The organism is Flavobacterium xueshanense (assembly GCF_900112975.1).
Taxonomy (GTDB): Bacteria; Bacteroidota; Bacteroidia; order Flavobacteriales; family Flavobacteriaceae; genus Flavobacterium; species Flavobacterium xueshanense.
On sequence record NZ_FONQ01000007.1, the window covers coordinates 1 to 57,671 of the forward strand.

43 protein-coding genes, 1 rRNA gene and 1 pseudogene (1 of these 45 running past the window's edge) are annotated in these 57,671 nt (G+C 33.9%); 17 read left to right on the forward strand and 28 right to left on the reverse strand.

Annotation, left to right across the window (positions count from 1 at the left end):
* Nucleotides 1-154 precede the first annotated feature (154 nt).
* A 5S ribosomal RNA gene (gene rrf, locus BMZ76_RS08145) occupies nucleotides 155-264 on the forward strand.
* A gap of 98 nt (nucleotides 265-362) precedes the next feature.
* Here rrf and BMZ76_RS16565 read toward each other — a convergent pair.
* The 3 genes from BMZ76_RS16565 to BMZ76_RS08155 are packed head-to-tail and all read right to left on the reverse strand — an operon-like array spanning nucleotide 363 to nucleotide 1,693.
* On the reverse strand, nucleotides 363-629 hold the full coding sequence (locus BMZ76_RS16565) for a transposase (protein ID WP_449756579.1): 267 nt from the start codon (nucleotides 627-629) through the stop codon (nucleotides 363-365).
* Complete coding sequence (locus BMZ76_RS08150) at nucleotides 610-1,347, reverse strand: ISAon1 family transposase (protein WP_449756619.1); 738 nt, start codon at nucleotides 1,345-1,347, stop codon at nucleotides 610-612. The genes BMZ76_RS16565 and BMZ76_RS08150 overlap by 20 nt, the downstream gene beginning before the upstream one ends.
* Nucleotides 1,328-1,693 carry an ISAon1 family transposase N-terminal region protein gene (locus BMZ76_RS08155; protein ID WP_091204731.1) on the reverse strand — a complete coding sequence of 122 codons (366 nt, stop codon included), beginning with the start codon at nucleotides 1,691-1,693 and terminating at the stop codon, nucleotides 1,328-1,330. The genes BMZ76_RS08150 and BMZ76_RS08155 overlap by 20 nt, the downstream gene beginning before the upstream one ends.
* Nucleotides 1,694-1,752: 59 nt before the next feature.
* On the opposite strand from BMZ76_RS08155, the gene BMZ76_RS15895 reads away from it, so the two are divergent.
* Together BMZ76_RS15895 and BMZ76_RS08165 are read left to right on the forward strand one after the other, a co-directional pair.
* Complete coding sequence (locus BMZ76_RS15895) at nucleotides 1,753-1,866, forward strand: DUF1232 domain-containing protein (RefSeq protein ID WP_167547437.1); 114 nt, start codon at nucleotides 1,753-1,755, stop codon at nucleotides 1,864-1,866.
* 202 nt (nucleotides 1,867-2,068) lie between these two features.
* Nucleotides 2,069-3,691, forward strand: a complete 1,623-nt coding sequence (locus tag BMZ76_RS08165; RefSeq protein WP_091204736.1) for an amidase — start codon at nucleotides 2,069-2,071, stop codon at nucleotides 3,689-3,691.
* A 327-nt stretch (nucleotides 3,692-4,018) separates the two neighbouring features.
* Here the strand turns inward: BMZ76_RS08165 and BMZ76_RS15900 are convergent, their stop codons facing one another.
* The 3 genes from BMZ76_RS15900 to BMZ76_RS08175 all read right to left on the reverse strand — a co-directional run bounded on the left by BMZ76_RS15900 (nucleotide 4,019) and on the right by BMZ76_RS08175 (nucleotide 5,683).
* Nucleotides 4,019-4,192 carry a hypothetical protein gene (locus tag BMZ76_RS15900; protein WP_167547438.1) on the reverse strand — a complete coding sequence of 58 codons (174 nt, stop codon included), beginning with the start codon at nucleotides 4,190-4,192 and terminating at the stop codon, nucleotides 4,019-4,021.
* A 195-nt stretch (nucleotides 4,193-4,387) separates the two neighbouring features.
* Complete coding sequence (msrB, locus tag BMZ76_RS08170; protein ID WP_091205028.1) at nucleotides 4,388-4,777, reverse strand: peptide-methionine (R)-S-oxide reductase MsrB; 390 nt, start codon at nucleotides 4,775-4,777, stop codon at nucleotides 4,388-4,390.
* Between the two features lie 39 nt (nucleotides 4,778-4,816).
* Nucleotides 4,817-5,683 carry an alpha/beta fold hydrolase gene (locus tag BMZ76_RS08175; RefSeq protein ID WP_091204738.1) on the reverse strand — a complete coding sequence of 289 codons (867 nt, stop codon included), beginning with the start codon at nucleotides 5,681-5,683 and terminating at the stop codon, nucleotides 4,817-4,819.
* Nucleotides 5,684-5,851: 168 nt separating this feature from the next.
* Between BMZ76_RS08175 and BMZ76_RS08180 the strand changes: the two genes are divergently transcribed.
* The 6 genes from BMZ76_RS08180 (at nucleotide 5,852) to BMZ76_RS08205 (ending at nucleotide 15,545) form a co-directional block, all read left to right on the forward strand.
* The gene (locus tag BMZ76_RS08180; RefSeq protein ID WP_091204741.1) at nucleotides 5,852-7,273 is read left to right on the forward strand and encodes a glycogen synthase; all 1,422 of its coding nucleotides are present in this window, start codon (nucleotides 5,852-5,854) and stop codon (nucleotides 7,271-7,273) included.
* The gene (locus tag BMZ76_RS08185) at nucleotides 7,270-8,550 is read left to right on the forward strand and encodes a glucose-1-phosphate adenylyltransferase (protein WP_091204744.1); all 1,281 of its coding nucleotides are present in this window, start codon (nucleotides 7,270-7,272) and stop codon (nucleotides 8,548-8,550) included. The genes BMZ76_RS08180 and BMZ76_RS08185 overlap by 4 nt, the downstream gene beginning before the upstream one ends.
* A 68-nt stretch (nucleotides 8,551-8,618) precedes the next feature.
* Nucleotides 8,619-10,526 carry a 1,4-alpha-glucan branching protein GlgB gene (glgB, locus tag BMZ76_RS08190; protein WP_091204746.1) on the forward strand — a complete coding sequence of 636 codons (1,908 nt, stop codon included), beginning with the start codon at nucleotides 8,619-8,621 and terminating at the stop codon, nucleotides 10,524-10,526.
* A 197-nt stretch (nucleotides 10,527-10,723) separates the two neighbouring features.
* Nucleotides 10,724-13,123, forward strand: coding sequence for a glycoside hydrolase family 31 protein (locus BMZ76_RS08195; RefSeq protein WP_091204748.1), 2,400 nt, complete (start codon nucleotides 10,724-10,726; stop codon nucleotides 13,121-13,123).
* An 88-nt stretch (nucleotides 13,124-13,211) separates the two neighbouring features.
* Complete coding sequence (locus BMZ76_RS08200) at nucleotides 13,212-14,027, forward strand: M48 family metallopeptidase (protein WP_091205031.1); 816 nt, start codon at nucleotides 13,212-13,214, stop codon at nucleotides 14,025-14,027.
* Between the two features lie 189 nt (nucleotides 14,028-14,216).
* Complete coding sequence (locus tag BMZ76_RS08205; protein WP_091204751.1) at nucleotides 14,217-15,545, forward strand: MFS transporter; 1,329 nt, start codon at nucleotides 14,217-14,219, stop codon at nucleotides 15,543-15,545.
* Between the two features lie 31 nt (nucleotides 15,546-15,576).
* On the opposite strand, the pseudogene BMZ76_RS08210 reads toward BMZ76_RS08205, so the two are convergent.
* Nucleotides 15,577-15,828 (reverse strand): annotated as a pseudogene (locus tag BMZ76_RS08210) (GIN domain-containing protein); the annotation flags it as partial.
* A 477-nt stretch (nucleotides 15,829-16,305) separates the two neighbouring features.
* Between BMZ76_RS08210 and lon the strand changes: the two are divergent.
* From lon to BMZ76_RS08240, 6 genes are all read left to right on the forward strand, one after another.
* Nucleotides 16,306-18,756, forward strand: a complete 2,451-nt coding sequence (gene lon / locus BMZ76_RS08215; protein ID WP_091204756.1) for an endopeptidase La — start codon at nucleotides 16,306-16,308, stop codon at nucleotides 18,754-18,756.
* A gap of 168 nt (nucleotides 18,757-18,924) precedes the next feature.
* Nucleotides 18,925-19,944, forward strand: coding sequence for a type IX secretion system protein PorQ (porQ, locus tag BMZ76_RS08220; RefSeq protein WP_091204758.1), 1,020 nt, complete (start codon nucleotides 18,925-18,927; stop codon nucleotides 19,942-19,944).
* A 37-nt stretch (nucleotides 19,945-19,981) separates the two neighbouring features.
* Entirely contained in the window at nucleotides 19,982-20,677 is a 696-nt protein-coding gene (gene cmk / locus BMZ76_RS08225) for a (d)CMP kinase (RefSeq protein ID WP_091204760.1), read from the forward strand.
* Nucleotides 20,678-20,750: 73 nt separating this feature from the next.
* Nucleotides 20,751-22,127, forward strand: coding sequence for a nucleoside permease (locus BMZ76_RS08230; RefSeq protein WP_091204763.1), 1,377 nt, complete (start codon nucleotides 20,751-20,753; stop codon nucleotides 22,125-22,127).
* 390 nt (nucleotides 22,128-22,517) lie between these two features.
* On the forward strand, nucleotides 22,518-24,296 hold the full coding sequence (gene rpsA, locus BMZ76_RS08235) for a 30S ribosomal protein S1 (RefSeq protein WP_091204766.1): 1,779 nt from the start codon (nucleotides 22,518-22,520) through the stop codon (nucleotides 24,294-24,296).
* 375 nt (nucleotides 24,297-24,671) lie between these two features.
* Nucleotides 24,672-25,226, forward strand: a complete 555-nt coding sequence (locus BMZ76_RS08240) for a fasciclin domain-containing protein (RefSeq protein ID WP_091205033.1) — start codon at nucleotides 24,672-24,674, stop codon at nucleotides 25,224-25,226.
* Between the two features lie 118 nt (nucleotides 25,227-25,344).
* Here BMZ76_RS08240 and pheT read toward each other — a convergent pair whose 3' ends face one another.
* Nucleotides 25,345-27,765 carry a phenylalanine--tRNA ligase subunit beta gene (gene pheT / locus BMZ76_RS08245; protein ID WP_091204769.1) on the reverse strand — a complete coding sequence of 807 codons (2,421 nt, stop codon included), beginning with the start codon at nucleotides 27,763-27,765 and terminating at the stop codon, nucleotides 25,345-25,347.
* A gap of 295 nt (nucleotides 27,766-28,060) precedes the next feature.
* Between pheT and BMZ76_RS08250 the strand changes: the two genes are divergently transcribed.
* Together BMZ76_RS08250 and BMZ76_RS08255 are read left to right on the forward strand one after the other, a co-directional pair.
* Entirely contained in the window at nucleotides 28,061-29,566 is a 1,506-nt protein-coding gene (locus tag BMZ76_RS08250; protein WP_091204772.1) for an aldehyde dehydrogenase family protein, read from the forward strand.
* 74 nt (nucleotides 29,567-29,640) lie between these two features.
* Nucleotides 29,641-30,015, forward strand: coding sequence for a DUF779 domain-containing protein (locus BMZ76_RS08255; protein WP_091204774.1), 375 nt, complete (start codon nucleotides 29,641-29,643; stop codon nucleotides 30,013-30,015).
* A 3-nt stretch (nucleotides 30,016-30,018) separates the two neighbouring features.
* Here BMZ76_RS08255 and BMZ76_RS08260 read toward each other — a convergent pair whose 3' ends face one another.
* From BMZ76_RS08260 to BMZ76_RS08350, 20 genes are all read right to left on the reverse strand, one after another.
* Nucleotides 30,019-30,942, reverse strand: coding sequence for an AraC family transcriptional regulator (locus BMZ76_RS08260; RefSeq protein ID WP_091204777.1), 924 nt, complete (start codon nucleotides 30,940-30,942; stop codon nucleotides 30,019-30,021).
* A 74-nt stretch (nucleotides 30,943-31,016) separates the two neighbouring features.
* The gene (locus BMZ76_RS08265; RefSeq protein ID WP_091204779.1) at nucleotides 31,017-31,880 is read right to left on the reverse strand and encodes a bestrophin family protein; all 864 of its coding nucleotides are present in this window, start codon (nucleotides 31,878-31,880) and stop codon (nucleotides 31,017-31,019) included.
* A 28-nt stretch (nucleotides 31,881-31,908) separates the two neighbouring features.
* Nucleotides 31,909-33,222: a TolC family protein gene (locus BMZ76_RS08270; protein ID WP_091204782.1), complete on the reverse strand. Its 1,314-nt coding sequence runs from the start codon at nucleotides 33,220-33,222 to the stop codon at nucleotides 31,909-31,911.
* Between the two features lie 65 nt (nucleotides 33,223-33,287).
* On the reverse strand, nucleotides 33,288-36,383 hold the full coding sequence (locus tag BMZ76_RS08275; RefSeq protein ID WP_091204784.1) for an efflux RND transporter permease subunit: 3,096 nt from the start codon (nucleotides 36,381-36,383) through the stop codon (nucleotides 33,288-33,290).
* 78 nt (nucleotides 36,384-36,461) lie between these two features.
* The gene (locus tag BMZ76_RS08280) at nucleotides 36,462-37,520 is read right to left on the reverse strand and encodes an efflux RND transporter periplasmic adaptor subunit (RefSeq protein WP_091204786.1); all 1,059 of its coding nucleotides are present in this window, start codon (nucleotides 37,518-37,520) and stop codon (nucleotides 36,462-36,464) included.
* Between the two features lie 468 nt (nucleotides 37,521-37,988).
* Nucleotides 37,989-40,094 carry an ATP-dependent DNA helicase RecG gene (recG, locus tag BMZ76_RS08285; protein ID WP_091204789.1) on the reverse strand — a complete coding sequence of 702 codons (2,106 nt, stop codon included), beginning with the start codon at nucleotides 40,092-40,094 and terminating at the stop codon, nucleotides 37,989-37,991.
* Nucleotides 40,095-40,372: 278 nt separating this feature from the next.
* Nucleotides 40,373-40,774, reverse strand: coding sequence for a transposase (locus BMZ76_RS08290; protein WP_167547439.1), 402 nt, complete (start codon nucleotides 40,772-40,774; stop codon nucleotides 40,373-40,375).
* Nucleotides 40,775-41,405: 631 nt separating this feature from the next.
* Entirely contained in the window at nucleotides 41,406-42,788 is a 1,383-nt protein-coding gene (locus BMZ76_RS08295; RefSeq protein ID WP_091204794.1) for an OmpA family protein, read from the reverse strand.
* 318 nt (nucleotides 42,789-43,106) lie between these two features.
* The gene (locus tag BMZ76_RS16305) at nucleotides 43,107-43,229 is read right to left on the reverse strand and encodes a hypothetical protein (RefSeq protein WP_262987278.1); all 123 of its coding nucleotides are present in this window, start codon (nucleotides 43,227-43,229) and stop codon (nucleotides 43,107-43,109) included.
* 21 nt (nucleotides 43,230-43,250) lie between these two features.
* The gene (locus BMZ76_RS08300; protein WP_091204797.1) at nucleotides 43,251-43,724 is read right to left on the reverse strand and encodes a Dps family protein; all 474 of its coding nucleotides are present in this window, start codon (nucleotides 43,722-43,724) and stop codon (nucleotides 43,251-43,253) included.
* Between the two features lie 340 nt (nucleotides 43,725-44,064).
* On the reverse strand, nucleotides 44,065-45,126 hold the full coding sequence (locus BMZ76_RS08305) for a class I fructose-bisphosphate aldolase (protein WP_091204801.1): 1,062 nt from the start codon (nucleotides 45,124-45,126) through the stop codon (nucleotides 44,065-44,067).
* 63 nt (nucleotides 45,127-45,189) lie between these two features.
* Nucleotides 45,190-46,278, reverse strand: coding sequence for an alkene reductase (locus BMZ76_RS08310; RefSeq protein ID WP_091204803.1), 1,089 nt, complete (start codon nucleotides 46,276-46,278; stop codon nucleotides 45,190-45,192).
* A gap of 496 nt (nucleotides 46,279-46,774) precedes the next feature.
* Nucleotides 46,775-48,157 (reverse strand): NAD-dependent succinate-semialdehyde dehydrogenase, encoded by a 1,383-nt coding sequence (locus tag BMZ76_RS08315; RefSeq protein WP_091204806.1) that lies wholly within the window; start codon nucleotides 48,155-48,157, stop codon nucleotides 46,775-46,777.
* 42 nt (nucleotides 48,158-48,199) lie between these two features.
* Nucleotides 48,200-48,529 (reverse strand): DUF892 family protein, encoded by a 330-nt coding sequence (locus BMZ76_RS08320; protein ID WP_143071066.1) that lies wholly within the window; start codon nucleotides 48,527-48,529, stop codon nucleotides 48,200-48,202.
* A 131-nt stretch (nucleotides 48,530-48,660) separates the two neighbouring features.
* A complete protein-coding gene (locus BMZ76_RS08325) occupies nucleotides 48,661-49,653 on the reverse strand; it encodes a 2-hydroxyacid dehydrogenase (RefSeq protein WP_091204811.1) in 993 nt (330 codons plus the stop codon).
* A gap of 457 nt (nucleotides 49,654-50,110) precedes the next feature.
* Nucleotides 50,111-50,305: a hypothetical protein gene (locus BMZ76_RS08330; protein WP_091204813.1), complete on the reverse strand. Its 195-nt coding sequence runs from the start codon at nucleotides 50,303-50,305 to the stop codon at nucleotides 50,111-50,113.
* A gap of 331 nt (nucleotides 50,306-50,636) precedes the next feature.
* Nucleotides 50,637-53,060 carry a response regulator gene (locus tag BMZ76_RS08335; protein WP_091204815.1) on the reverse strand — a complete coding sequence of 808 codons (2,424 nt, stop codon included), beginning with the start codon at nucleotides 53,058-53,060 and terminating at the stop codon, nucleotides 50,637-50,639.
* 119 nt (nucleotides 53,061-53,179) lie between these two features.
* Nucleotides 53,180-56,962, reverse strand: coding sequence for a response regulator (locus BMZ76_RS08340; RefSeq protein ID WP_091204817.1), 3,783 nt, complete (start codon nucleotides 56,960-56,962; stop codon nucleotides 53,180-53,182).
* Nucleotides 56,963-56,998: 36 nt separating this feature from the next.
* Nucleotides 56,999-57,241 carry a chemotaxis protein CheB gene (locus BMZ76_RS08345; RefSeq protein WP_091204820.1) on the reverse strand — a complete coding sequence of 81 codons (243 nt, stop codon included), beginning with the start codon at nucleotides 57,239-57,241 and terminating at the stop codon, nucleotides 56,999-57,001.
* 321 nt (nucleotides 57,242-57,562) lie between these two features.
* Nucleotides 57,563-57,671, reverse strand: partial view of a CheR family methyltransferase gene (locus BMZ76_RS08350; RefSeq protein ID WP_091204822.1) — the 3' portion only. The gene runs 716 nt beyond the window's last position; only the last 109 of its 825 coding nucleotides appear in the window; its start codon lies beyond the right edge, outside the window; the stop codon is at nucleotides 57,563-57,565.

The window sequence follows — 57,671 nt, forward strand, 5'->3', positions numbered from 1 at the left end:
TAAGCTTATGTACGCTTTTCCCCGGGGTAACCCGGGGAAGAAACTTTCTAACACTTTTTATTTTCTTTATCTCAGTATGTTAAGATATTATGTAATTGATGTTTATAAGATGTAAACAACATTACAATAATTGCCCAAAGCAATTATAACCTCTTAAGGTGGTTATTGCGGCGGGGCTCACCTCTTCCCTTCCCGAACAGAGTAGTTAAGCCCGCCTGCGCAGATGGTACTGCAGTTATGTGGGAGAGTATGTCGTCGCCTTTCTTTGAAAAGCCTATCTGAAAAGATAGGCTTTTTTGTTTTATATGTCCCGTCCTGAAATAGCGATAGGATCAAGTCGAAAACCTGTGGAGCGATAAAAATTAAGAATAAATATTAGTTAGTCTAAAAAGGAAGAATTCTATATTTCTAACGCCTCTAAATTGCGATCTAAATGCTTTTATTTTGGCATTGAAAGATTCAGCCGAAGCATTTGTGCTTCTGTTATCAAAATAGTTCAATATGGTGTGATAATGATTCATTATAGATCTTGAGATTGTATTGAAAGACTTAATCCCGGATTGATTTACTTTCTCATGCCATTTGGCTAACCTAGAAAGTCCAATAATTTTAATCGGTTGTTTTCTCAAAGATATTTCTTAAATCTTGCGCTAAATTGTATGCTTTTTCGATATCGGGATACAATTCAAATAATAATGCGGCACGGTCTATTTGGTTTTTAGACCATTTTGATTTGTTTTTATACAGAAAGTAACGGCTTCGGGCCAGTAACTGCTTAAGAGTATCTCCGTTAATTAAAGTTTTCATCTCAAATTTCTTATTGGTTTTCTTGGCTTTCTCAATAGCCTCATTTTCCTGATCGATGGCTTGCCAACGGTATTTGATTCTAATTTCCTGTAATGCTTCCAAGGCTAGCTTTTGTACATGGAATCGGTCGGTTACCCGTATAGCATTTGGAAAACATTTCTTGGCAATTAATCCCATATTTGCTGCCATGTCCAATGTAATCTTTGTAACTTGATTGCGCGCTTTGAGAGGGATTTTTTCAATAATAGAAATTACAGTTTCAGCTTTAGTTCCGGCAATCATGGCAACTATGCTCCATTTCTTTCCCTTGCCTGCTTTGTTAGTTAAAAAAGTATAGAGTTCGCCATTGGAGAGTGAAGTTTCATCTATTGATAAACGTTTGCCTAAATTTTTGGCAAAAATCAGCCATTGTTTGGCATGTGATAGTTGATCCCAGGTTCTGAAATCACTTAAGAAATCTTTGTATTGATGTTGCAGTTTTTTACCTGTGACTCCGTAAAAGGTAGCAATAGCATTACAATCATTTGGCTTGGAATCTATTGATCTCTTTTAAAAAAGACGCGAACTCCTGTGTTACCCGAGTTCCGTCTGCCACTAAATTCCAATCTTTAAACACTACTTGCCCAGTATCTTCATTAAGCCATCTTCTGCGGGTGATGTGCAAGTACACCTGATGTCCACGAACTGGGAAATCCGCAACGGTTATCTCCTCAAAGAATCCTGTGGAACTTAATTTGTGTGGACGATATTCTTTGGAAATGGAATTGACCTCTTTTAAGTAAAGATGAAGTACTTCTTCTGCTTTTTCGTAACAAATTAGTTCAAAGTATTCTACTATTATTTCAGGTAATAATAATTTGATAAATTCGCTATATGAATCTGACATCGGTAGTTATTTATAAATGCAAATATCCCTTTTTTAATATTTCCCCACAATATTTAGGATTGAGCCATTTTATCCCTGTGATTGGATATATAGATGATATTTTTGTTTTAGGATTAGTTTTTAGTCAGGTAAAAGTAGATTTAGAAGAATATGAAATTTGGAAAAATGCTTAATGTTTAAATTTATTTTCTCTGAACTGACTACAATATCATATGTAAACCCTATTCCTTATCCAGAATAGGATTTTTCTATTCCACTCTGCGCACTATCTAAACTTTAACATTTGTTCCAATTAATAGGTTATTTTATCTGGCAAAAAAAAACTACTTTAGTTTCTCGTTTAATAAATCGCTAACCAAATAAATAATTTTATCTATGAAAAGAAGATCTTTTTTAACTACTGCAACTCTTGCTTCAGCAGGGTTTACCACACTTTTGGTTACCGGTTGCACCTCCAGTACCAAAAAGAATGAAGATTCAGTACCATTAGGAGATTCTAATGAAGCCTTTGAACTGGATGAAGAAACCATTGGCAGTTTAAGAGAGAAATTAACTTCCGGAAAATATACTTCGGAACAATTAGTACAACTGTATTTGAAACGCATTGAAGCGGTAGATAAGAATGGTCCTCAATTGAATTCGGTTATCGAAATCAATCCGGATGCAGTAACTATTGCTGTTGCAATGGATAAAGAATTAAAATCAGGTAAAAGCAGAGGGCCTTTACACGGAATTCCTGTTTTGATAAAAGACAATATCGACACTGCCGATAAAATGCAAACAACTGCAGGATCTTTGGCAATGGCAGGAAATATTGCTTCAAAAGATGCTTTTGTAGTTAAAAAACTAAGAGAGGCTGGAGCAATAATCATTGGTAAAACCAATTTGAGCGAATGGGCAAATTTTCGTTCCACGCAATCGTGTTCCGGATGGAGTAGCAGAGGCGGGCAGACTAAAAATCCTTACATTTTAGATCACAATCCATGTGGTTCCAGTGCGGGATCAGGTACCGCTGTGTCAGCCAATCTTTGCGTAGTTGCTATTGGAACCGAGACGGATGGTTCTATTGTTTGTCCAGCTTCGGTAAACGGAATTGTGGGGATCAAACCAACAGTAGGTTTGGTTAGCCGTTCAGGAATTATTCCAATTTCAAAAACACAAGATACAGCTGGTCCAATGGCTAGAACCGTAACCGATGCTGCCATTTTATTAGGAGCAATGGCTGCAATTGACCAAGATGATACTGTAACGCTTGAAAGCAAAGGGAAAGCTCATAAAGATTACACGACGTTTTTAGATGCAAACGCTTTGAAAGGAAAAAGGATTGGTATTGAGAAAAAACCACAAGGAAATAATAAATACATCAATGCCCTTTTAAACGATGCCCTTAACTTACTAAAAAAGCAAGGTGCCGTCATTGTCGAAATTGACTATTTCGATAAAATTAATGCTTTTGGTCAAGCCGAATTTGAAGTTTTACAATATGAATTTAAAGACGGATTGAACAGCTACTTGGCTACGGCCAATGCAAAAGTAAAAACTTTAAAGGATGTAATAGATTTTAATAGCAGTAATGAAGATAAAGCAATGCCTTATTTTAAACAAGAAACATTAGAGAGTTCTAACGCAAAAAAAGGTTTGGATGATAAAAAATACATAGAAGCATTAGCTGCAAGTTTCGAAGGAAGTAAAAGTGTTTTAAAAGCTGTTTTTGAAGAAAATAAGTTGGATGCCATCTGTGGAATAACCATGGGCCCTGCTTGCAGTATTGATATGATTTACGGGGATCGCTGGGGAGGATATTCTTTGACATCGCCAGCAGCGGCAAGTGGATATCCACATATTACTGTTCCAAATGGGATAGTGTATGACTTACCCGTTGGCTTATCTTTTTTTGGAACTCCGTACACTGAAGGAGAATTAATCGGATTAGGTTATGCGTATGAACAAGCATCTAAAAAGCGACTAAAACCAGCATTTAAGCCTTCTTTTATATAATTATTTACACAATAAAGAATATTAAAAAGGGTAAAGAGTGAATCACTTTTTACCCTTTTATTTTTCTCTAATATTCTCAAATGGAGTTAATTAAGTATTCTGGACATTTGAGTTATGGGCGGCAAATGTCTCTTCTAAAAAGGAAATAGCCATCCTAATTTCTCCCCAAAATTCTTTTGGTAACACTTGTATCAACTGTTTTTCAGCTTAAATTTCATCTTTGGTTTCTTTTACTGTTCCAATTCTTGGAGCTACTCTAATAATATGTAAATCGGTGATCATACCTACTGCAGGAACTTGTGCTTCTCGAAGAATTAGATTAGCGAATCATCTACCGATTTCTTTTAACGAAACTAAACCTTCCATGGTAAGTCGAATGTTTTCGTCTTTTTGGGTGGTTTGCGCTATTTTTAAAAGCCATTTTGCTTTGGTTCCAAAATTTCTGACTTTAGAGATACACAGGAATAATGTTTCCTGATTAGAAATCGTTACACTTTCCATATTTATGTATGCTTCAAATACGATTGGGGCAATTTTATTAACATTGGCATCGGAATTCTGCGCTTACAAAACAATCGTCAAAATAAGTTGGTGTAAATTATGATACTCTAACTAATATTTTTTTCCCTACATATTTGTTATAATGGTTCTAAATTTTTAGCCCATTCCGTTGCGTTTTCAAATAAATCCGTATCACTATTCTTTAAAGTCCACTGATAAAGAGTTTACGCAGTAGCGTTGTCCGGTTTTCGTAGGTCCGTCATCAAACACATGCCCTAAATGGCTGCCGCAATTTGCACAAAGGATTTCGGTACGTTTCATGGCATGTGTAACATCTGAAATATATTCAACTTTTCCAGGAATGGATTCATCAAATGATGGCCATCCACAATGAGCATCAAACTTAGAATTGCTTTCGAACAAAGGTTCTCCACATGCGCCGCAGCAATAGGTTCCTTTTTCATAAAGCAAGTTATAAGTTCCCGCGTGCGGATATTCAGTCCCTTTTTGTCGAAGAATTCTATAGCGTTCCGCGCCTAATTGTTCTTTCCATTCTTGTTCGGTTTTTTCTACAGGATATTTCATGATTATTTTTTTTATTAATTGTATAGTGTTGTATTTCAATTATTTATTTTGGATGAATTGAACTGTTTTTTCAATTACTTTAGGGTTGCCTAGAATCTTTCTATGTCCTAATCCGTCTGTTAATAGTAACTCTCCATTTTTTAAATATTTATGAATGTGAATTCCAGCCTTTACAGGAACTTCAGGATCGTGATTGTCATGTATTACTAAAACTGGAATAGCAGTTTCCTTAGCGGCTAGGAAAGCAGAATAACTATTCATTTTTTCTCCATATTTTTTTTCGAAATAGAGTCGTAAAAGAGTGCTTACAGCTGGTTTTAATTCTAATTTTGCTACAAAATCATCCATAATATCTTCCACAATGTCTCCACTGCCAATTACTACGGCATGATTTACTTTTAAACCTTTTTTTATCGCATTTAAAACGGACATTCCTCCTAATGAATGACCAATAGCTGCTTCGAACGGTCCAAATTGCTTGTCTATTTCTAAAATTGTAGCGATGAAATCGACCATAATAGTAGTTTTACCGGGTGATTTTCCATGCGCTGGAGCATCAAAACTAATAGTTGAATATCCGGCTTTTAATAATTCGTCGGCTATTTTGAATAATTGAGTTCCGCGTCCTGACCAACCGTGTACTAATAAAATTTTCTTCTCGCTTTTTCCATATTGATACAAAACAACCTCCTTATCAATTGCGGGCACTCGGATTAATTTTTGAATGCTTTTGTAATCCATTTCTAATTCTCTTTTTGGAATTTTATGTTTTATCGGTGTCGTAAAGAGTTTAGCAGCAAATAATGTAATTAGTTTTGGAGAAATAAAAGAGATTAATTTACTGGTTAATAAAATTATCTTAGGAATTTTCAATGATTGGGTATGATTAGAAGTTTTTTTTGTCATTTCAATAAATTTTTAACCGAGTTATTATTCTATAAATTTTTTAGTAAATTTAGAAAAACATAAAAGTAGTATTTTTTATAAAGTTTTTTATTGGTATTAACATAAAAGACTCAAATATTAAATATTCCAATCATAGAAGAATTTACTGAAAACATTAAAATTTCATAAATGGAAATATTTCATATCAGCGCAGAATGTTATCCCGTTGCGAAAGTAGGAGGTTTAGCTGACGTTGTTGGCGCTTTGCCAAAATATCAAAATAATGCAGGAGATAAAGTACGTGTAGTGATGCCTTGCTATGACACAAAATTTAAAAAAGAAAATGATTTTGAATGTGTCTATTGGGGGCATGTAAAGTTGGGGGATTTCAATTTTCCTTTTAATATTCTTAAAGAAAAAACAGATAAGTTAGGATTTGAATTGTATTTGGTTGAAATCCAGGAATTATTTGATAGAAAAGATGTTTATGGATATCAAGACGATATCGAGCGTTTTTTATCTTTCCAAATTGCAACTTTGGATTGGATTTCAGGCAGAAGCGAAGTTGCTGATGTCATTAATTGTCACGATCATCATACGGGTTTGATTCCATTTATGATGTTGTATTGCCACAAATACGAAAAATTACGGAATATTCCTTCTATGATTACCATTCATAATGGTTTGTATCAAGGTCAGTTTGGATTTGATAAATTGTATTATTTACCAGAATTTGATTTGGCTCATGTCAACGTTTTAGAATGGGATAATTGCATCAATTCATTGGCAGTAGCCATTAAATGTGCTTGGGCTGTTACTACAGTTTCGCCTAATTATCTGAATGAAATCAATTCTTCAGCAAACGGACTAGAATCCTTATTTAATCTAGTGCGCTATAAATCCAGAGGAATTTTAAACGGAATTGATATCGAAGTTTGGGATCCGGCAAAAGATGCGATGCTGGAAAAAAACTATTCAATTAAAAATTTCGAAAAAGGAAAACAGGAAAATAAAGAAAAGTTATGTAACCTATTTAATCTGGATCCAACAAAACCACTTTTTAGTTTCATAGGAAGATTATTAGAAGAAAAAGGAGGTGATTTATTACCACATGCCGCAGCGCTTGCGTTATCAGAAAATTATCAACAAATCAATATTTTAATTTTAGGTTCTGGAGATAAAGTTATTGAAAATCAATTGAATAGTTTGTTACAAGATTATAAGGGAAATTACAATACTTTCATTGGATACAATGAAGAACTAGCGCACTTGATTTACGCCGGTTCTGATTTTTTATTAATGCCTTCCAGAGTAGAACCTTGTGGTTTGAACCAAATGTATTCGTTACGCTACGGAACAATTCCTATTGTGAGACGAACGGGTGGACTAAGAGATACGGTAATTGATTTTGGCGATGACGGAAACGGGATTTGTCATGATCAGGCCACAGTTGGCGATATATGTTATTCGATTCAGAGAGCAGTCGATTTATATGACGACAAAAAACATTTTAATAAAATTAGAAAAATAGGAATGAGCACGGACCATTCTTGGGAGCGTGTTTGTCAGGAATATATAGAAATGTACAAACTAATAATTAACAAGAAATGAAAGCCAAAAAGAAAAATGTAATTGCAATAATTTTAGGTGGAGGACAAGGATCTAGATTATATCCGTTGACAGAATCAAGATCAAAACCAGCTGTGCCAATTGGAGGTAAATATAGATTGGTTGACATTCCAATTTCAAATTGTATGAATTCAGATATTTACAGGATGTTTGTATTGACGCAGTTTAACTCCGCTTCCTTAAATGCGCACATCAAAAACACTTATAACTTTAGTATTTTTAGCCATGCTTTTGTTGATATTCTTGCAGCAGAACAAACTCCTGACAATCCAACTTGGTTTCAAGGAACTGCTGATGCGGTAAGACAGTGTATGCCTCATTTCTTAAACCATGATTTCGATTATGCGTTGATACTTTCAGGAGATCAGTTGTACCAAATGGATTTCAACGATATGTTGGAAGAACACATAAAGAACGAAGCTGATATCTCTATTGCTACTTTGCCAGTAAATGCTAAAGATGCGCCTGAATTTGGGATATTAAAAACAAACTCCGAAAGCTGTATTGAATCTTTTATTGAAAAACCGGCTAAAGAATTGTTGCCAGACTGGGAATCAGATGTGAGTGAACAAATGAAAAGTGAAGGAAAAAATTACTTAGCTTCGATGGGAATCTACATTTTCAACAAAAAACTGTTAGTAGAGATAATGTCCAATAAAGAAACCAAAGATTTTGGCAAAGAAATTATTCCGCAAGCAGTAGGGCACAAAAAGATTTTAAGTTATCAATATGAAGGATATTGGACGGATATTGGTAATATTGATTCCTTTTTTGAAGCGAATATTGGATTAACAGATGACTTGCCAAAATTTAATTTATTTGATAACGAGAATAAAATATTTACCAGACCAAGATTGTTGCCACCATCAAAATTCCAAAAAACAATGGTTGATAAATCATTGATTTCAGAAGGTTGCATTTTGAATGCGAAAGAAATTAATCGTTCTGTAATTGGTATTCGATCTAGAATAGGGGAAGGAACCATAATCCAAAACAGTTACGTAATGGGTAATGATTTCTATCAGAATATTGATGATATGAATGAAGATCTTAAAAGCGACAGACAATTGGTTGGAATTGGGGAAAGATGTTTTATAAGCAATGCTCTCGTGGATAAAAACTGCAGAATTGGTAATGATGTTTACATCAATGGTGGAAACCATTTAGAAGATTTTTCTAATGAGTTGTATGCCATAAAAGACGGAATTGTTGTTATCAAAAAAGGAGCAGTTATACCAGATAATTACATCATTAAGTAAACCTAAAAACTGTTTTTCTTATACTAATATTCTGATTTTTACACAAAGCAGAAGCATACAATTGTTATATGAGTAAAGTTATCTCGCATTCCCTTTTTACCGATTTTGATATTGATTTATTTAAAGCTGGAAAACATTTCTGCCTTTACGAAAAATTAGGTGCACATCTTATAACGATTGACGGAGTGAATGGTGTTTATTTTGCCGTTTGGGCACCAACAGCGCATTCCGTTTCTGTTGTTGGGGAATTTAATTTTTGGACACAAGGCGAGCATCTTTTAGAAGTTCGTTGGGATTCTTCCGGTATTTGGGAAGGATTTATTCCAAATGTAGAAAAAGGAACCACCTATAAATATAAAATACAATCCAATAATGGTGGAATTATTACTGAGAAAGCCGACCCGTTTGCTTTTTATTGTGAGAAACCACCGCATACAGCATCAGTAGTTTGGGATTTAGAGTATAAATGGAAAGATGCTAGCTGGATGGAAACCCGTCAAAATCATAATGGTTTAGACAAACCTTATTCAGTGTATGAAGTACATTTAGGCTCGTGGAAACGTCACACAGATGAAAATCGGTTTTTAACTTATCTCGAATTTGCCGAAGATTTAGTAAACTATGTGAAAGAAACTGGATTTACTCATGTAGAGTTCATGCCAATAATGGAGTATCCTTACGATCCGTCTTGGGGATACCAATTAGTGGGATATTTTGCGCCAACTTCCCGTTTTGGGAATCCGCAGGAATTCATGCATTTGGTAGATAAATTGCATGAAGCCGGGATTGGAGTAATTCTGGATTGGGTTCCTTCCCATTTTCCTGACGATGCTCATGGTTTAGGATTTTTTGACGGATCGAATCTTTTTGAACATCCAGATCGTAAAAAAGGATATCATCCTGATTGGAAAAGTTTAGTGTTCAATTATGGACGAAACGAAGTTCGTTCGTTCTTAATCAGTAATGCGTTATTTTGGTTGCAACATTATCATGCTGATGCGCTTCGCGTTGATGCTGTCGCGTCGATGTTGTATTTGGATTATTCCAGAAATGATGGCGAATGGGAACCTAATATTTACGGTGGAAGAGAAAATCTAGATACTATCAGTTTCCTGAAAGAATTCAACGAAGCCGTTTATTCTAATTTTGAAGGCGTACAAACTATTGCCGAAGAAAGTACTTCGTTCCCAATGGTTTCGAGACCAACATCTATAGGTGGTTTGGGTTTTGGAATGAAATGGATGATGGGTTGGATGCACGATACTTTGGAATATTTTCAAAAAGACACGGTATACAGAAAGTACCATCAAAATGATTTGACTTTCTCGATGACCTATACTTTTTCGGAAAATTTTATGTTACCGCTTTCGCATGACGAAGTGGTGTACGGAAAAAAATCCATAGCAGGAAGAATGCCAGGAGATGAATGGCAAAAATTCGCGAATTTAAGATTACTGTATGGTTATATGTTTATGCATCCCGGAACAAAATTATTGTTTATGGGAAGTGAATTTGGACAAATCAGCGAATGGAATTTTTCAGAAAGTTTAGACTGGCATTTGTTACAATATCCGTTTCATGCCGGCGTCAAAAAATTGATTACGGACTTGAATAAACTCTACAAAACACAACCTGCATTACACGAAAAACAATTCAGTTCTGAAGGTTTTGAATGGATTAATTACTCCGATCATCAAAATGCTGTGATGTTTTTCATTCGAAAAGGAAATGATCCAAAAGACGATGTAATTGTAGTTTGTAATTTCACTCAAGTGGTGCGCTCTGATTATCGAATTGGTTTACCTAAAAAAGGTAAATTGACCGAAATTTTTAATAGTGATGCTTCAAATTATGGAGGAAGCGGAGTTTCTAACTCTAAAAAAATAGCAATCGAGGCTATGCCTTATGATGGAAGAGATTATTCTACTAAGTTACTTTTACCTCCTTTGAGTGTGATTGTATTTAAAATTTCATAAGCGAAAAAATTCCTTTTTTTTAAAATAAGTATTATTAATGGTTTTCATTTATAATGAAAACCATTAGTATATATTGCTGATTGTTAATTTGAAAAAAACTACAACGTTTTCGTTAATAAACATCAGATCTACATAAGCTTAAAAGTATTTTTGTATTTTTGGAAACCAAAAATTGATTAGAATTAATACCATAAAACATGATTACAAATACAGAATTAGAATACAAAGGAGATTTATATCCCACAAAAATAGTTTCTTTTGAACATGAGGTAGATTCCATATGTTTTCACACTGAAAATAGTGTCATATTAAAAGTAACGGTATTAAGAGACAGTTTAATCCGATTTAGATTTACCACAAAAGGATATTTCAGTAATGATTTTTCTTATGCAATTGATAAAAGTCATTCTCATGGATATAATTTTCTTGAGGTTTCTGAAGTGGAAGAGTATTATCAGATAAAAACAAGTAAAGTAAAATGCAGAATTCAAAAAATAGATATGAGATTGTCTATTTATGATTTGGAGGATAATATTATTTTAGAGGATGAATTGGGGTTCCATTGGGAAGAAAGCTATGAATACGGTGGGAATATCGTAAAAATGAGTAAGGCTTCAAAAGATGGGGAATGTTTTTATGGACTTGGGGATAAAGCAACGCAACTGAATTTGAAAGGAAAGAGACTGGAGAATTTTGCTACAGATCAATATGCTTTTCAAAAAGATCAGGAACCATTATATAAAGTTGTTCCATTTTACATTGGACTACAAAACAAGCAGTCGTACGGTATATTCTTTGATAATACGTTCAGAACTTATTTTGATTTTTGTCACGAAAGAAGAAACGTAACCAGTTATTGGGCAGAAGGCGGAGAAATGAATTACTATTTCATTTATGGACCACAAATGCAAGATGTAGTTACCACTTATACTGATTTGACTGGAAAACCTGAATTACCGCCACTTTGGGCACTGGGATATCATCAATGTAAATGGAGTTATTATCCAGAAAGTAATTTAAAAGAAGTTGCTGCCAAATTTAGAGAGTTGAAGATTCCGTGCGATGCGTTGTATTTGGATATTGATTATATGGAAGGTTTTCGATGTTTTACTTGGAACAAAGAATATTTTCCAGATCCAAAGAGAATGGTGGCTGAATTAGCAGAAGATGGTTTCAAAACAGTTGTAATTATTGATCCAGGAATAAAAATAGACAAAGAATATGCCGTATATAAAGAAGCTTTAGAAAAAGATTATTTCTGTAAAAGAGCTGACGGTCCATACATGAAAGGTAAAGTTTGGCCAGGAGAATGTAATTTTCCGGATTATACAAACCCTGCAGTACGAGAATGGTGGGCTGGACTATTTAAAGAATTAATTTCGGAGATTGGAGTAAAAGGAGTGTGGAATGACATGAATGAACCCGCAGTAATGGAGGTTCCTAATAAAACATTTCCTATGGACGTACGCCATGATTACGATGGAAATCCTTGTAGTCATAGAAAAGCACATAATATTTATGGTACTCAAATGGCCAGAGCCACCTACCACGGTGTAAAACGATTTGCTTATCCAAAAAGACCCTTTGTAATCACAAGATCAGCATACGCCGGAGCACAACGCTACACGTCTTCATGGACAGGAGATAATGTTGCCACTTGGGAGCATTTATGGATTGCAAATATTCAAGTGCAACGAATGTCAATTTCCGGGATGGGTTTCACAGGCTCAGATATCGGTGGATTTGCTGAACAACCTTCCGGAGAATTATACGCTCGATGGATTCAATTGGGTGTTTTCCATCCTTTTTGCAGAACGCATTCGTCAGGAGATCACGGAGATCAAGAACCATGGGCTTTTGATGAAGAAGTAATTGATATTACCAGAAAATTTGTCAATTTGAGGTATCAATTATTGCCCTATTTATATACTATGTTTTGGCAATACATTGAGGAAGGAATTCCTATGTTGAAACCATTAGTGTATTACGATCAAGAAGATATTCAGACGCACTACAGAAATGATGAATTTGTTTTTGGAAATCAAATATTAGTTTGTCCAATTTTAGAACCAAATGCTTTGGGCAGAAGAATGTATATTCCTCGTGGAAACTGGTATAATTATTGGACCAACGAAAAAGTAAAAGGAGGAAAAGAAATTTGGGTAGACACTAAATTTGATCAAATTCCAATTTTTGTAAAAGCGGGAGCAATTATCCCTAAATATCCTGTTCAACAGTATGTTGGAGAATTAGAATTTGATGAGTTAACGCTAGATGTTTATTATAAAGAAGGAAAAGAAAAATCAGTAGTTTATGAAGATGCCCAAGATGGTTATGATTATAAAAAAGGACGTTACAGCTTTTTATCATTTCAAGCCACAGGTAAAGAGAAAGAGCTGATTATTCAGTTGCATAAAGAAGGGAAATACGAGACGAATTATACAAAATATAAAATAAATCTAATTGGTTTGCCATTTAAAGTCAAAATGATCGAAATTGATAATGTAGAAGTATCATTTGATAGAAATACTTTAGAAAATGAAAGTTACTTAATTGTTGATAAAGGATTTACGGCATTTCATATTACAGGAGAATAACAAAAAAGATGATACTTTTACATTTAATTATATAAATTTAAATGTGTATAACAATTGTATTTTTGATAAATATATAAAATCTAAAATTATGAAAAAGCATTTAATAGCAGGGATTTTTGCAGTAGGATTAGTTTATTCTTGTGCAACGAATCCTATAACAGGAAAGAAAAGTTTAAATTTTGTTTCTAACAGTGCGTTGTTTCCAACCTCTTTTCAACAATATGGTACTTTCTTAAAGGAAAATAAAGTAATTACCGGAACTGCTGATGCCAGAAAAGTTGAAACAGTTGGGTTGCGAATTAAAGCTGCTGCTGAAAAGTATTTAACCTATTTGGGGCAATCGCAATATTTACAGGATTACCGTTGGGAATATAAATTAATTGACAATAAAGAAGTGAATGCATGGTGTATGCCAGGTGGAAAAATTGTTGTTTATTCAGGAATTTTGCCAATCACTAAAGACGATTCAGGTTTAGCTACTGTAATTGGACATGAAGTTTCTCATGCATTGGCAAATCATGGAGCGCAACGTATGAGTGCTGCGCAATTGCAACAATTAGGAGCGGTAGGAGTCGCTGTTGCAACAGGTGGAAAAAGCGCTGAAAACCAACAAATCTGGCAACAAGCTTATGGTGTAACTACGCAATATGGAGCAATGCTTCCTTTTAGCAGAAATCACGAAACGGAAGCGGATAAAATTGGTCTTACTTTAATGGCAATTGCAGGATATAATCCAGAACAATCTATTACCTTCTGGCAAAGAATGTCTGCGCAATCAGCCGGACAAGCACCACCAGAATTTATGAGTACACACCCGTCTGACGCTACAAGAATTGCAAACTTAAATGCATTAATTCCTGAAGCAAAAGCTTTAGCGGCTAAGGTTGGTATCACTAGAAGATAATATTTTAAAATTATTACATTTTTTAATATTTAAAAGGGCTATTCTCAAAAGGGGATAGCCCTTTTTTTAATTGTTTTTTTTTCAAGCGAATGATTAATAGTAGTTAATGATTTGTTAATGTCGAATTATTTAAATTTTGAAAAATTCTAAGCAAAAAATAAATAAATTCGCATCATAAAAAAATTAATCATGGCAGATTTACAAAAAGGAAGCACCAAATTATTAAACGCTTGGGCTTTTTATGATTGGGCAAATTCAGTTTATACGCTTACCATCGCATCTGCCGTATTTCCAATTTTTTACGAGGCTTTATTTTCGGAACGAGATCATTATATTGATGTTTTCGGTTTGCATCTGAAAAATTCAGCTTTAATTAGTTTTGTAACCGCTTTTGCATTTTTATTGGTCGCTATTATTTCGCCATTATTATCTGGTATTGCTGATTATGTGGGGGATAAAAAATCATTTATGAAGTTCTTTTGTTATTTGGGAGCATTGTCTTGTATGGGATTATATTGGTTCAATCTGGAAAATATATACATTGGATTGGCATTTTATTTTTTTGGATTGATTGGATATTGGGGAAGTTTGGTTTTTTATAATTCCTATTTGCCTGATATAGCTTATGTGGAGCAACAAGATAAAATTAGTGCCAAAGGATATTCCTTAGGATACATTGGAAGTGTGATTTTATTGATTATCAATCTAGCGATGATTATGAAACCTAAACTTTTTGGAATCACAGGAACTGATGGAGAAGCAGCGATGAAAGCCATGCGATATTCCTTTGTAATGGTAGGTGTGTGGTGGATTATATTTAGTCAATACACGTATTATTTTTTACCAAAAGGCAATAAAAACGCCAATCGTAAAGTAACGCACCATGTTGTTTTTAATGGTTTTAAAGAGCTAAAAAAAGTATGGTTTTTATTAAAAGAAAACATTGCGTTAAAACGATATTTAGGAAGTTTCTTTGTTTCGAGTATGGCCGTACAAACAGTAATGCTTGTTGCCACTTACTTTGGCGCACAGGAAATTGCTTGGTCTTCAAAAGCCGAAAGTACTACGGGTTTAATTATTTGTATTTTAATCATTCAATTAGTGGCTGTTCTTGGGGCCATAATAACCTCAAGAGTTTCAGGAAAATTCGGAAATATTCCCACTTTAATTGGGATCAATTTTATTTGGGCAGTATTTTGTGCACTTGCATTTTTTATTACTTTGCCCATACATTTTTATGTGATGGCATCTATTGCAGGTCTAGTGATGGGAGGGATTCAGGCGTTATCCCGCTCCACTTATTCAAAATTATTACCAGAAACGCAGGATACCGCTTCTTTTTTTAGTTTTTATGATGTTGCTGAAAAAATTGGAATTGTAATAGGCATGTTAGTGTATGGAATTATTGACCAAATTACCGGCAGCCCAAGACTTGCCATCGTGTTTTTGGGAGTATTCTTTGTTGTGGCTGTTGTTTTGTTGAGAAGAGTTCCAAAAAAAGGTGTCCTAAAGAAATAGAACACCTTTACTTTAAAAGAATATTGTCGAGTTAAGACTTAGAGATGGTACTGGAACCATTCATTTTTATATCTTTTTTCTTAGGATCACCTTTATATTCAACATCTCCCGAGCCCGAAACTCTGGCATTAAGACTTTCACTGTAGAAAACTGTACTGTCTCCTAAACCAGAAACTGTAATTTTTGCGTTTTTAGTTTTAAAATCACAATCAACATTAGCATTGTAATCCTTTAAATCACTGCTAAAATTGACGGTTCTCCCAGCTATTATCATATCACCCGAATCACTTAAGTAAGCATCAAAAAATGCTCAATTGTTTTATTTGGTTGTTGTTTGTTGTATCTAAAATCAGCGGTCAAACGTATTAAAAATTGAACCATATAAAAACATAGAATTAATTTAATTTTTTGATTAAAAACTATTCTGAAAAGTCGAAATTTAGCTGATATTGAAAAAAAGCCAATACTTTTTTTTCTATTGTGAATTCAAATTACAATCAAAATTTATTTTTACAGGAATAAAAACTATTTTTCTATGAGGTTTAAATCTTTATTTATTTTGATGCTTTTGTTGTGTCTAAAATATCACTTTCTGATGAAAAATAGGATAAAGATAGTTTCTTTTGGCACAAAGATTGACTCATTCACCGTTATGCAGATAATGAAGATTAAACATTGCTTTTATCTAAAAAGAATATTTTGAAACCTTATATTTGCTTAAAGAATGAATTTTTTAATGACAAAAAGACTTAAATAATATATGTCAAATCATAAAATACTTACTATTGACAATCTGTCACTTCAGGAATTTGATTCGGAAGCAGATTTAATTCCACTTTTGACTCCCGAGGATGAGGAGGAAATGAATAATGAGGCATTACCGGAATTATTGGCCATTTTACCTTTGCGAAATATGGTTTTATTTCCCGGAGTTGTGATACCAATTACTGCGGGACGCGATAAATCAATAAAACTGATTAATGATGCTAATGCCGCTGGAAAAACTATTGGAGTTGTCGCTCAAATCAATGAGGAAGATGAAGATCCAACCAAAGATGATATTCATAAAATAGGTACTGTAGCCCGTATTTTGCGTGTGCTTAAAATGCCTGATGGGAATGTAACCGTAATTCTTCAAGGTAAAAAACGTTTCGAAATTGATTCTGTTATTAATGAAACGCCTTATATTACAGCGAAAATTAAGGAAGTTCCTGAAAAAAGACCTAAGAAAAATGATACTGAATTTGTAGCGATTCTGGATTCAATCAAAGAATTAGCCATTCAGATTATCAAAGAAAGTCCAAATATTCCTAGTGAAGCTACTTTTGCTATTAAGAATATTGAAAGCCAATCGTTTTTAGTCAATTTTGTGACTTCTAATATGAATTTATCGGTTAAAGAGAAACAAGATTTATTAGCTATTAATGAATTGAAAGAAAGAGCATTAGAGACACTTCGTTATATGAATATTGAGTTGCAAAAACTTGAATTAAAAAACGACATTCAATCTAAAGTTCGTTTTGATTTAGACCAACAACAACGTGAATATTTCCTCCATCAACAAATGAAAACCATCCAGGAAGAATTGGGTGGCGTTTCTCAGGACGAAGAAATGGACGAAATGTTGCAGAAGTCTTTGACCAAAAAATGGGATGAGAAAACCAAAAAACATTTTGAAAAAGAATTGTCTAAAATGCGCCGCATGAATCCGCAAGCGCCAGATTTTGGAATTCAAAGAAACTATTTAGAGTTATTCTTAGAATTGCCTTGGAATGAATATTCTAAAGATAAATTCGATTTAAAAAGAGCACAGAAAATATTGGATAGAGATCATTTTGGTCTTGAAGATGTTAAGAAAAGAATGATAGAACATTTAGCAGTTTTAAAATTGCGAAATGATATGAAGTCTCCAATTATTTGTTTGACAGGACCTCCGGGAGTTGGAAAAACGTCTATCGGGCGTTCTATTGCAGAAGCATTGGGTCGAAAATATGTTCGAATTTCGCTCGGTGGTTTACGTGATGAGGCGGAGATTCGAGGACACAGAAAAACCTACATCGGTGCCATGCCAGGGCGAATTATTCAAAGTTTAAAAAAAGCAGGAACATCAAATCCGGTTTTTGTTTTGGATGAAATTGATAAGTTATCAAATAGTAATCAAGGAGATCCATCGTCAGCATTACTGGAAGTTTTAGATCCAGAGCAAAACAATTCGTTTTATGATAACTTCCTTGAAATGGGATATGATTTATCGAAAGTGATGTTTATTGCGACTTCAAATAATATGGCTGCGATTCAGCCAGCGTTGAAAGACAGAATGGAAATTATCAAAATGTCAGGTTATACGATTGAAGAAAAAGTAGAAATTGCGCGTCAGCATTTGTTTCCAAGACAATTGAAAGAACATGGTATGACTACGAAAGATTTGACTATTGGTAAAAAACAATTGGAGAAAATTGTCGAAGGATACACACGTGAATCGGGCGTTCGTGGTTTAGAAGCCAAAATTGCTCAAGTAATCCGTAACGCAGCAAAATCTGTTGCAATGGAAGAAGAGTATAATAAAAAAGTGACGGACGAAGATATCATAAAAACGCTTGGGGTACCAAGATTAGAAAGAGATAAATACGAGAACAATGATGTTGCTGGTGTGGTAACTGGTTTGGCTTGGACTTCTGTTGGTGGTGACATTCTGTTTATAGAATCGTTGCTTTCTCCAGGAAAAGGCACCATGACCATAACTGGAAATTTAGGAACGGTCATGAAAGAATCTGCAACCATTGCTTTAGAATATATTAAGGCAAATGCGAAACTTTTGGGGCTGGATTCAGAGATACTATCTAAATATAATATTCACTTACACGTTCCTGAAGGAGCTACTCCAAAAGACGGTCCAAGTGCCGGAATTGCAATGTTAACTTCATTAGTTTCGTTGTTTACACAAAAACGAGTGAAGAAAAATATGGCTATGACAGGAGAGATCACGTTGCGTGGAAAAGTGTTGCCAGTAGGCGGAATTAAAGAAAAAATTCTTGCAGCCAAAAGAGCCAATATTAAAGAAATCATTTTGTGTCATGAAAACAAAAGTGATATTGATGAAATAAAACCAGAATATCTAGAAGGACTTTCTTTTCATTATGTGAAAGAAATGAGCGAAGTATTAAAATTTGCTTTAACCGATCAGAAAGTTAAAAATGCAAAGGATTTGTAATCAATACAACCTGTAAATGTTAAAAATCCAACTTCCAAAACTTGATTTTCAAGAGATGGAATTTGGATTTTTTATTTGCGATTACGAGTTTCAAAGTTGCCATTTATTGTATTTATAATTTTATCTTCGCAATTGCGTTTTTATTTTACACCAACTGCAATTTAGAGCATGTTAAAAAAACTTCTACAATACTGTTTCCTTATTATTTGCGCTGTTTCTTACAGTCAGATAGGAGGGAAGAATACTTATCAGTTTTTAAACTTGGTCACGTCGCCAAGACAGGCAGCGTTGGGAGGAAAAGTAATTACGATTTATGATGATGACGTTAACCAGGTTCATTTTAATCCGGCAACTATAAATGCAGAAATGGATAACCATCTAGCTTTGAATTATGGAAGTTATTTCAAAGAAGTGACTTACGGAACAGCTTCTTACGCGTATACATATGACCGTCATTTGCAAACTTTTCAGGCTGGAGTAAATTACGTCAACTATGGCAATTTTGAAGGATATGACGAAAATGGTCAGCCAACAGCAGAATTTACAGGAAGTGAAATAGCCCTTTCTTTTGGGTATGCTTACAACATTCCTTATACCGATATTCACATTGGAGCCAGTGCAAAACTGATTTCTTCCAGTTTAGAAACCTATCATTCTTTTGGAGGAGCGCTTGATATCGGTGCTTTGTATATTGATGAAAGAAACGATGTAAACTGGGGTTTAGCCATCAGAAACATTGGAACTCAATTTTCTACGTATAATGGTATTAACGAAAAGTTGCCACTCGAAATAATAGCTGGAGTTTCACAGGAATTAGAAAATGTGCCTGTTCGCTGGCATCTTACATTGGAGAATTTACAGCAGTGGAATATTGCTTTTTCAAATCCTGCACGATCGGAATCTTCATTTAATGCAGAATCCACCGAAGAAAAAGTATCTTTTGTGAATAATACTTTACGACACGTAATTGTGGGTGTTGAACTCTTCCCTAAAAAAGCATTTAACCTTCGAATAGGATATAATTTTAGAAGAGCAGAGGAATTACGACTTTTAGAACAACGGAATTTCTCAGGAGTTTCATTGGGGTTTGGACTCAAATTAAATAAACTAAAGTTCAATTATTCGTATTCCAGATATACATTGGCCGGAAATACAAGTCTTTTTGGATTGACAATTAATTTTCAATAAGGATTTTGGTATAACATAAAACTTAAAATTAAAAATTTTGGATAAAAAAATTACTGTAGCTATTGATGGTTTCTCCTCTACAGGGAAAAGCACGTTGGCCAACCAACTAGCGAATCATTTAGGATTTATTTATGTTGATACGGGAGCGATGTATCGTGCAGTAACTTATTTTGCGATGCAAAACGGTTACATAAATGCGGATTCTTTTGATAAACAAACTTTAATAAATAGTCTGCCAAATATAAAATTGCAATTCAAATTCAATGCTGATTTGGGTTTCGCTGAAATGTATTTGAATGATGTCAATGTCGAAATCGAAATCAGAACGATTGAAGTGTCAAGCTTTGTGAGTAAAGTAGCCGAAGTTTCTGAGGTTCGTACCAAATTAGTGGAACAGCAAAAAGAAATGGGAAAAGATAAAGGAATTGTAATGGATGGTAGAGATATTGGTACCGTAGTTTTTCCGGATGCCGATCTTAAAATTTTCATGACTGCGAGTGCAACTACAAGAGCGCAAAGACGTTATGATGAGTTGGTCGCAAAAGTTGACACTGTAACATTTGAAGAAGTTTTGGCAAATGTAGAGGAGCGTGATTACATTGATACGCATCGCGAAGATTCTCCTTTGGTTATGGCTGAAGATGCTATAGAAATTGATAATTCACATTTGAATCGCGAGGAACAATTCAAGCTTGTTTTAGAATTGGTAAATGAAATTACTAAAACGATATAATTATTTGCAGATCTCATTTTTAATAGTAGATTTACGCCTTGTAAATTTTTTAAAATAAAAAAAAATTCGTCTCATGGGAATTAAAAATAGATTGGTAATAATGAGTTTTCTTCAGTTTTTTGTTTGGGGAGCTTGGTTAATTACCATTGCGAATTACTGGTTTGGCACCAAAAATTGGGAAGGAACTCAGTTTGGGTTGGTTTTTGGAACAATGGGAATTGCCTCATTATTTATGCCAACACTGACCGGAATTATCGCTGACAGATGGGTGAATGCTGAAAAATTATACGGAATTCTTCATATTTTATATGCTGCAGTTCTATTCTATATTCCACAAGTTTCCACTCCGGAAACCTTTATTTACATTATGCTTTTGGCAATGTGTTTTTACATGCCGACAATTGCCTTGAGCAATTCTATTTCTTACACCGCACTTAAACTAAATAATAAAGATGTTATTAAAGATTTTCCGCCCATTCGGGTTTGGGGAACAATTGGCTTTATTGTTGCGATGTGGATTACCAATTTAACGGGAAATAAAGCGACAGAGTATCAGTTTTACATCGCAGGTTTAGCGGCGATACTTTTGGGAATTTATTCTTTTACGTTACCAAAATGTAAACCGCAACGCTTGTCTAAAGAGAATGCTTCTGTGATGGAAACATTAGGATTAGAATCGTTTAAATTATTTGCAGATTATAAAATGGCTTTGTTTTTTGTTTTCTCCATGTTTTTAGGAGGCGCTTTACAATTAACAAATGCGTATGGAGATGTTTTCTTGGATGAATTCAAACATTTTCCAAAATATGCGGATTCTTTCGTTGTGGAATATTCAACGATTATAATGTCAATTTCTCAAATTTCGGAGACTTTATTTATTCTCGCGATTCCTTTTTTTCTAAGACGTTTTGGTATCAAACAAGTGATGTTAATCAGTATGTTGGCTTGGGTATTGCGTTTTGGATTATTTGCTTACGGAAATCCAACAAGCGGATTATGGATGATTATTATGTCTTGCGTGGTTTATGGAATGGCATTTGATTTCTTTAATATATCAGGATCATTATTTGTTGAAACCACTACAGATCCAAAAAATCGTTCTTCGGCACAAGGATTGTTTATGATGATGACCAATGGTTTTGGAGCGGTTTTAGGAAGTTTTACTTCCGGATGGGCAATTGATAAATACTTTACAAGATCATTTAATAATACTACAGATTTGGCTGGTTTTCTGGAAACAGAAACGACGAATTCAAAAATGTTGGAATTTGTTACTGGCCAAGGGAATACAATTACAGCCGATGGATTGTTTAGTAAAGCCATTTTCATGAAAGACTGGCATACGATTTGGCTGGCTTTTGCTATTTACGCATTGATAATTGCTGTTGCATTTGCTGTTTTATTTAAACATAAACACAATCCTTTGGATGTTCAAAATGTAAGTCATTAAAAAGTGACAGGAAAATAAATAGAACCCGATAACTGAAAGATAGTTATCGGTTTTTTTTATGCTAAAAAATACCGATTTAAGCTAACTAGCCCCGAGTGAAGCGGCATCCTTTTATACAGCTTCCAGCCCTCTGACGGCTGGAAGCTGTATAAAAGATATAGCGGAAAGCGGGAACTTTACCTGCAAAAAAAACCAATTATTTCGCTCCTGATTTTCAATCGATTATCTTACCTGTAAAATTTTGCTAATTAAGATAAATGTGTTACTTTTGCAGTCCTTTTGGTGAATAAGAGTTTCCTTTAGGGTTCAATAAATTATACAAACAACTTCTGTTGTTTTCTAGCACAGTAAGAAACTCGAGAGAATACAGAATACAAATTTTTAATCAGCATGTCTGAACAAGTAAAATCACAAGAAGAGTTTTTAGCAAATTTTAACTGGCACAATTTCGAAGAAGGTATTGATGCTGTTGATGAGAAAAACTTATTAGAATTCGAAGAACTAGTTTCAAAAACATTTATCGCTACTGATCAAGAAGAAGTGGTTGATGGTACAGTTGTTAGAATTACAGATAGAGACGTTATCGTTGATATCAACGCAAAATCGGAAGGCGTTATTTCATTGAATGAATTCCGTTACAACCCAGCATTAAAAGTAGGTGATACTGTTGAGGTATTAATTGACATCCGTGAGGATAAAACAGGTCAATTAGTATTATCTCACAGAAAAGCACGTACTATCAAATCTTGGGATAGAGTTATTTCGGCTAACGAAACAGGAGAAATCGTTAATGGTTTTGTAAAATGCAGAACTAAAGGTGGTATGATCGTTGACGTTTTCGGAATTGAAGCGTTTTTACCAGGATCTCAAATTGATGTTAAGCCAATTAGAGACTACGATGTATATGTAAACAAAATGATGGAATTCAAAGTGGTAAAAATCAACCACGAATTCAAAAATGTTGTTGTTTCGCATAAAGCACTTATTGAAGCGGATATCGAAATCCAGAAAAAAGAAATCATCGGTCAATTACAAAAAGGACAAGTATTAGAAGGTGTTGTTAAAAACATTACTTCTTATGGTGTGTTTATTGATTTAGGTGGTGTTGATGGATTAATTCACATTACTGACCTTTCTTGGAGTCGTATTAACCACCCAAGTGAAGTTCTTGAATTAGACCAAAAATTAAATGTTGTAATCCTTGATTTCGATGATGAGAAAACAAGAATTCAATTAGGATTGAAACAATTAAATGCTCACCCATGGGACGCTTTAGATGCTAACTTAAAAATTGGTGATAAAGTAAAAGGTAAAGTAGTTGTAATCGCTGATTACGGTGCTTTTATCGAAGTTGCTGAAGGTGTTGAAGGTTTAATCCACGTTTCTGAAATGTCTTGGTCTACTCATTTACGTTCTGCTCAAGATTTCGTAAAAGTAGGTGATGTTGTTGAAGCTGTTATCTTAACTTTAGACAGAGATGACCGTAAAATGTCATTAGGTATCAAACAATTGTCTCAAGATCCTTGGACTGATATCACTGCTAAATACCCAATAGGGTCTAAACACTCAGGTATCGTTAGAAACTTTACAAACTTTGGAATTTTTGTAGAATTAGAAGAAGGAATTGATGGATTAATTTACATCTCTGACTTGTCTTGGACTAAAAAAATCAAACACCCATCTGAATTTGTAAACGTTGGTGAAAAACTTGACGTAGTAGTATTAGAATTAGATGTTGAAGGACGTAAATTATCTTTAGGTCATAAACAAACTACTGCTAATCCTTGGGATCAGTATGAAGATTCTTTCGCTGTAGGAACTGTCCACACAGGTGAAATTTCTGAAATCGTTGACAAAGGAGCTACTGTAGAATTCGGAGATGATATCGTTGCTTTCATTCCTACTCGTCACCTTGAAAAAGAAGACGGAAAGAAATTGAAAAAAGGAGAATCAGCTGATTTCAAAGTAATCGAATTCAATAAAGAATTCAAAAGAGTAGTTGCATCTCACACTGCTATCTTCCGTGAAGAAGAAGAAAAAAATGTGAAAACAGCTACTGAAAATACTTCATCTAACGCATCTACAAATGCACCAGCTGCAACTTTAGGTGACAATAATGACGTATTAGCAGCATTGAAAGCTAAAATGGAAAAATCAGAGAAAAAATAATTTCTTGAAATTTTTTGAATATAGAAAACTCCGCAATTTGCGGAGTTTTTTTTTGTTTAAAAATAAACAATTTCTTTTCGTTTAATTTTTTTTGGAGCAGAACTTCCAACTTACAAAAACAGATTCTCCCGCTGTACGGAGTATCTTTTTAGTGCGGAACTACTTTTGGAATCATAATGCGTATTTGTTTCCCGCCCTAAAAAGGATACTTCCTGCCATCAGGGCTATTCACTACTTTTAGAGTAACAAATTTATATGAAATAAAATATTTATATAATTGATTATCAGTTTTTTAAAAAATAGTTTCATTTTTTTAAAACCAAAAGTAATTATAGTGCGTAAATGCTTTTATATAACTTAAAAAAAACAGATTTTATGAAAACTAGAAAATTTTTATCAATTGCATTTATGGCATTAGTATTTGGAGCAACTTCATTCGCTCAAAAAACAGTTATGGTTGGTGGAGCGGCTATGTATCCAACTAAAAATATTGTTGAAAATGCACTAAACTCGAAAGACCATACCACATTAGTTGCAGCAGTAAAAGCAGCGGGATTAGTAGAAACATTACAAAGTAAAGGACCATTTACCGTTTTTGCCCCTACAAATGCCGCATTCAATAAATTACCAAAAGGAACAGTGGAAACATTATTGATGCCAGAGAACATGAAAATGTTGCAATCAATATTAACCTATCATGTTGTTGCAGGAAAAATGAATGCTTCAGATATAGCGAAAGCTATTAAAAAAGGAAAAGGAAAAGCAACAATGAAAACAGTAAGTGGTGGAACTTTAACAGCTTGGATGAAAGGGAAAGATTTATATATCTCCGATGAAAACATGAACAAAGCTAAAGTAACGATTGCTGATGTAAACCAATCAAATGGTGTAATTCATGTTATTAACGCAGTAGTATTACCAAAAAAATAATTTTAGAGGTTGATATTTTGTTAGTCTTAAGAGCTCTGCATTTGTAGGGCTCTTTTGTATAAAAAAAATCCCGATTCTAATTTTAGAATCGGGATTTTCTCGAATATATAAATTGAACTTATCTTAAACTAGCTCCAAGCTCCGTTTCAAAATTCTTTTGCAATTTGTTCATGATTTTGTCAATTTGAACATCCGTTAAAGTTTTTGAATTGTCTTGTATAATAAAACTTAATGCATAAGATTTTTTACCTTCGGGAAGATTTTGTCCTTCATAAACATCAAATAAATCGATATCTTTTAATAATGATTTCTCGGTCTGACGGGCAATGTTATAAATGCTTTCGTACGTAACATTTTGATCTACTAGCAAGGCTAAATCTCTGCGAACTTCAGGGTATTTTGGAATCTCAACATATTTAATTTTAATAGAAATTTTCTTTAAAATTAAATCCCAATTAAAATCAGCATAAAATACTTCTTGTTTAATTCCAAAATGTTTCAAAATAGATTTTTTTACTACTCCTAATTCAACGATTGTTTCATTACCAATTTCAATAGCTATTCCCTCTGAAAACACATCAGATGTTACCGGCAAATTTTTTATTTTTTCAATACCTAATCTCGAAAGTATTCCAGAGACGTATCCTTTAAATAAAAAGAAATCGGACGTTTTTTGTACACTAGTCCAGTTTTCTTGATTTCTGTTTCCAGAAAGAAATAAGCTCATGTGCTTTTTTTCTTCATAACCGGCAAGATAGTTATGGTATGTTTTTCCGAATTCGAATAATTTCAAATCGGCGTTTTTGCGATTGATATTATAAGACACTGCTTCCAGTCCTGAAAACAATAACGATTGACGCATTGTTGATAGATCAGCACTTAATGGATTAAGCATAGTGACATTGTGAGAAGGATTCAATTGCTCTGAAAGGGCAACATAGGAAGCCGTAGTCAGTGAATTTGCCATCATTTCATGAAATCCTTGTGAGTTCAATTGTGAGGCAATTGTGTTTTGAATTTTATAGTCCTCATTTCTTGGCGCATTGAAAACTGTAGCATTAAGTTTATTTGAAAAATTAATATTATTGTATCCATATACTCTTAATATTTCTTCAATAACATCAATTTCTCGTTGAACATCCACACGATAATTAGGAATTGTCAATCCAAGTCCCGCATCAGAAACACTATTAACTTTAATGTCTAATGAAACTAAAATTTTCTTAATAATATCTTTTGGTAACTGCTGACCTATAATCTTATCAACATTACTGAAATTTAAAAACACATTAAAATTTTCTATTTTTTTTGGATAAACATTAATTAAATCCGATGTGATTTCTCCGCCTGCCACTTCTTGAATCAATAAGGCAGCACGTTTCAAAGCATATTCCGTAATAGTTGGATCAATTCCTCTTTCAAAACGAAATGAGGCATCCGTATTCAATTGATGTCTTTTAGCCGTTTTTCGAATGCTAACGGGATCAAAATACGCACTTTCCAGAAAAATAGAGTTAGTGTTTTCAGAAACTCCTGATTTTTTTCCGCCAAAAACACCAGCAATACACAAAGGACCTTTTTCATCACAAATCATTAAATCTTCTTCGTGTAAGGTTCTTTCAACATCGTCTAGAGTAACAAATTTAGTTCCTGCAGGAAGAGTTTGCACTACTATTTTTCCATTGATTTTTGCAGCATCAAAAGCATGAAGTGGCTGACCCAATTCATGCAAAACATAATTGGTAACATCTACAATATTATTTTTTGGATTTAATCCAATGGCTTTCAATCTATTTTGTAACCAGGCTGGGGATGGTTTTACTTCTATTCCAGAAATAGTTACACCACAATAGCGGGGAGCAAGTTTCGGTTCTTTTAAATCGATATCAATTTTCAAAGTTCTTTTGTCAACTCTGAAATTACTTACGGATGGCGTAATCAGTTCCACACTAACGCCGCTTTGTAACATTCCTGCTCTCAAATCACGGGCAGTTCCCAAATGACTCATTGCATCGGCACGATTAGGGGTTAATCCAATTTCGAATACTTCATCATTCTCTATTTTGAAAACTGTTGCAGCAGGAGTTCCAGGTGACAAAGAATCATCTAAAATCATAATTCCGTCATGGCTTTCTCCAAGACCTAATTCATCTTCGGCGCAAATCATTCCGTGACTTTCCTGTCCACGAATTTTTCCTTTTTTTATTGAAAAAGCGACTCCTTCTTTATCATACAATGTAGTTCCAATAGTAGCAACCGGCACCTTTTGTCCAGCAGCGACATTGCTGGCACCACATACAATCTGAACTGGAACGCCATTCCCTAAATCTACTGTAGTTATTTTCAATCTGTCGGCATCGGGATGTTGAATACAGGTAAGTACATGTCCTACAACGATGCCTTCTAATCCGCCTCTCACCGATTGGTATTTTTCAACAATTTCGACTTCCAGACCTAAATCGGTTAGTAATGCTGCTGTTTCTTCGGATTTCCAGTCTATTTTAATGAATTGTTTTAACCAGTTATAAGATATTTTCATCTGTAAATTTTAATGAGATTACTTCGTCAGTTCGACTTTCGGTCTCGGGTGCAAATATAAGGATTGCAGGTTGGAGTAAGAAACAATTTTTTTGGTTTTTTACACCTGATTTGGGATATTAAGTACTTGTAAGAAATATTGAATTGATAATGTTAAATATAAATAAATGTGAATTAAATAATAAAATTAGGTTAAAAAAACACAAATGAAAATTTAATGCTATTAGTTGGATGAATTATGCTATTCTAACGAGAAATAGGAAACTAAATTTGATAAAATATAAAAAAATAATGATATGGATAACGTAGTGCAAAGACCTGAATTTAAGGCAAAATATGATAATTATATTGGAGGAAAATTCGTTGCACCAGTCAAAGGTGAATATTTTGATGTATTTTCTCCAATTGATGGAAAAGTATTTACTCAAGCGGCACATTCAAGCAAAGAAGATTTAGATATTGCCGTTGATAAAGCATACGAAGCTTTTCAAACCTGGGGAAAAACATCTGTTACAGAGCGAAGTAATTTATTGAATAAAATTGCTCAGGTTATTGAAGATAATTTAGAATATCTTGCAACCGTTGAGACTATTGATAATGGAAAAGCCATTCGAGAAACTTTAGCTGCCGATATGCCGCTAGCAGTTGATCATTTTAGGTACTTTGCAGGAGTAATTCGTGCTGAAGAAAGTTCAATAGCCGAATTAGATTCACAAACCGTTTCCATCGCTTTGAGCGAACCTTTAGGAGTTATTGCCCAAATTATTCCATGGAATTTTCCAATCTTAATGGCCGTTTGGAAACTCGCTCCAGCATTAGCCGCAGGAAATACGGTAGTTTTAAAACCAGCAGAAAGCACACCAATTTCTATTTTGATATTGATGGAATTGATTGGAGATATTCTTCCTCCTGGAGTCATAAATATTGTAAATGGTTTTGGTGCTGAACTTGGAAGAGCTTTGGTAACCAATAAAAAAGTGTCAAAAGCAGCTTTTACAGGTTCCACGCCAACCGGTCGTTTAGTAATGCAATATGCGACTGAAAACATTATTCCGGTAACATTAGAATTAGGCGGAAAATCTCCAAATATTTTCATGAAATCCGTTGGTGATGCTGATGATGATTTCTTCGATAAAGCGATCGAAGGAGCGGTAATGTTCGCTTTAAATCAAGGTGAAATTTGTACCTGTCCTTCTCGATTATTAGTTCACGAAGATATTTATGATAAATTTATCGCCCGTGTAATTGAAAGAACAGAAGCAATTAAAATGGGAAATCCATTGGACAAAACCACTATGATGGGAGCGCAGACATCATTAGTTCAAAAAGAAAAAATTCTTTCTTACATTAAATTAGGAAAAGAAGAAGGTGCCGAACTTTTGACTGGTGGTGATGAAAATCATTTAGAAGGAAATTTATCGGAAGGATATTACATCAAACCAACACTTTTCAAAGGACACAACAAAATGCGTATTTTCCAAGAAGAAATTTTTGGACCTGTTTTGGCGGTAACTACTTTTAAGACCACTGAAGAAGCGATTGCTATTGCAAATGATACGATGTATGGTTTGGGGGCCGGGCTTTGGACACGTGATGCACATGAAATTTATCAGGTTCCAAGAGCAATTCAAGCAGGTCGTGTTTGGATTAATCAATTCCATTCTTATCCTGCCGGAGCTCCTTTTGGAGGGTACAAACAATCAGGAATTGGTCGTGAAAATCACAAAATGATGTTAGGTCACTACCGTCAAACCAAAAACATGTTGATTTCTTACGATAAAAAGAAATTAGGTTTCTTTTAGAAGTTACAGATTTTCGTTAATAACTAACCTGGCAGATTTTAAAATTTGTCAGGTTTTATTTTAAATAAAAAAAGATGACAAAAAGAATTGATGCCACAAAAAAAGCAATAGAATTAATCAAAATATTGCAGGAAAAACATGGTGATTTGATGTTTTATCAAGCAGGAGGTTGTTGCGAAGGAACGCAGCCACAATGTTTTGAAAAAGGAGGTTTTTACCAAAGATTGGGTGATGTTTGCATTGGTACAATCGAAAATGCGGAGTTTTGGGTAGACAAGGATTTATTCGAATATTGGAAACACGCCCATTTTACTTTGGATGTAATTGATGCATTTGGCGTTGGGGGATTTTCCTTGGAAACACCATTGAAGAAAACATTCCGAATCGAATATCGCATTTTTACACCTGATGAAGAACTTTCACTGGAGCCTCTAACCTACATTGAATAAGAACTAGTTCACAAACAATAATTGATATTGTTTAGGAGTAATTCCTTCGTGTTTTTTAAACAATCGAATAAAGTAATTACAATCTTCAAATCCGGATAAATAACAAACTTCATTGATTTGTATCGAAGGATTTTTGAGCAATTGTTTGGCACATCTCATTTTTTCTCCAATAACAAATTCAATAGGACTCATTCCTAATTCTCTTTTGAAAAAACGATAGAACGAAGTAGTGCTCATGCATGCTTTTTCGCTCAAATGTTTCATGCTGAAATTTTCTTTTAAATTCGACCGAATGAATTCGACTACTTGTGTAATAGGATTTTTTGGATCTGTAAATAATCCATCATCAATTGCTTTGGCAGTTTGTGTCTGAATAATCCGAATTAATAGCTCCTGTAACGTTAAATCAGCCAGAGCATCTTTTGTAATTGACGTGCTCATGCATTCTTTGATTAACTTATTAATTGTTGTTGCTAATTCGATATTATTATAAAAAAAGTAATTTTGGTAGTTTAATTGCCAGAATTGATTGTTTCCTTCTTTTGGATATCGCTCATTCAAAAACTGTAATGTATCCGTGATTTTTGTTTGTTCTATCGCCAAAGCCAAACATTGCGTAGGATTATTTTTTGAAGCCTCCGGAAAATCAATTTTCATTTCCACATTCGAAGGAATCACAACGGTTTCTCCAGGTAAGTAAACAAATCCCGGATCATCAAAAAGGTGCATTACTTTTTTGCCACGTAACATGCTGGTCACCACAAAATCATTAAATTTCAAAGGAACTAATGCAGAAGATTCATAAGTCTCAAAAAGATTCAATTCACAATGGTTCAACGAATAAACGGTTCTGTTTTCTACTAATGTCTTCAACGATTTCTCGTTAGATAAATGAGGTGGATTTATAAAAGCACGATTACTGTTCATAGTTTTAAACTTAAAGAAAGGCAAAATTTAAATTTAATGAAAATAATTTTAATCGAAGTGAAGTTTAACAAAATTTAAATTAATTCTTCTACATGTTTTTTAATGTTCTCCGCAATTTTATGCGTTGGTAAATCGTTCGCATCGCTTCCAAAAGGATCTTCAATTTCCTCCGCAATCAACTCTAAACTCGCCAAAACATAAAATATAAATACGACCACAGGAACTACATAATAGCCCAGACTAAAAGCATATCCAAAAGGTAAAGTCATCACATAAAAGAAGATGAATTTTTTAAGAAAGGCACTGTAGGAATAGGGAATAGGGGTGTTTTTAATTCTTTCACAAGCACCACAAATATCAGTAAACGATTTTACTTCTTCGTTTAAAATAATCAGTTGATCACCCGTTATTTTTTTGGAATCGTATAAATCATTAATCTTCTGAAATAACATTTTCGCGACCTGATTCGGTTTGTGTTTGTGATGATCAATTTCTAAATCGACATCGTCAAATAACTGTTTGCCGGTTTCTTCATCTTTTAAATGTTTGTTTAAAATAGAAGCGTAGCTGGGAATTAATTTTCTAAAATAAGCGAGGTCTTTTTCATCTGTTAAGATAACGGAAAGTTTGATGGCTAAATTACGACTGTTATTCACTAAAATGCCCCACATTTTGCGCCCTTCCCACCAACGATCATAAGCAGTATTGGTTCTGAAAACAAGCAATAATGAAATTACAAAACCAAGCATTCCGTGCATGATTGTAATGTTCTTCACGTAACTATCGTCAGCTAATTTCAAGTATTCAACTTCTAAATAGCCTATAATTCCGGAATAAAGTCCAATAGCGAACATTAAGGGTATTAACGTTCTGAAGGTGTCCGCTTTGTGAAAGCGAAAAATGAATGTAAACCAGTCTTTTGTGTTGTACGAAATCATTTAAGATACTATTTTTAACAAAAATAAATTAAAAAATAAGATTTCCTGCCAATTCTCGTAATGCGATTTCAGATAATTTCCCTTGAAATTGAGCATTGCTGTAACGCACTTTAGCATTCACATAATTCAATTGCGCAGTTCTGAATTCTAAAGTAGTTATAGTTCCAATGCGGAATTTGTCTAATGTTATGTTCAGATTTTGTTTGGCAATCAATTCATTTTTTTCTTCCAAAGCAATCAATTCTAAATTTGTCAGATAGGTTTGATAAGAGGTCGCTAGCTGTGAATTTACAGCTAAATTTTGCTGATCTATATTTAATTTCGAATTTTCAATTTGAATCTTGGCAATTTTTTCATTTCGGTTTTGCGCAAAACCATCAAATAAATTCAATGAAGCGTTGAAACCATAGTTCAAACCTCTGGATTGGGACTGTGCCAAAAAACCAAGACTGGATTGACTTTCTGAAAAATTATAGGCAGTATTTACTCGAACGGTAGGATAACGTGCCGCTTTTATCTGCTTCAATTCTAATTCCGCCACTCTCTTATTGATAATTTGCGCTTCTAATTGCGGATTTTGTTTTTCAGCTAAGGCTTTTAATTCTGGCAGTGATAATAAGGAATCTACTTTCAGAACATCAATTACTTTAAAATCCGTAGCAACATCTCTGGCCAGCAGTTGGTTTAATAAAATCTTACTGTTCGCGTACAATTCTTTTTGTCTTAACAATGCTACCTGATCTGTATTCAAATCAACTTGGGCATTCAAAACTTCTAACTTAGATGCTTTTCCAATGGTAAATCTGTTTTGGGCCAAAGTCAATCGCTGGTTAGAAATAACGATCGTTGTGTCCAAAGCGGCTAATTGTTGTTGCTGTTGTACCAAATCGTAATACGCAGCATTCACATCGCTGATTCTTGTGATGACGGTTAATTTTAATTGTGCTTCACCCAGTTTTTGCAACTCTTTTAACTGATCCATTCTGGCAAACATGCGCAGACCATCAAAAATGGTCCAATTTAATCCAACGCCATAGTTTAAACTATTATTTTTAGCATTGTCTAATTCAGTTTCTGTTCCGTCCTGACGTATTTGTGAACTGTTCTGAATACTGTTGTTATCAACAACATTAGCGGTAACAGTTGGTAACATTCCTGCATTTCCAATAGCTACATTTGTTTTTTGAATAGTCAAATTATTGGTCGCAATTTTTATTTCGTAATTGTTTTCCAAAGCGATTTTCACAGCGCTTTCTAATGTCAGCACTTGCTGCGCATTAGCATTTACTGCGCAGAGCAAGATTAGTATTAAGCTTTGAAAAATTATTTTATTATGTGTCATAATTATATTTTTTTGATTCGGATCAATGAATTTCTTTAATCCGAATCATCAACGTTTCATTAAAATTAATTGAACTCTTTTTCATATTCTTCAATATGATCAAATTCAGGATAATGTTTTCTAGCTCTTGACCACATCAAATACATCGCTGGAATAACGAATAATGTTAAAACTAGAGAGAAAATAGTACCACCTACAATTACAACTCCCATTCCAATTCTACTAGTTGATGCCGCACCCAGAGACATCGCAATTGGTAATGCGCCTAATGAAATAGCCAGACTCGTCATTAAAATTGGCCGTAATCTCGCTTCCGATGCTTCTAATATCGCTTCTAATTTTGGTTTGCCTTGTTCTCGAAGCTGATTCGCAAATTCAACAATCAGGATTCCATTTTTGGTTACCAAACCAATAAGCATTACGGTTCCAATTTGGCTGAAAATATTCCAAGTCTGATCAAACAACCACAAGGAGAATAAAGCTCCCGCAACGGCCATTGGCACGGTCAAAATAATAATGAAAGGGTCAATAAAACTTTCAAATTGTGCCGCTAAAATTAAAAATATTAAAAGCAAAGCCAATCCAAACGCAAAAGCAGTATTCGAACTACTTTCGACAAAATCTCTGGATTCTCCACCTAAATCAGTGGTAAACGTATCGTCAAGGACTTTGGCTTTTATTTCATTCATTGCATCGATTCCATCGCTGATACTTTTGCCCGGAGCAAGACCAGCAGAGACAGTGGCTGCCATATAGCGGTTATTGTGGTACAATTGTGGCGGGTTACTTTTTTCTTCAATCGTCACCACGTTGTCCATTTGGATTAATTGTCCCATATTATTTTTAACAAACATAGAAGTTAAATCCAATGGTTTCGAACGGTCTTTTTGGTCGAATTGTCCAATAACCTGATATTGTTTTCCATTTCGCATAAAATAACCAAAACGCTGTCCGCTCAATGAAAGCTGTAACGTTTGTGCAATATCAATCACTGAAATTCCTAAACTTTCCGCTTTTTCTCTGTCAATGGTTACATTAATTTCTGGTTTGTTAAATTTTAAATTCACATCACTAACTGCAAAAGTTGGGTTTTTAGCAACTTCATCCATGAAAACAGGAATTTTTTCTTCCAGTTTTTTAAAGTTTGGTGCTTGAATAATGTATTGAATAGGCAATCCACCGCGTCGATTTACGGCAATTGTTGGTTGCTCAATTACGGATGTTTTTGCGTCGGGATATTGCTTCGTCCATTTGGTAAGTTTCTCAGCAATTTCTTTTTGCGAATCGGCTCTTTCATTTGGTTGTACCAATGATACCCGAATAAAACCGCTGTTTACCGATGAAGATCCAAAACCTGGAGACGTAATTACCAAGGCTACTTTTTTGCCCGGAATCGAGTCATCAACCAATCTCGATACTTCCTGCATGAAGCGATCCATGTATTCATAAGAAGAACCTTCAGGAGTAGACATACGAAGTACAAAACCACTACGGTCGTCATACGGAGCTGTTTCTTTTTGCAAAAGATTGAAAAACAAATAAATTAATCCAAAACAAGCAATCAAAATAGGGAAACTTAACCATTTTTTCTTCATGAAACGGCTTAATGAACTCGCATAACCACTGTTTAGTTTTTGAAAATAAGGTTCAGTGCGGATGTAAAATTTTGATTTTTTTTGTTCGCCGCCTTTCATCAAATAAGCGTTTAACATTGGGGTTAATGTCAACGATACAAAAGCTGAAATCAGTACCGCTGCGCCAATGACGACGCCAAATTCCCTAAAAAGTCGTCCCACAAATCCTTCGAGGAAAATTACAGGAAGAAAAACTGCTGCTAAAGTGATCGAAATTGAAATTACCGCAAAGAATATTTCGTTAGATCCTTTGATGGCTGCCTCGATAGGTGTCATGCCCTCTTCTACCTTTTTGAAAATATTCTCGGTGACCACAATTCCATCATCAACCACAAGTCCTGTTGCCAAAACGATTGCCAATAATGTCAACACATTTATAGAGAAACCAAAAAGCCACATGATAAAGAATGTAGCGATCAACGAAACTGGAATATCAATCAATGGTCTAAAAGCAATCGCCCAATCCCTAAAAAATAAATAGATAATCAAGATTACCAGAACAATAGAAATCCCTAATGTTTCCGCGACTTCAATAACTGATTTTTTTACAAAAATAGTATTATCAATGGCGATATTCAGTTTGATATCTTTTGGTAAATCCTTTTTTAATTTTTCGAATTCCTTGTAAAAAGCAGTAGAAATATCTAAATAATTGGCTCCCGGAAGTGGCACAATAGCTACACCAACTAATGGCGTTCCGGATTGTGTCATTTTGGTTTCTGTGTTTTCAGGTCCAAGGCTTGCTAATCCAACATCGCTGAAACGCACTACTTTTTCGCCTTCGGTACGGATGATGATATTATTGAATTCTTCAGCAGTAGAGAGATTCCCCACTGTTTTTACAGTCAATTCGGTATTGTCCCCGGTTAGTTTTCCCGAAGGTAATTCAACGTTTTGTTTGTTTAATGCATCTCTCACTTCCGATACGGTACAACCGTAAGATGCCAACTTTATAGGATCGATCCACAAACGCATGGCGTATCTTTTTTGTCCCCAAATTTGGACGCCACTTACGCCAGGAATAGTCTCCAGACGTTGTGAAATTACATTTTCAGCGTAATCACTAAGTTCTAACGCATTACGTGTATCACTTTGAACAGTCATCGAAATGATGGCATCACCATTTGCATCAGCTTTAGAAACTACCGGTGGAGAATCAATATCCTGAGGAAGATTTCTAACAGCTTGCGATACTTTATCACGAACATCATTAGCAGCATCTTCCAGATTTTTATCCAAATTAAACTCAATGGTAATGTTACTGCTTCCTTGCGCACTGGAAGAAGTTACATTTCTAATCCCGTCAATGGAATTGATAGCTTTTTCAAGCGGTTCCGTAATTTGGGATTCGATGATGTCAGCATTTGCACCGGCATAATTCGTACGAATCGAAACTTGTGCCGGATCAATCGAAGGAAATTCTCGAACGCCCAGAAAGGTGTAACCAATTAATCCAAACAAAACGATGGCTAAATTGATTACTATGGTAAATACGGGTCTTCTAATACTTGTTGTGGATAAACTCATTTTTTTTAAATTATGAGTTATAAATTATTAATATGAGTACTGTGTAGATTCATAATTCATAATTTATAACTTTTAAAATTATTTAATTTTAACAGTCACAGGAGTTTCATTTTTTAATGACATAACACCACTCGTAATTACGGTATCGCCGGGTTTCAAGCCAGAAAGTACCAGAATGGAGGCATCTGTTCGTGTTGCGGTTTCTATCATCACTTCTTTGGCTTGACCATTACTGGAGATGAAAACTTTTTTACCGTTTTGAACTGGAATTACAGCTTCGGTAGGAACTACGATAGCGTCTTTTATGATGTCTAAAGGCAATTCGACATCAGCAAATGTTCCTGGTAATAATTTGCCGTTGCTATTTTCGGCAATTGCACGAACCTGTAAAGTTCTGGTTGCTACAGCCACTTCTGGCTCAATAGCGTATACTTTAGCAGTATATTTATCATCAGAACCTGCAACTTTGAAAGTTATATAGGTGTTTGTTTTTACTTGGCTGGCGTATTTTTCAGGAATCGAAAAAGTGATTTTTAATTTTCCTGTGTTCACTAATTTTGCCACTAAAATTGCTGGTGTAATATAGGTTCCCGGAGAAATAGAACGCAATCCAATTCTTCCTGAAAATGGCGCTCTAACGGATGTTTTGGCGATTTGTGCTTTTATCAATTGACTTTGGGCTTGTGCCGATTTTAAATCAGCGCGTGCCAAATCATATTCTTCTTGACTGATGGCTTCTTTTTGCAGTAATAATTTGGCTCTTCTTTCGTTTTCTGAAGCCAATCCTTCTCTGGTTGACGTTTGTCTCAATTGGGCTCTTAACTCTAAATCATTTACTTTAAAAAGTACTTGCCCTTTACTCACATTACTTCCTTCCTGAAAATAAATTCCTTCTACAATTCCTGAAACTTCACTGCGGATTTCGACTTGTTCATTTGCTTCAATAGAGCCGGAAAGTGATAAGTTATTATCAAAAGTTTGTGGTGATGCCACAATTCCGTTTACGCTCATCGATTTGCTTTTTCCTTTTGGGTCTTTAGAATCTGCGTTTTCGCTTTTATTTTCTGTGATTCTGTATCCAATAAATCCAATGATTCCAATGGTTAGCAAGGCATAGACTAAGTATTTAATTTTCATAGGTATGGTATAAAGCAGGATTAGGTTTAAGTAATTTTAGTTAAAAAACAAATTTAGGTTTTAGAAACGGGAATTGTGATATTGTTAATTTTTATTTAACGTTTGTACATACAAATATTAACACTTAAAAATAAAGTATTTACAAATGAATACAATTCATTTTAAACACCAATAAATAGGACTCCCAAAAACACAAATGGTTTAATCAAGAATTGAAAAAAATGATGTTTTTTTTTTTAAATAAATTTAGCAGCGTAATTATAAACACGTAAGAAATGTAAGTTTTTATAAGTTATACTATTGCTAAAAGGAGATTTGTAAAAATAAATAAAACAAACAAAGGTCTGATTTATAAAGTTTTAATGCGAATTTAAAATATGAATTAAGTATTATAAATTACAATAAATCAATTTCTTAAATGAACTTACATTTTTAACATAGTAAAAAAAATGCGTATTACAAATTGATCTAACTAATATAATTCCAAATATTTTTCTTTTTAGTCATTTCGATAAAAACAGCTCTTAAAGCAGCATGTTCCGGTTTTTGCAGCCCTGAATCTTCTTTCAAAAGTTTTAAAGCATAATTTCTGGCTAAAGCCAAAGTATCTCTGTCTCGAACCAAATCGGCAATTTGAAGATTTAAAACCCCGCTTTGTTGGGTTCCCATTAAATCTCCCGGGCCACGAAGTTTCAAATCTACTTCGGCAATTTCGAAACCATCGTTTGTTTGTACCATCGTTTCCATTCTGGTTTTACTATCAGAACTCAATTTATGGCTTGTCATCAGGATGCAATAACTTTGCTCCGCACCACGACCCACGCGACCACGAAGCTGATGCAGTTGCGATAATCCAAAACGTTCCGCACTTTCGATAATCATCACACTGGCGTTAGGAACATTCACGCCAACTTCAATTACGGTTGTGGCAACCATAATATTGGTTTTCCCTTCCGAAAAACGTTTCATTTCAGCATCTTTATCCGCGGGTTTCATCTTACCGTGAAGAATGGAAATAGAATATTGCGGTAGTGGAAAATCTCTGGAAACACTTTCGTAACCGTCCATTAAATCCTTGAAATCCATTTTCTCCGATTCTTGAATCAACGGATACACAATATAAATTTGTCTTCCTAAAGCGATTTCGTCCCGAAGGAATTTCCAAACCTTCAATCTGTTGCTGTCAAAACGATGAACGGTTTGAATTGGTTTTCGTCCGGGAGGCAGTTCATCAATAACTGAAATGTCTAAATCGCCATACAAACTCATCGCCAAGGTTCTGGGAATAGGCGTGGCGGTCATTACCAAAACGTGTGGCGGAATCACATTTTTCTTCCACAATTTAGAGCGTTGTTCTACTCCAAAACGGTGTTGTTCATCAATTACAGCGAGTCCTAAATTCTTGAATTTCACTTTGTCTTCCAGTAAAGCATGCGTTCCGATGAGAATATGTAACGTTCCGTTTTCCAGTTCTTCATGGATAATTCTTCGTTGTGCTATTTTGGTAGAGCCCGTTAGGATTCTGATATTTATATTTAAAGTTTCAGCTAATTCGGATAAGCCAATAAAATGCTGGTTAGCCAAGATTTCCGTGGGCGCCATCAAGCAGGCTTGGAAGCCATTATCAAGCGCCAAAAGCATGCTCATAAAAGCCACAATTGTTTTTCCGGAACCTACATCGCCTTGCAGTAAGCGGTTCATTTGGGCGTTGCTACCCATGTCATTTCGGATTTCTTTGATTACTCTTTTTTGCGCACTAGTCAATTGAAAAGGCAAATGATTGTGATAAAATTCATTGAAATTTTCGCCCACTGTTGCAAACGGATGTCCTTTTATTTTATGTTTCCGAATCAGGTTTTTTGTGATTAATTGCAATTGAATAAAGAACAATTCTTCAAATATTAATCGGAATTTGGCTTTCGCCAAAACTTCAGCGCTTTTTGGAAAATGAATGTTGAATAAAGCCGTTTTTTTAGGAATTAGCTTCAATTCGTTGATTAAATAATCCGGTAAGGTTTCCGTGAACAGCGCTTGTGTTTCCAAAAACAATTGTTCCATCAGTTTATTGATCACCCTGTTTGAAATCCCACGATTTGTCAAGGTTTCTGTCGAAGGATACACGGGTTGCATTGCAGAACGCAGACTTTTTTCATGCTCGCTCATCAATTCAATTTCCGGATGTGCCATATTAAAAGTACTTCCAAAAGACGTGCATTTCCCGAAAATCACGCAAATTTCATTGAGCTTTAAACTCTCCCGAATCCATTTGTGACCTTGAAACCAAACGAGTTCCATTTGGCCCGTATCATCTACAAAAGTCGCTACCAGTCGTTTTTGGTTTCGGCCAAATTCAACAGTTTTGATGTTGATGATTTTACCGATAATCTGAACTTCGGCTATGTTATTCTGTAGTTCATTAATTTTGTAATACCGTGTTCTGTCAATGTATCTGTTTGGAAAAAAATTAACCAAATCTACATACTTATAAATTCCCAATTCCTTACGCAGCAATTCGCCCCGATTGGGACCAACGCCTTTGAGGTATTCAATGGGAGTGAGTAGGAGGTTTTGCATTTAATTTTTTTTTTGGCACGGATAAAACGGATTTGCTTCTCTCGACTTTGATCGAAATGACAAAACGCTGATTAAAACGGATTTTTAATTTGATGGAGCGAAGATAGTTTTTTGTTTGGAAATTTGGAAATGAGAATGTTTGGAAATCAAGTAGGAATATATAAGTACTGGTTAAGATTTAATGTCGTATTTTTTTCTAATATTATTGAGTACAAAATTTAATTTTTCTTTGAGGTTTTGTAATGATTTATAAGTGTCAAAATCCAACCAGTAATACTTTATTCTCCGCTATAATTTTCTATAAGGTTCAATTCTTGAGAATATGGTTGTAGAAAGTAAATCCAGAAATCTTTTTCATTCCATTCTTCAATTTTAGCCAGAAATTTTTTTGACTTATGTATTGGTGATTTATTAAGAATCACAATCGTTTTTTTGAAGGTTTGGTCAGCAAAATGATTCATAAAACTAATCATTTTATCAGAATTAAAAGTTGTTTCATGGCCTTCAAAGTAAAACTTGTTTTTAAAAGTCATTAATCCAATCACATTTAAATATTTTCCTTTAACAGAGTGTAATAATATCGAATTTTCTTTTGTTTGCCACACATAAGGAACATTAGGAGTAAGTCCAAAATGACTTTGGTCTCCAAAATATAGGTCGATATATGCGGTGCCTTCCAATTTTTTCAGGCTTTCTATTTGCTCTTGTTTAAATTCAAATTGATTCTTGTTTCGTTTCCACTCTAAAGAACTTCGAGCTCTTTTCCACCTATAGCCTAGAATCTTTAAAAAAATTCTGAAAGGTCTTTTTGCAGATTATAATATTGTTCTGATCTTCAAAATAAATCAATGCATTTTTTAAATTCCTATTCTGAAGTTCTACTTTCTCTAAAACGTCTTTAAAATAGACTTTTAAACGGGTTTCAGCACCGCTTCCTTAGGCTATAATAAGGGAGTCAACCCTGATTTCGCTCCGACTATCATACCAACGTTTAATCGTTTTAAAACTGACTTTAAAAATAGAATCCATGTCCTTTATCTTATGTCTTTGATATGATAAAACAAGGCATTGCCTACGTTTTCTTATAGTATTATTAGGGCTATTTCGAAGAAGGTATTCCAGTACCTCAATCTCTTTAATTTTTAGTGTTAGATATGTCATAATGATAGAAATATTCGAAATTTATGAATTGTGAATAACAAAATATGACATTATTTTATTTACTTAAGACTTTAATAGCAGCACAAAAAGAAGGGCTGTTGTTTCCAACAGCCCTCCAACTAACCAAACCAAAAACCCAACCTAATCTTACTATTTTTCGTAGGTCATTTTCAACTCTACTCTTCTGTTTTTAGCACGCCCTATAGCCGTTGCATTTGTAGCGATTGGTTTACTTTCTCCATAACCAACTGCTGTAACTCTTGATCCGGAAACTCCTTTTTCCATTAAATAATTTTTAACAGATTCAGTACGTTTTTGAGATAATTCTAAATTTAAAGCATCGCTACCATTGCTATCAGCATGTCCTTCGATAACTAAGTTAGAAGCACCATATTTATTGATGATATTAACTAATTCATCTAATTGAACTAATGAACCAACTTTTAATTTAGCACTATTGTTTTCAAAGAAAATTTTACTTCCTAAATAAGTTATTCTTTCAACATCTTGTTTTGTGATTTCAGGACATCCTTTGTTTTCCATAGTTCCTTTTACAGTAGGACAACGATCATCAATATCAGCTACACCATCACCGTCAGAATCTGGACAACCATTTAAACTCATTGGACCAGCAACATCTGGACAACGGTCTAAATCATTAGTAATTCCATCTTTATCATTATCCATAGCACAACCAGTTGCATCTACTTTAGTTCCCAGTTTAGTATCTGGACATTTATCGTTTACATCAGCAACTCCATCATTATCTGCATCTGGACAACCGTTTAATAATTCGGATCCTGCAACATCTGGACAAGTATCTAAATAATCAGCAACACCGTCTTTGTCTCTGTCTAACGGACAACCATTATTATCAACAATTACACCAGCCGGAGTTCCAGGACACGTGTCATTACGATCTGAAACACCATCATTATCAGCATCTTTTTTCTCTCCTAAATTGAAAGTCAAACCAGCCATGTGAGATAAATAAGCATCTTTTTTACCATTTATAACACCGTCTCTTCTGTCTTTGTTAGAAAAACTAAATGTTTCTTGTAAATTCAATGTAATTACATCATTCAATCTGAAATTTAATCCACCACCCGCTGTAGGTAGTGCATAGTCAATTCTATCTTGATCAAAGTTTAATTCATTGTCAAATAACATAGCTCCAACACCCGCAAATGCATAAGGCCTTACAAAAGATTCAGGACCTGTCATGTTAAATCTTAAATTTAACGCAACCGAATTAAAATCGCTTTTAAAACTTCCTGAAGGACTGTTATTGTAACCAATGGTTCCTTTAGATGCTAAAAAGTTCAAATCGAAATAACGACCTAAATATCTAGAAATGGAAACACCACCAAAACCGTAAAATGCTTTATCAGTTTTGTAAAAATTATTTCCTAAATCACCCTGGTATTGTGTTACACCACCATGAAGACCAACATTCCATTTCTTGTCCTCTGTTTGTGCTTTCGATATTAAAGTAAATGCTAGGCACGTACTTAATAATAGGATTTTTTTCATTTTTATTTTTGTTACATTGTTTACACAAAGGTCACTAACAGCGCAGGATTATTTGTTACAGAACTATGTCAATAAGTTGTATCATTCACACATTTTGAAGCCTTTAGTTTTACCAATTTAAGCAAAAATGTGAGTTAAATGAGAACACATAAAGCAAAAAAACCACCTAAAAAATTCTTTCTATTAACAGCTCAAGGAGACAGTTTTGAAAGTGTTTTTTAAATGGTTCTAAGTTGTTTAAAAAAAAGTGAAGCACTTTAATATATATACCATCGTCATAAAAGCAGAATGACACAGCATTTTCCTTTGACGTATTAGTCACTTTTGAGCATCTGTCTCTTCGATCAATTTATTTTCTTCAGCATATTTTCTAGCGGTTATTTTTCCAACTCTGCAATTACTTCTAGATGGTACATAAACTTCTGATTCTAAATTTTCCATTAATATAATATTTTTTTTTAGTTATTCTAAATATCTTCTTAATGTCCAAGCCATTGTTTCGTGAGCTAGCATCAAACCTGTTAAGAAATCAGCTGTTCCCGCATCATTGTTTTCATCAGCGCTTGCATTAACATCTTTTCTTAACTGAACAATTAGCGTTTCATGATCTTCTAATAATTCTCTAAGCATTTCTTTTTGACCCGGATACTGATTTGGAGATTCCTTGATAATCGTTAGCTCTGAAAACTCTTTCATTGTGCCAATTGTCTTTCCACCCAATTTGCTGATACGCTCTGCAGTTTCATCAATAGAAACTTCCAGCTGAGTATATTGTCCTTCAAACAATTTGTGAAGTTCCATAAAACTTTGACCGGACACATTCCAATGAAATTTTCTTAATTTGATGTAAAAAGTCATTTCATTTGCCAAAATTGAAGACAAGATTGAAATGCTATTTTTTAAATGTGCTTCTGTAATTCCTATTTGAAGTTTCATATTTTCTTAATTTTATTTGAATAATATTATCATTTTAAAAAATATAGTCTTTGTTCTACCATTAAAACATTTGGAGTTCGATTCCTGTTTACCGAAAGAATTCTACTGCACAAAGGTCATTTTATTCATCAAAAAAAGTATTATAAAATTAGAAGAATAAGTTACATCTTTCACACCTTTTTTTGTTTTAAAACAATGCTAATCAATATTTTTAAATATTTTATTTGTTTACTATTCATACTGCGATAAATTAAAAAAACAGCTTTTAAAATTTCATCATCTTATATTTTAAAAATGTAATTTATGGCTGGTAATTTTAATTAAAAACTGAATCTCAGGATTAGGCAATCGAAACTTCTTTGGATAAATAAATTTCTTGTACTGCCTGTATGAGTTGTACGCCTTCGCTAAAAGGTCTTTGAAAAGCTTTTCTACCCATAATTATTCCCGCTCCACCTGCTCTTTTATTTATTACAGCTGTTTTTACGGCTTCTGCCAAATCAGTTTCGCCTTTTGATTCTCCGCCGGAATTAATCATACTAATACGTCCTGAATAACAATTCATTACTTGATATCTGCATAAATCTATGGGATTTGAGCTGGATAACTTCGTATACATTTCCAGATTTGTTTTAGCAAATTGTATCGAACTAAAACCTCCATTATTGGTTGGTAGTTTTTGCTTAATGATATCGGCCTGAATAGAAACTCCCAAATAATTAGCTTGACCGGTAATGTCAGCCGCCGTATTATAATCGATGTTGTCTTTTATAAATGCATCATTTCTGGAATAACACCAAAGAATAGTTGCCATTCCTAAAGTATGCGCTTCTTCAAAAGCCTTTGCCACTTCAATTATTTGCCTGTCGGATTCAGCTGAGCCAAAGTAAACGGTAGCTCCCACAGCCACAGCACCCATGTTCCAAGCATCTCGAACACTCCCAAACATGATTTGATCGTATTTATTGGGGTAAGTCATTAATTCGTTGTGATTAATTTTTACCACAAACGGAATTTTATGGGCATATTTTCTGGATAGCATTGCAAGACCACCCATAGTGGAAGCAACAGCATTACATCCCGCTTCAATGGCTAACTTGACAATATTTTCCGGATCAAAATATATAGGATTCGGAGCAAAAGCACTTCCTGCAGTATGTTCAATTCCCTGATCAACAGGCAAAATTGAAATATAGCCAGTGTCCGAAAGTTGGCCATGATGGTATAATTGTGTTAAACTCCGAATGGTTTGCCCGTTTCGATTGCTTTGTAAAAAAACATTATCGATATGGGAAGGATTCGGTAAATGAAGCTGATCTTTTGAAATTGTTTTACAAACGTGATTTAATAAAGCGTCTTTTTCATCTCCTAATAAAGCTAGCAATTGTGATACATCTTTCATTTTAATTACGCTTTTAAGAGTTTCTAAAAAAAACACTGATTAACAGCTAAAAATTTTTTGCAATCAAATTTTATAAAACTGATAATCAGTATATCCTATTTCATCTGCTGTGTAAAATAAATCCATATCGAGTTCCTCCGATAAAGGCCAATCATTTTGGAATCTTTCTACTAAATCAGGATTATTAATGAAAGGTCTTCCAAAAGCTACAAGATCTGTAAGTCCGGATTCTAAAGCTGATTCGGCACTTTCTTTAGTATAACCACCGCAGGTAATCAAGGTATTCTTGAAATTATGACGAATTAATTTTTTGATTTCCAAAGGAACTGCTGGAGCACCCATAGCGGAATGATCTACAAGATGAATGTAGGCAATATCAAGTTTGTTCAGCTCTTTAGATAAATAGTCATAAGTAGCCTCAATTTCAGGATAATGTGGCATATCGCTGGCAACTCCGAAAGGCGATAGCCGTATTCCGGTTTTTTCTTTTCCAATCGCTTTAGCAACGGCCGCAGCCACTTCTATTACAAATTTGCAACGGTTTTCTATACTTCCTCCATATTCATCTGTTCGAATATTACTAACCGGTGAAAGAAATTCTTCTAATAAATATCCATTGGCAGCATGTAATTCTACGCCATCAAATCCTGCGAATAGCGCATTTTCAGCTGCAGAAATATATTCTGTTTTGGCGTGTAAAATATCTTGAAGGGTCATTTCATTAGGAACAACAAAATCTTGTAAACCATTTGCATCTGTCCACATTTGCCCAGCTGCTTTTACCTGAGAAGGTGCCATTATGTATGTGTCTTTTGGCATATTTAATGGATGGCTAATTCTTCCGGAGTGCATTAATTGAACTATTATCTTTCCTCCATTTTTATGAATGACAGCAGTAGTTTTTTTCCAGCCTTCTACTTGTTCAGCATTAAAAATACCAGGAATTCTAGCGTATCCTAATCCATTAGGCGAGGGTGATGTTCCTTCAGTTATAATAAGGCCGGCACTCGAACGCTGATTGTAATATTTAGCCATCAATTCATTAGGAACATTTCCAATCGCTCTGCATCGTGTCATTGGCGCCATCACAATTCTGTTTTTTAAATCGATGGAGCCTAATTTTTTTGGTGTAAATAATTCGTATGTTTTCATGTTTTTTAAGCTTATATTATTGATATAAAGATACTTATATTTTATTAATTAAAAATATCTTTCAAAATAAAGTTGTGGTCTTGCAACATGGTTCTTAAGTTTTAAAAATCTTTGAGATATCAATCGTTTCAAAAAATTTTTACTTACAGTTAGCTTTAATTCCGTTTCTATATGATTTTTATTATGTTTGGGAACTTTGATATTATACTTACAAAGGATGAAGTTTTAAACAGGTGTGGTTTTCATTAAAAAAATAATTTTAAACGAAATCCTTGCTAAAATTAAAAATTTATAGAAATTTTAAAATTTTTATTGAAAAATTAAGTTAGGCAACATTCTTTTTTTTATCCTGATTAACGGGTATCAAGCTCGTGTACCTATTCGTTGGTCATAGGCGGAAGATTGGAAAACCCCTATGTTCTTGATGCCGTTACGCCAATCTGGCAAATCAGAAAAAATGCTACCTAACAAAATTATATTTTTATTCTTATTAAATCTACAAAGGATCTGAAAGCCCACTAATACGTATTAGTTTTTTATTGACAAATTCTTGAATTCCTAATTCAGATAATTCTCTACCATATCCGGAACCTTTTGTACCTCCAAACGGTAAATCAGCTTGGGTCCAGGTTGGATGATTAATAAAAACCATTCCAGCATCAATCTTATCAGCAATGCGCTCACCACGCTCAGTGTCTTGAGTAAAAATAGAGCAACCAAGACCAAAATCAGAATCATTCGCTAATATAATCGCAGCTTCTTCATCCTTCACTCTATAAAAAGATGCTACCGGACCGAAGATTTCTTCATAGTAAGCAGGAACTTCCGGTTTTAAGTCTGTCAAAATAGTGGGCTGCACGAAAGCACCCTCTCTGTCAGAACGAGTTCCTCCCAACAAAATAGTGGCGCCTGCATCAACAGACCTTTTTATTTGATCAATAATATGAACAGCAGCCGCTTCGCTGCTCATCGGACCTAATTCTGTTTTAGAATCCATTGGATCTCCAACAATTAAGTTAGATAATTTTTCTTTAAACTTTTCAATAAATTTATCTGCTATGGCTTCTACAGCAATAAATCTTTTAGACGCAATACAAGATTCTCCATTATTATTAATTCTGCCTACAACTGCCCATTCTACAGCTTTGTCAATATCAGCATCTTCAAGAATTATGAAAGCATCACTACCTCCTAATTCGAGTACCGATTTTTTTAAATATTTTCCAGCTTCTTCGGCAATAGTAGCCCCGGCTGCTTCGCTTCCTGTTAATGACACACCTTTTATTCTCTTATCAGAAACTAATAACGACGCTCGTTTTCCAGAAATTAACAGGTTTGTATAAAGACCATTTGGCGCACTAGCCTCATTGAATAAATTTTCAATAGCAATAGCACATTGCGGTACCATAGATGCGTGTTTTACGAGAACTGTATTTCCAACCATAATGTTTGGAGCCACAAATCTGGCCACTTGATAAAAAGGAAAATTCCATGGTTCAATACCAAAAATCGTTCCTATGGGACTGCAGCGTACATAAGCACTTCCATATTTTGGTTCCAGATGTTTATCTGCCAAAAAAGTCTCCGCGTTAGTTGCATAATAATCAAAAATATCAGCACTTAATAAAATTTCACCTTCTGCTTGAGCAATTAATTTGCCCATTTCTAATGTTATAATTTTAGCTAAATGTTCTTTTTTATCACGCATCAAAGCAGCAACTTTATGCAATATTTCAGCACGTTGCTGATAACTAGTCTGTTTCCATGAATTAAATGTTTTTACAGATTGTGCAATTAACATGTCAACAGATTTATCAGTCATTTCATCAAATGACCGCATGACTTTATTGGTAAATGGGTTTATGGTTTGAATAGCCATTTTTTATTTTTTAAAAGAAATTATAATAGTTTCTTGCATTATCTACGGAGTTGTTAAACCGTACATTGCCTCATATTTTGACATAATATCTATCTCACCTATGGAAGTAAAAAACTCTTCAAGGCGTTTAATATGATCAATTGTAAATTGTAAGTGTACTTTGAGTGCGTCAGCTAATTCTTCAGTAGCAGCATTTTTAATTAATATGGGAATTGAGATAATTAATGCTTTTTCAGAGAAGTAAATTTCTTTTAATTCCTCTAAAAAAACATTACGACAACCTTTACTGGTTTCAAGAATCGTTTCATCTGAATTTCCTTTCGATTTGTGCAACATGGTTTTTTTACCCATTTTGGTGATTGTACTTTTCAAGTGTTTCAATTTATGTTCTTTATTAATTTAATATAGTAAAGTTATTGTTTCACAATATTGAATTCATTACATAATATTAAAAATCAATTGTAATATTCACACATATCATCATGGAAATTTGCTATACATATTTACTGTTTTACTTCATTTTTTAAGGGTAAACCCTGTTCAAAATCAGTGTAGTTTTTTAAAGTAGTAATAGCAATCTGGTCCAGTGCTTCATTGGTAAAAAATCCTTGGTGCGGTGTAATCAATACATTATGAAAAGCCATTAATCGCTCAATTAAATCATCATGAATAATACTTTCCGATAAATCTTTAAAAAATAAATTCTCTTCTTGTTCATAAACGTCTATTCCTAAATAACCCAGTTGTTCTTTTTTTAAAGCTTCAATAGCATGCGATGTTTTGATCAAAGCGCCGCGGCTGGTATTTATCAACATAGCGCCTTTTTTAATTTTAGAAAATGCTTTCCGGTCAAAAAGATATTTTGTGTCAGTAGTAAGAGGACAGTGGAGGGAGATGATATCAGAATTTTTAATAAGTTCACCCAAAGTTCCATAAACAACTCCTATTTTTATTAATTTCTCTGATTCAGTAACATCATTTGCAATAACTTTGCAACCAAACCCCAACATTATTTGGCAAAAAGCAGCACCAATTTTCCCTGTTCCGATTACGCCAACCGTTTTTTCATAGAGATTAAATCCAGTAAGGTTTTCTAATGAAAAATTACCTTCCCGAACTCGATTGTATGTTTTATGAGTTTTGCGATTCAAAGTCAAAATCAATGCTACAGCATGTTCTGCAACAGCTTGAGGAGAGTAAGCGGGAACCCGCATGACTTTAATGTTGTATTTTGCTGCTGCTTCAAGATCAATGTTGTTAAAGCCTGCGCAACGCAAATCAATAAGTTTAATACCTATTTCTGCTAATTTTACGATTGTTTTTTTATCGATTGCGTCATTCACGAAGACACAAACGGCTTCAAATCCTATCGCCAAATTGGTAGTCTTACTATTTAAAGGAGCATCAAAATAAACTAACTCGTGTTTATGATCCGTATTAAACTTGTCTAAATATTCTCTGTCGTATGGTTTTGTACTTAAGACGGCTATTTTCATGGTTTGATTTTAAATTCGATATTGAGAATTCTTATTATTTATTGTAATTAATTTCTTGTTGACCGCAAATTGTAGCATCAAAACAAGTAAATTTTCTTAATGAGTTGGTTTCGTATAAAAATAAAAATGGCAAATCCAGTAAAAACGGTACGCTTGAAAGACTATGAAGATATGATATAAGGCGCAGTAAGAAATAGAAAGTATCTGTTTTAATGCGTAATTCAGGAAACAAATAAAGACGTTTTAGCCTAAAAAATAAATTCTCCCTGCATATAAAAAACAGAGAGAATTTATTTTGTAAAAATGATATCTGAGAATATTGTGTTTTACAAAAAAAACGCACAATAATTATTTTAATGTAATATTAAATACTTTCGAACAAAAAAGCAATAAATTGTTTTTCTCCACAATTGAATTGGTTTTACATTCAGTAACAATTAAATTTGCAGAAAATAATTTATGATTCGTCTTTTGTTGTACGCACTAAGCTGATTCCAGATATGAAGAAAAGTACACCAAGTACACCGTAAATGATTAACGATTTAACATCTGCTGTTTCACCTGAAGTACTTGCAAATATAACTGCAGTGTAAATAAGTCCACCTATTCCAAGAGCAGTAAGTAATGCTCCGAAGATTCTTTTTAGATTCATGATTTTGATTTTTAAGATTTATACTTTTTTTAATGTTAGTTTTTAACTGAAATGGTTTTAAACAAACACTTTTAAATAATTAATATTTCGTTTTGAGAAGGTCATAATTATTTTACAAATGTATTTTGATTGAACATGCAAAATGTTATACAATTGTCAATAAAAGTTATATCATTCACAGTTTAAAATTAATCTAACAAATCTTTACATAAAATATTTATTTATAAAATACTGATAATGAGAATAAAAGAAACTTAATTTTGTTGTATTGAAGTTGTTATTTGTTGGCTTCGTTTTTGGAAACGACTTAATCTTTTTATCTTTCTACACTTTAAATTGTGTTAAGTTCTTCCCGCAATTCGGTACAGGCTTGTAGGCAAACTTCTTCAAGTTGTAGCACTAATTCATGTATCTCTTTTGATTTTTCTGGTGCTGTGGCTAATTCCTGAATTTTTTTCGCCATGTTTTCAAAATTTGAACTAATTCCCATTATTGAAAAAGATGGTATCATTTTATGTGCAGAAGCGCCTAGCAATTGCCAATTTTGTTCCGCTAAACTTTGTTTCATTGTGCTTATTAATGAAGGTGTTTGTGCTAAATATAATGATATCATTTCCATCATTAATACTGGATTTGATTTTGTTCTTTGGTGTAAATATTCTAAATTAATACATTTTATATTTTCAACGATAGTACTAATGCCTTCTTTTTTATCGAGTTTAGATTTTTTTAATGTTTCAATAATTTTTTTATATAATACTCTTTCATCGACTGGTTTAGCAATGTAATCATTCATTCCCACGGCGATGCATTTAGCTACGTCAACTGTTGTAACATCAGCGGTTAATGCTATGATAGGAATTGTTGAATGCATCGTATTTCGTATATATTTTGTAGCTTCAAATCCATTCATTTCTGGCATTTGCAAATCCATGAGTACAATGCTATATTCTTTTTCTTTGAGTTTTTCTATCGCTATTTTACCATTTTCAGCAATGTCAATTTCAAATCCAAAATCATCTATAAGTGTTTTCATAAGCAATTGGTTTAACGCAATATCTTCTACTACTAATACTTTTATATTTTTCATATCTGAATTTATTTCGACCAACTCATTTTCCAACTCTGCATTGGCATTTGTTTTTTGAAAAGCTAATGTAAAACTAAAAGTTGAACCTTGATCAATAGTACTATTTACCCGGATAGTACCACCTTGAGGCTCTATTAATTGCTTAACAATAGCGAGGCCTAGCCCAGTTCCGCCATACAATCTGGAAGTTCCGCTGGTTGCCTGTTGAAAATTTTCAAATATTGTTCCTATTTTTTCTTCGGAGATACCAATTCCTGTATCAATTACAGCAAATTCGAGTATCACTTTATCACTATCTTCATGCAGTAAAGCAACGCTTACAGTGATTTGTCCAATAGACGTAAATTTGATGGCATTACTAATTAAATTTAAAATGATTTGATGCAAACGGATAGGATCTCCCACTAGTACTTCAGGGATTTTACTGTCGTATTCCTTTATTAGTTTTAAGTTTTTTTTCTGTATTTTTTTTTCAAACAAATGAATCATGGCTGAAATAGAAGATTTCATCTTGAAAGGTGTTTTCTCAAATGTCATCTTACCTGCATCAACTTTTGCCAAATCGAGTATGTCGTTGATAAGTACAATTAATGCATCACCACTTATCTTAATTGCGCTTAAATATTCTTTTTGTTTCTCTGTCAAAGATGTTCTAAGAATCACTTTTGTAAACCCGATAATTGCATTCATTGGTGTACGGATTTCGTGACTCATATTCGACAAGAATTGCTGTTTTGCTTTTACGGCATTTTCAGCTATGACAGTGGAATTTTGCGCATTTATTTTTGCTTCTTCTGCAATTTCTGTGGCTAATTCAGCAAAAAGTTTAGCTTCAATTAATTCTGTTTCAATTCTTTTTTGATTGGTCACATCTCTGGCAACCATTGCTGCTCCAAGCACATTCCTTTTATCATCTTTATATACTGCTCCATTGAATAATACATGAATTAATTTGCCGTTTTTATGGCGAAGGATTAATGGAGAATCGGCAACAAATCCTTTTTCAAACACTTTTTGATACACTTCTTGAGCCTTTTCCGGTTCAGTAAAATAATCAAAAAAATCAGTTCCAATTAATTTTGGACGTGCTATGCCAGTTACTTTTACCGATGCATTATTCATATCGGTTATTTTCCCTTCAGGGCTAATTGCAAATAAAGGGTCATGACTTGCATTAATAAGACTAAGAGAATATTCAGAAAGCAATTTTTGGGCTGTTAGATCAGTATTAAGTTTTTTCAGTTGTTCTGCCTGAACTAATAATTCCTGATTTTTTGTATGTAAATCTACAAAAACTGCCACTTTTGCTTTTAATATTTCAGGTGAAAGCGGTTTAATCATGTAATCTACTGCACCAGCCTGATAACCTTTGAAAATTTGCAGACAATTATCCATGTTGGCCGTTAAAAAAATAATCGGAACATGTTTCAGTTTATCGATTTGTCGAATTAACTCTACGGTTTCAAATCCATCCATCTTCGGCATTTGCACATCGATTAATATGATGGCAAAATCTTGTTGGTGCAACAGAATTTTTAACGCTTCATTACCGGAATTTGCTTTGACACACAAATAATTTTCGTTAGAAAGTATTACTTCCAAGGAAAACAAATTTTCTGGTAAATCATCGACTAATAAAATTTTAACAGGGCTATTAATTTTCATTTTTAATTGTAAAATAAAAGTTTAAAAGTTGAGTGTTAATCAACGAATTTTAAAAACGCCAACAAAAAAATGTAACTTAAATAAGATAAGGGATATGCCGCGTTTTTGATGTTATTTTATTATTTACTTAACCATACGCGCATCAATGATAACAGGCGTTCTACATCAATAGGCTTAGTGATATAATCGTTGGCACCTCCATCAATACATTTTTGTTTATCATCTTTCATAGCTTTCGCGGTAAGGGCAATTATTGGTAAATTTCTGAATTTCATCTGAGATCTTATCCGTTTCATTGCTTCGTAACCGTCCATTTCCGGCATCATGATATCCATTAATACGAGATCAATGTCAGGATGTACTTCCAGCATATTCAATGCATTCTTGCCGTCTTCTGATTTTATGACTTCCATTCCGCGTTCTTGCAATATTTTAGATAAAGCAAAAACATTTCGCATGTCATCATCAACCAATAATATTTTTTTTGAATGGAATATTGCTTCTTTATCATGCAAATTATTAATCATCATTTGTTTCGATTTTGGTAAATTGCTAATCGTTCGGTGAAGAAAAAGAGCAGTTTCATCCAGCAATCGTTCTTCGGATTTTATACCTTTTATAATAATGCTCTCGGCATATTTGTGCAGCAGATTATTTTCCTCTTTTGTAAGTTCTTTTCCGGTATAAACAACAATAGGAGGTAGGTTATGGCCTTTTATATCCCCCAGTTTTTGGATAAGGTCAAAGCCAGTCATATCAGGTAATCCAATGTCCAGAATGATACAATCAATGTGATTGTGCTCAAACAATTCCAAAGCTTCTTTTCCTGTTCCTGCTTCATAACATTTCACATCTCCATTGCCAATAAGTACTTTCATTGCTTTTCTGGAATTTTCACTATCCTCAATAATCAACAGGTTTTTTATCTTTTTATTTACAAAATTTTCAATCCTGATGAAAGCTTCCTCTAGACCATCTTTAGATATCGGTTTCATAAGGTATTCTACTGCACCTTCTCTGATTGGTTTTAGCGAACGATCATTTGCCGATATAATATGCACCGGTATATGTCTTACCGAAGGATTTACTTTTAGTTCATGCAATACTTGTTCTCCGTTGATTCCTGGTAAACCCATATCGAGAATTATTGCTTGAGGTTTGTATTTTGCTGCAAGCAATAAACCATCTTCTCCGGAAGAAGCTGATAAGCATTTGAATCCTTTTTTGTTAGCTTGTTTTAAAAGTATCGCAGCAAAATTCCGGTCATCTTCAATGATCAGGACTATTTTATCATCAGTTTTTATCGCATCTCTATCGTCTTTTATAGTTGGATAATTGAGGAATCTGATATCACTTTCAGAACGTGGCGCAATGGAAACAGGTTTCAATGGGATTTCGATTTCAGACTCTTCTGCAGCATAAATTTCAAATGGAATTGTCAGCGAAAAAGTAGAGCCTTTTTCTAAATTACTTTTCACTTTTATTTCTCCTTTTAATAATTTTGCAAGTTCCCGTGAAATAGAAAGGCCTAATCCAGTTCCACCATATTTTCTGGAAGTACCGCCTTCAGCTTGCTGAAAAGCTTCAAAGATTGCTGCCTGCTTGTCTTCTGATATTCCAATTCCGGTATCAGTAACTGAAATACTCAAAGTATTTTCGGTTTTAGGTTCAAGATGAATAATTACGCTTCCATTTTCGGTGAACTTTACAGCATTGGATAAAAGATTTCTCAAGATTTGATTCAGACGCTGAGAATCAGTGTAAATAAATTCGGGTAAATTATCTGGCTGCTCGCAAAGTATTTCCAATCCTTTTTGTTCTGCTTGATGCTTAAAATCGCGAAGAAGATTAGCTGTAAAATTTCTCAGCGCTACTTTTTCAATATTAACAGCCATTTTTCCAGCCTCAATCTTGGAGAGATCCAGCACTTCATTAATTAAGACCAAAAGATCATGACCACTTTTATAAATTATTTCCGCACTTTCAACCTGAACATCATCCAGGTTTTTCTTCCTGTTTTCTGATAAATCTTTGGATAGAATAAGCAAACTATTAAGGGGCGTTCTTAGCTCATGGGACATGTTTGCGAGAAATTCTGATTTGTACTTGCTGCTAATCTCCAGTTGTTTTGTTTTTTGTTCAATATCATTTTTAGAAGCTTCAACTTCTTTATTTTTCTCCTCCAATGATTGGGTTTGCTCTTCCAGTTCTTCATTGGTCATTCGTAGTTCCCCTTGCTGTTGCTTAAGATTTTGCGCCTGTTGTTCTAATTCTTCATTCAGCTGTCTAAGCTCTTCCTGCTGTATTTGAAATTCTTCGGCTTGTTTAGCAAGTTCCTGCATTTGATTTTTCGTATCAGTAATATCAAATCGAATTGAAACATATTTTTCTATTTTACCGTCTATTCCCTTAAATGGAGTAATTGTTGTATCAACCCAATAAAATGTTCCGTCTTTTGCTTTATTTAATATTTCTCCCTTCCAGATTCTTCCGTTACTTATGGTTTTCCACATGGCAACATGTATCAAGTCTGGTTGTTTTTCTGATTTCAAAATTCTGTGATTTTTCCCCAATAACTCTTCTCTAGTATATTTGGCAATCTCGCAAAATTTATCATTGGCATATATGATATCACCATTTACGTCAGCAATGGAAACAATAGCTGCCTGATTTAGGGAATTAATTTGCTGATCGAGTTCCAAAGCTGCTATTTCCATTTCACTTTTTTGTGATTGTACCATAGCCAGTAACTCTTTCAACGATTGTTGATTTATAGCCGTATTTATTGAAACAGCAATACTGTCCATTGAAACATTAAGGAATTCTTTTTCTGTTTCGTTGAAATCAGTTAGTCTGCCTATTTCTATTACGCCCACTGTTTTACCTTCAAACAAAAAAGGAGTAATGAGTAAATTTTTTGGTTTTGCATCAAGAACCGATGAAGTGATGCGTATTTGATCTTCAGATATATCTGTTAAAGAAATCTGTTTTTGCTCCCATGCAGCCTGACCAATTAATCCCTCATTTAATTTAAAACTTTCCATAATGTCTTTAGCAGATGAAAAAGCAAATTTTCCACTGAGCATCAGAGTATCGTTTTTTTCATTAAATAGGTAAACCGCTCCTATATTGGCTTTCAGATACGTACATAAAAAACTTATGGTACTGTTTGCTAATTGTGCTGTGCTTTGGTCTCCTATTAATTTTTTATTAAGTTCGGAATTCCCTGTAAGCAACCAGTTTTTGCCTGCAGTTTCCAACTCAGAATTTTTAAGCGCTTTTAAATTTGTAGCAACAATGGCATATACGACAATAAGAATGATGACAATGATTATCAATAAAATAGCAAAAACAACATTAAACTTGCTTGCATCGTCTTGACTATTTTGAATTCTTTGACCAAGTAAAGTGCGTTCTAATTCCTGCGACTCATCAATTATTTTTCTTATTTCTTCTTGAATTTGTTTTCCTTCACCTGAAGCAATTAATGCTCTTGCTTTTTCATAATTACCTTTGCGAAGGGTAATGCATGTGTTTAAATTCTCAAACCGCATTTTTAGTTGTTTCGCAAGTTCCTCAATATTGATTTGCTGATTGGGATCGTCTTTTGTCAATTGCTTAACTTTTTCAAGTTTCTCAATTGCTTTTGAATTGGCAGTTGTAAAATGTTTTAAAAAGTCATCATCGCCCGTAATAACATAACCTCGAACGCCTGTTTCTGCATCAACGGAAGACATCAGTATTTGTTCGAATTCATATAGTACCTGATTGGAATGGTTTACAAGAGTATTTGAAGCAACAAATTTTTCACTGTTTTTAAAAGAGAAAACTGCAACTCCTGAAAGTACTACCGCACAAGCAATAAATCCTATTACTATTTTTCTTCCTAAGGTCATTTTCATTTTATTTATTTGTAAAATTGATGGCGATTATCTCTTTTAATGATTTATTTTTATTAATAACGCGACTTTCTCCTCCAATGATAAAAAGTAATTGGGTTTAATAGCCACAATTGCTGACTTTGGCATATAATTAGATTTTATGGTTTTTAAATCTTTTACAATGGACCGATCGCCGCATTCCTTTATTCTTTTAATTCCTTGGCTACCGCCACTAATAGATCCTGTAAGCACAATTTCAATTAATTTATTTTTACAGGCTTCCGCCGCCTCTTCAAACAGTTAATTAATGGATGGTTTTACAAAATTTACACGTTAATCTTTAGTAAGGAAAAAAGTGTTATCCTTTTCAATCAGCAAATGATCGTTAAGAGTAGCAATATAAGTGTTTCCTTTTTCAATTTTCTCTTTTTATCTGCTTCTTTTAAATTAAGTTGATTTATTTACTTAAAAGTTTTATCGAGTGATTAAAAGAATGAGCGCATAAATGCTGCGCAATGACAATTAGAGTATTAAAATCTGCCGGTTATGCTGCGGATATAATTTTCAAAGTATTCATGCCTTGGTAAGAAACTCCTAATACAATTGCTTCATATTGCATTATCAATATTTCTTTTTAAATATTCGTTCTTTTGTGTCTAACTCAATATATTGCTCATATAAATCAGAAAAACGTAAGTTTTCTTGAGAGCCCAAACATAGTACACCACCA

Coding starts and splice junctions, on each gene's coding strand:
- BMZ76_RS08310 (WP_091204803.1), bottom strand. CDS start 46,278: ATGAAAACATACGAATTATTTACACCAAAAAAATTAGGCTCCATCGAT.
- BMZ76_RS08340 (WP_091204817.1), bottom strand. CDS start 56,962: ATGAAAATGACCTTAGGAAGAAAAATAGTAATAGGATTTATTGCTTGT.
- BMZ76_RS08300 (WP_091204797.1), bottom strand. CDS start 43,724: ATGAAACTTCAAATAGGAATTACAGAAGCACATTTAAAAAATAGCATT.
- BMZ76_RS08325 (WP_091204811.1), bottom strand. CDS start 49,653: ATGAAAATAGCCGTCTTAAGTACAAAACCATACGACAGAGAATATTTA.
- BMZ76_RS08165 (WP_091204736.1), top strand. CDS start 2,069: ATGAAAAGAAGATCTTTTTTAACTACTGCAACTCTTGCTTCAGCAGGG.
- BMZ76_RS08200 (WP_091205031.1), top strand. CDS start 13,212: ATGAAAAAGCATTTAATAGCAGGGATTTTTGCAGTAGGATTAGTTTAT.
- BMZ76_RS08265 (WP_091204779.1), bottom strand. CDS start 31,880: ATGATTTCGTACAACACAAAAGACTGGTTTACATTCATTTTTCGCTTT.
- BMZ76_RS08330 (WP_091204813.1), bottom strand. CDS start 50,305: ATGAATCTAAAAAGAATCTTCGGAGCATTACTTACTGCTCTTGGAATA.
- BMZ76_RS08275 (WP_091204784.1), bottom strand. CDS start 36,383: ATGAGTTTATCCACAACAAGTATTAGAAGACCCGTATTTACCATAGTA.
- BMZ76_RS08315 (WP_091204806.1), bottom strand. CDS start 48,157: ATGGCTATTCAAACCATAAACCCATTTACCAATAAAGTCATGCGGTCA.
- BMZ76_RS08260 (WP_091204777.1), bottom strand. CDS start 30,942: ATGAACAGTAATCGTGCTTTTATAAATCCACCTCATTTATCTAACGAG.
- lon (WP_091204756.1), top strand. CDS start 16,306: ATGTCAAATCATAAAATACTTACTATTGACAATCTGTCACTTCAGGAA.
- BMZ76_RS08195 (WP_091204748.1), top strand. CDS start 10,724: ATGATTACAAATACAGAATTAGAATACAAAGGAGATTTATATCCCACA.
- BMZ76_RS08205 (WP_091204751.1), top strand. CDS start 14,217: ATGGCAGATTTACAAAAAGGAAGCACCAAATTATTAAACGCTTGGGCT.
- BMZ76_RS08305 (WP_091204801.1), bottom strand. CDS start 45,126: ATGAAAGATGTATCACAATTGCTAGCTTTATTAGGAGATGAAAAAGAC.
- rpsA (WP_091204766.1), top strand. CDS start 22,518: ATGTCTGAACAAGTAAAATCACAAGAAGAGTTTTTAGCAAATTTTAAC.
- BMZ76_RS15900 (WP_167547438.1), bottom strand. CDS start 4,192: ATGGAAAGTGTAACGATTTCTAATCAGGAAACATTATTCCTGTGTATC.
- BMZ76_RS16305 (WP_262987278.1), bottom strand. CDS start 43,229: ATGGAAAATTTAGAATCAGAAGTTTATGTACCATCTAGAAGTAATTGC.
- BMZ76_RS08155 (WP_091204731.1), bottom strand. CDS start 1,693: ATGTCAGATTCATATAGCGAATTTATCAAATTATTATTACCTGAAATA.
- BMZ76_RS08185 (WP_091204744.1), top strand. CDS start 7,270: ATGAAAGCCAAAAAGAAAAATGTAATTGCAATAATTTTAGGTGGAGGA.
- msrB (WP_091205028.1), bottom strand. CDS start 4,777: ATGAAATATCCTGTAGAAAAAACCGAACAAGAATGGAAAGAACAATTA.
- BMZ76_RS08255 (WP_091204774.1), top strand. CDS start 29,641: ATGACAAAAAGAATTGATGCCACAAAAAAAGCAATAGAATTAATCAAA.
- BMZ76_RS08280 (WP_091204786.1), bottom strand. CDS start 37,520: ATGAAAATTAAATACTTAGTCTATGCCTTGCTAACCATTGGAATCATT.
- BMZ76_RS08180 (WP_091204741.1), top strand. CDS start 5,852: ATGGAAATATTTCATATCAGCGCAGAATGTTATCCCGTTGCGAAAGTA.
- BMZ76_RS08270 (WP_091204782.1), bottom strand. CDS start 33,222: ATGACACATAATAAAATAATTTTTCAAAGCTTAATACTAATCTTGCTC.
- recG (WP_091204789.1), bottom strand. CDS start 40,094: ATGCAAAACCTCCTACTCACTCCCATTGAATACCTCAAAGGCGTTGGT.
- BMZ76_RS08230 (WP_091204763.1), top strand. CDS start 20,751: ATGGGAATTAAAAATAGATTGGTAATAATGAGTTTTCTTCAGTTTTTT.
- glgB (WP_091204746.1), top strand. CDS start 8,619: ATGAGTAAAGTTATCTCGCATTCCCTTTTTACCGATTTTGATATTGAT.
- BMZ76_RS08175 (WP_091204738.1), bottom strand. CDS start 5,683: ATGACAAAAAAAACTTCTAATCATACCCAATCATTGAAAATTCCTAAG.
- BMZ76_RS08250 (WP_091204772.1), top strand. CDS start 28,061: ATGGATAACGTAGTGCAAAGACCTGAATTTAAGGCAAAATATGATAAT.
- porQ (WP_091204758.1), top strand. CDS start 18,925: ATGTTAAAAAAACTTCTACAATACTGTTTCCTTATTATTTGCGCTGTT.
- BMZ76_RS08295 (WP_091204794.1), bottom strand. CDS start 42,788: ATGAAAAAAATCCTATTATTAAGTACGTGCCTAGCATTTACTTTAATA.
- BMZ76_RS08240 (WP_091205033.1), top strand. CDS start 24,672: ATGAAAACTAGAAAATTTTTATCAATTGCATTTATGGCATTAGTATTT.
- pheT (WP_091204769.1), bottom strand. CDS start 27,765: ATGAAAATATCTTATAACTGGTTAAAACAATTCATTAAAATAGACTGG.
- BMZ76_RS08335 (WP_091204815.1), bottom strand. CDS start 53,060: ATGAAAATTAATAGCCCTGTTAAAATTTTATTAGTCGATGATTTACCA.